This is a genomic window from Cryobacterium arcticum (assembly GCF_003185895.1).
GTDB lineage: Bacteria > Actinomycetota > Actinomycetes > Actinomycetales > Microbacteriaceae > Cryobacterium > Cryobacterium arcticum.
This window is the reverse complement of the sequence record NZ_QHLY01000012.1, coordinates 170,971-226,356: the sequence shown is the minus strand read 5'-3', so window position 1 is coordinate 226,356 and position 55,386 is coordinate 170,971. Positions and strand designations below refer to the sequence as shown.

Below are 55,386 nucleotides of genomic sequence, written 5' to 3'. Positions count from 1 at the left end.
TCAATAGCTATACTGGTTTTGTGCCCACTCCAGAGAGAACCTCCCTCGACGCAATCGTGCTCGCCGCCTGCGACCTGCTGGAGAAGGACGGTCTCGCCGCCCTCACCATGCACGCCGTCGCTCACCGGGTGGGGGTACGCACGCCGTCGCTGTACAAACGGGTGGAGAGTCGCAACCAGCTGATCCAGCTGGTCGCCGAGGCGACGCTGACCGAGGTGGCCGACCGCCTCAACGCCCAGAACGACCCGGTGCAGCTGGCCAATACCCTGCGCACGTTCGGCCACGAGCGGCCTGCCGCATTCCAGCTGGTCATGACGCCGGGGGCCGGCACGCCCGTCGCCGACGCCGAATTCGGTGCCGCGGCCAGCACATCCGTTCTGCGGGTGGCCGGCGAGCTGGCCGGCGAGGAGAATGCGCTCGAAGCGGCCCGGCTGCTCACCGCCTGGGCCACCGGCTTCATCAGCATGGAGCTGAATGGCGGCTTCAATCTGGGCGGCGACGTCGAGCGCGCGTGGGAGTTCGGTGTGACCAGGATCGTGGCCGCGATCACCATGACACGCGCGGGGTAACTGCCCCGATCGAGGGCTCAGGCGACCGACGTCGCCCCGATGATGGCGTCCAGCTCGATCTCCACCAGCAGGTCGGGTGCAGCGAGGGCACCCACCTCCACCGCGACCAGGGCCGGGCGGATGTCGCCGAAGATCTCACCGTGCACGGCGCCGACGCTGTCGAAGTCGGCGATGTTCTTCAGGTACACCCGGGTGCGCACGACCTCCCCGAAGCTCGCGCCGGCCTGCTCGAGCGCCGCGCCGATGCGCACGAAGATCTCGCGAGCCTGTGCCGCGGCATCCGCACCACCGACGGCACCGTCGGGCGAGCTCGCGGTGGTGCCGGCGACGAACACGAAGGCACCGGCGCGCACGGCGCGGGAGTAGCCGACGACGGGCTCCCAGACCGAGCCGGAGGAAATGTTCTGACGCTTGTACTCGCTCATGCGGATCCTTACTGCTGCTGGGTGGTTGCCGCCGGGCTCACCGCGGCGGAACCACCGACATTACCGGGCCCGGTGCGCGGCCGTCTCAACGGGCTTCATGCGGGGTAGCTTACGAGTCGTGGCCGGACGGATCGCCGCCATCGTCACCGCCGTTCGGGTAGCTGACATAGGCGAAGCGCTCACCATCGGGCGCCCAGCTGTTCACGTTGAGAGTGCCCTGACCGCCGAAGAGGCGCTGCACGGTTCGTGCGGATGCCCAATCCTCGTTCTCGACCACCTTGACCTCCACCCAGACGTCGGCGGGGTGCCCCTCGGTGCCGGGCGGGAACGCGAGGTAGACCGCGCTCGTGCCGTTCGGGGAGAGGTGCGGGAACCAATTGACCCGGTTGTCGAAGGTGAGCTGTTCCAGGCCGGAGCCGTCCACGCGCATCCGGGCGATCTGGGCGTGGCCGGGTTCGGGTTCGAAGGCCTCGGTGTTGAAGTAGATCCACTCTCCGTCGGGTGAATACTCTGAGCCGTCATCGGCCTGCCCGCCCGTGGTGAGTTGGGTGTCGTCGCCGCCGGTGCTCGGAATCGTGAACACGTTCCCGCTGCCCCAGACGTCGCCGTCGTCGGGGTCCAGCCCGATGTAAGCGAGCGTGTGCCCGTCGGGGCTCACGCCGTGCAGGAAATGCAGGCGCTGTGGCACGCCGGCGTTGGTGATGCGCTCTGCGGGGCCACCGGCCAGGCTTGCCCGGTAGATGTGCCAGTCGTTCGCCGAGACGAAGATGTGCTCGCCGTCAGGGGCCAGCACGTGGTCGTTGTTGAGGGCGGGCACGTTGGTGAGCGGGATCGGCACAAGGGACTCGCCGCCAGTGCTGGCCAGCGAGAAGAGCCGGCCGTTGCCGTTCACGATCAGGTGCGCACCGTCGAGGGTCCAGTTGGGTGCTTCGATCAGGATGCTGTCGGTTTCGAAGATCACCTCGGCCGCGCGGCCGTCGCGATAGCCGATGTGCACCCGGCTGGTCTGGCCGGGTCTGAGGCGCCGGTAGTCCACGTCAGTAGGCTCCGGCCAGTGTGACCCGGATGCCGGTCATGCGCCTGCGGCCCGTGCGGCCTCGAGCGCCCAGACGACCAGGTCGTGGTCGAGGTTCTCGACCAGGCCGGACACGCCGACGGCGCCGATGATCGACCCGTTCACCCGCAGTGGGAAGGCACCGCCGGCAGCGACGTACTCGGAGATCGGCAGGCCGGTGGCTTGGTTGAAGTCCAGTCCCCTGGCCCTGTACTTGGTGCTGATCAGGAACGAGGGCGCGTTGTACCGCGCGACCACCCGGAACTTCTTGGCCAGCCACTCGTCATTGTCGGCTGTGGTGCCGGGGCGGGCGGCATGGAAGACCCGCTGCTGGCCGAACGACATAGCGACCGTGATCTTCAGGTCGTCGGCGGCGGCTCGTGCCATGATCGCACTGCCGAGCCGGTAGGCGTCGTCGTAGTCGAACCGGGTGAAGCTGATGCTGGTGTTCTGTTCCTCCAGCAGCGGGAGTAAGGCTTGGGCGGCGGGGTCAGGTGTGATCGACATTGATGGATCCAGTTCGTTGGGGTGGTGGCAGACGTGCCGCCCTACCGTGCACGCTATCGGTGCTGGCTGGGCGGTGCAACCGAAGTATTTCACGTTGGTAAGTTTCATTGGGGCCGGCGCGGGCGGCGCACTAAACTGGCCGCATGGCTCGCACCGGTCGTTTCCCCAAGGGCGCCGCCCGTCGCGAGGCCATCCTGCAGACGGCCACCGACGTGCTCTCCCGGGACGGGTTCCAGGGCACCTCGCTGCGGGCGATCGGTCGGGAGCTCGAGGTGGAGCCGGCGCACATCCTGTACTACTTCGACAGCCGCGAAGACCTCATCCAGAATGTCATCGCCCGCTGGGACGACAGCGCGTTGGAATCCATCGGCGGCGGCTTCACGCCCGGCGACACCCTCGACAATTTCGCCGCCATCATCCGTCGCAACCTCGAGATTCCCGGGCTCGTGCACCTGTACCTGGTGTTTGCGGCCGAGGCCGTGGATGCCGCCCACCCTGCCCATGCCTTCTTTCGCAACCGCTACGACCGGGTGCGCGACCTGCTCAGCGCCGCCGTGCGGTTCGAGCAGGCGACCGGCCGCATCCCGGCTGACGTGGACGCCGATCGGGCCGCGCGGATGCTCCTCGCCGTGGCCGACGGGGTGCAACAGCAGGCGTTGATGAACCCGGCGATCGACGCGCCGGCCGACCTCGAGGCCCTGATCGACCAGCTGCGCAGCCCTCGCCGTGGCGGCGACGGCGTTGCTCAGGCCGCCAGCTGACGGAGCGCCTCGTCGATCGTCGCCAGGATCGACACCGTCTCCGCCAAGTCATGCAGCGGGGACTCGGTGCGGCCTTCGCCGACGAACCTCGCCAGGGCCGTCGCCTCCCAGGAGAGCCCCTCGAGCAGAGCCACTCCGGTCGGGTCGGTCCAGGTGAGGGTAGGAGCGAGGAATTCGTTGTCGCCGAGAACGAGAGTCGTGGGCACATGGAACGGCGAGCCCAACTCGATCCGCGCCTCGGTGCCCATGATGGCCGCCACCGAGGGCGTGCGCGCCAGCAGCGACGTGGACAGCGTCGACTGCGCCGGGGTGTCGTAGCCGAGCACGAGGGTGGAGTAGATGTCCACCCCGGTGTCGCCGATCGCGCCGACAGCGGTGATCGTGCGCGGCGCGCCGAGCACCATCGAGGCCAGCTGCACCGGGTAGATGCCGAGGTCCAGCAGCGCTCCCCCGCCCAGCTCCTTGCGGAACAATCGGTGGCCGGGGTTCGAGGCCTTCGCCTGCCCGAAGTCGGCGTGCACGGCGCGGATCTCGCCCAGCACGCCGTCGGCGATGAGCTTGGTGATCACGGATGACTGCGGCAGGTACCGCGACCACATCGCCTCCATCAGCAGCGTGCCGGCGGATGCGGCCGCATCCACCAGTTGCTGCGCGTCGGCGGCGTTGGTGGCCATCGGCTTCTCGATCAGAACGTGCTTGCCGGCGCCCAGGGCGAGCAGGCCCAGCCGGAGGTGTTCGCTGGCCGGTGCCGCCACGTAGACCACGTCGACCGCCGGGTCGGCGACCAGCGCCTCATAGGAGCCGTAGGCGGTGTCGGCGCCGTGCTCCCGGGCGAAGGCCTGGGCGCGCTCCAGGGAGCGCGATGCCACGGCGGTGACTCGCTGCGCGGTGTTGCGGTGCATGGCGCCCACGAAGTTTCCCGCGATCCGACCGGGAGCGAGCACGCCCCAGCGCAGGGCGGGCTCGCCAGTTGCGGGCGAGAACAGGTCGGGAGCGGGAAAAGACGATGGCAACATCGGTTCTACCTTTCAGCCGGCGGGGAATGAAGGCCGCCGTCTAGAAAAGTTACCATCGATAAAGTTCTTGTGGTGCGGCTCTAGTCGTCTTCGGAGTGGGAGATCTTGGCCAGGATCAGCCGCTTCTCGCCCAACCAGTCCATGAAGGCGAAGCCCACACCGGAGAGGAGGAAGGTGAGGTGCAGCATGATGCGCCAGAACTGGTCTTCGGCGGTGAAGTTGCCGATCTCGGTGAAGTCCTGCAGCAGGCCGATGGCCGAGATCGCCACGATCGAGCCGATCAGCTTCATCTTCAGTCCGGAGAAGTCGATGTGGCCCATCCAGGTGGGTCGGTCCTCCGCGTCCCTGGCCACCACGATCTTGGAGACGAAGTTCTCGTAGCCGGCGAAGATCACGATGATCACGAGGTTGGCCAGCAGGGCGAGGTCGAGCAGGGCGAGCACGCCGAGCACCAGGTCGTCGGCGGAGGAACTGACGACGTGGCTGATCAGGTGCCAGAGCTCCTGGAAGAACTTGATGCCGATGGCGATGAGCGCCACGACCATGCCGATGTAGAGCGGGGCGAGCAGCCAGCGGCTGGCGAACAGGAAGCGTTCCGCGCCGTGTTCGATGGCCGAGACCGTGGGGTTGCGCGGCGGGTGAGGCGTGGTGGGCACGGAGCGTCCAATTCTGTGGGGCAAATGATCTCTGCGCGGCAGGGATTTGTGGGGCAGTGGTTTTGGGTCGGGCAATGATTCTGTGAGGCCTCGAAGTTTTGAGTATAGGAGAGCGCGGCTGCGAATGCCCCCCAGGTACCCGGCGACCTCATCCTCTTCAGGTGACGCCGGCCACAACGACACGGCGATACCTTCACCCGTACGCGTGGTGCGACTCCCACCCCGTTCGCCACCGCCGCACACCTCTGGAGGAAACCCGTCATGCTGCCCGACCGCCATTCCCGCTCGATGCTGCCGATCCCCGACCGCCCTGCGCCCGGACTCACCACCTACGACGCGAAGGACCCCGACACGCACTACCCGCCGATTGAGCCGCTCCGACCTCCGGATGGCGCACCGAATGTGCTGATCGTCTTGATCGATGACGCCGGGTTCGGCTCTTCGAGCGCCTTCGGGGGGCCCTGCCAGACCCCGAATGCCGAACGATTGGCCGCCAACGGCCTGAGCTTCAACAGGTTCCACACGACGGCGCTGTGCGCTCCCACCCGGCAGGCCCTTCTCACCGGACGCAACCACCACTCGGTGGGCATGGGCAGCATCACCGAGACCGCCACTTCGGCACCGGGCAACAGCTCGCTGCGGCCGAACACCAAGGCGCCGCTGGCGATGACACTGAAACTCAACGGCTATTCCACCGCCCAATTCGGCAAGTGCCACGAGGTTCCGGTGTGGCAGTCCTCGCCGATGGGCCCGTTCGACGCCTGGCCGTCGGGCGGCGGCGGATTCGAGACCTTCTACGGTTTCATCGGAGGCGAGAACAACCAGTGGGACCCAGCCCTCTACGACGGCACCACCCCGGTGGAACCGCCGGCGACCCCCGAGGAGGGCTACCACCTCACCGAGGACCTCGCCGATCACGCCTGCACCTGGATCCGCACCCAGAAGGCATTGATGCCCGACAAGCCGTTCTTCGTGTACTTCGCTCCCGGCGCCACGCACGCGCCGCATCACGTTCCCCCGGAATGGGCCGACAAGTACGCGGGCGCCTTCGCCGACGGGTGGGATGTGCAGCGTGAGCGCACCTTCGCCAAGCAAAAGGAACTCGGCATCATTCCCGCCGATGCCGAGCTCACCCCGCGTCACGCCGAAATTCCGGCATGGGATGACATGCCGGCCGCTCTCAAGCCGGTGCTGGAGCGGGAAATGGAGGTCTATGCCGGGTTCCTCGAGCACACCGACCACCATGTGGGCCGGGTGATCGATACGATCACCGACCTCGGGATCCTCGACAACACGATCATCTACTACATCGTCGGCGACAACGGCGCTTCGGCGGAGGGCACCGTCAACGGCGCCTTCAACGAGATGGCCAACTTCAACGGCATGGCCGCGCTGGAGACGCCGGAATTCATGGCGGCCAAGAAGGCCGAACTCGGCAGCCCCAGCTCGTACAACCACTATGCGGTGGGCTGGGCCTGGGCCATGGACACTCCTTTCCAGTGGACCAAGCAGGTCGCGTCGCACTGGGGCGGCACCCGCAACGGCACCATCGTGCACTGGCCGAACGGCATCACCGAACGGGGCGGACTGCGCTCCCAATTCACCCACTGCATCGACATCGCCCCCACGATTCTGGAGGCCGCGGGCCTGCCGGAACCCACCATGGTCAACGGCGTGCAGCAGACTCCCATGGAGGGCACGAGCATGTTGTACACCTTCGCGGATGCGACCGCTCCCGAACGCCACGATCTGCAGTATTTCGAGATGTTCGGCAACCGCGGCCTGTATTACAAGGGCTGGAGCGCCGTCACGAAACACCGCACCCCCTGGGTGATGCTCGGGGGCACCCTGCCGGCGTTCGATGACGACGTGTGGGAACTCTACGACGGCCGGATCGATTACAGCCAGGCGCACGATTTGGCCGCCGACGACCCCGACATGTTGGCCACGTTGCAACGGCTGTGGCTGATCGAAGCCACCAAGTACAACGTGCTTCCGATCGACGACCGGGGGGTCGAACGGGCGACACCGGAGATCGCGGGCCGGCCCACGCTCATCCAGGGCACCAGGCAACTCCTCTTCCCCGGCATGGGTCGGCTGTCGGAGAATAGTGTGGTCAGCATCAAGAACAAGTCGTTCTCGGTGACCGCGGAGATCGTCGTTCGCGAGACGGGTGCCCAGGGCGTGATCATCGCCCAGGGCGGTCGGTTCGGCGGCTGGAGCCTGTATGCCAAGAACGGCCGGGCGAAGTTCGTCTACAACGTCCTCGGCATCCAGGAGTTCGCCGTCGAGGCCGACAGGTCGATCCCGGCCGGACTCAGCCAGGTGCGGATGGAATTCGCCTACGACGGCGGCGGGCTGGGTAAGGGCGGCGAGGTCACCATCTACTACGGTGGCGTCGCTGCCGGTTCGGGCCGGGTGGGCGCCACTCAGGCCATGATTTTCTCCGCCGACGAGACGACCGATGTGGGCTACGAATCCGGCACTGCCGTCACGCCCGACTACACGCCGGCCGGCAGCCGGTTCACCGGCCGGATCAACTGGGTGCAAATCGACCTCGGCGACGACGACCACGACCACCTCATCGACCCCGAAGAACGCCTCCGTATCATCATGGCCAGGCAGTAGCCCGTCGAGCGACGCTCGCAGACCCGTCTCACTCGGTGTCGGGTGAGGCCTCTGCGGGTGTCGCGCGCTCCCGGACAGAGTCGGCCGGGTCGTGCTGGCGGCGGCTGGCCAGCATGATCGGGATCCCGACCAGCTCGACCAGTCCGCCGAGCACGAGCGAGGTGCCGTAGCCCCAGGCATCCGCTGAGCGGCCGAGAGCCGGCTGGATGAACACGCCGCCCAGGCTGCCGAACAGGGAGTCGAAGGAGAGCACGGTAGCCCGCTGCTTGGAGGGGATCATGTCGTTCAGGTAGGCCTGCCGCACCGGTTCCGCAACGGCGAAGACGAAGCCCCAGACCATCAGCAAGACGATCGCCAGCCAGAACAGGCTGTTCAGACCGAGCGCCACCAGGGTGATCACGCTGAGCAGCGATGCGCCGATCACCGTGCTGGTGCGCTTGGCGAAGAGTGTTCGGATGCGCGGAGCCAGTACCCCGCCGGCGATCTGCGCCAGCGAGAGGATGGCTGCGGCGAGGCCGGCGATGGAATACGCCGACGGGTCGCCGTACAACTCGAGCAAGTAGGGCTGCAGCGCGTAGAAGGCGTAGATGCCCACGCCGGAGGCGAACGGCGCGGAGAGGATCATGTAGCGCACCGAGCGGCGCTTGAGGCCGTGGTCGATCGACTCGGTGAGCACGGTTCGCGTCGCCTTGAGCGGGCCCTGGGAGTGATCCGGCACAAAGCCGAGGTCCTTCATCACGACGAACGCGTAGACGAACATGACCACGAGCACCCCGGCGCGCACCAGGAACGGTACCCCCAGGTTGGTCGCCTGGGCGAGCACGCCACCGAGCACGGAGCCGGCGAACATGGCGATACCCGTCACCACGAGGCCGCGGCCGAACACGGCCTCGAGGCTACCGGTGTAGCCGGTCGAGGTGAGCGCATCCACCAGCCAGGCTTCGACGGCACCGGAGAAGAAGGTGAAGCCGAGGCCGAGCAACAGCGACACGATCGCCCACCAGACGAAGGGTGACTGCCAGAGCCAGAGCAACCAGTACAGGGCCGTGGTGACCGAGAGGGTGATGGTGCCCAGCAGGTACGACGCCTTGCGGCCCACGGTGTCGGCAACCACCCCGGTGGGGATCTCGAAGATCACCATGCCGGCGGTGAAGAATGCGTTCGCGGCGAAGGCCTCGAAGTTGCTCAGGCCGGCGTCGAGCAGGAACAGCGTGTTGATACCCCAGATGAACGACGCGGCCAGGGTGTTGCCGAGCAGCAGGATGAGGTAGATGCGCTGCACACGCCGGGATGCCGGGTTCACGACCCGGGTCCTGCCTGCACACCCCATTTCGTCACACCAGCATCATCGACCTCGGCGGGGCGGTTGGCTAGGTTCGCGCCGGTTCGCCGACGTGGTTGGTGCAGACTGTCGGAATGACCGCACCGACAGAACGCACCCTGCTCGTGCTCCGACACTCCAAATCCGATTGGACCGGCGGCCAGGCCGACATCGACCGCACGCTCAACCCACGCGGGCAGGGCCAGGCTCAGGATGTCGGGAGCTGGCTGGCCGAGCAGTTCCCCGTGATCGATATGACGGTTGTCTCCCCCGCCACCCGTACTCGTGCCACCTGGGCGCTGGTCTCGGCGGAGCTGGCGAACAGCCCGGAGGCCCGGGTGGACGAACGAGCGTACGCCGCATCCGTCACTGACCTGCTCGAGATCGTGAAGGAACTCCCGGGCGACCTGCGCACCGTGCTCCTCGTGGCGCACAATCCCGGAGTCGAGGACCTGGTCTACCTGCTGAGCGGCGAGAGCATCGGCATGTCCACCTCGACCCTGGCCGTGCTCACCCTTCCCGGCACCTGGGCCGACGCCGGCCCCGCCACCGCCACCCTGCAAGCCGCCGGTCGACCGCCGCTGCTGGCCTGAGTCCTGACTCCGGACTCGCCTGGATTTACCGTCGAGGCGGTCAGGCGGCGTCTTCGGCGGCGATCGCGCGCTGGATGGCGTCGAGGCAGGTTTCGATGTCGGCGGCATCGGTCGACCAGTTGCTGACCGAGATGCGGAGGACGTCGCGGTCGGCCCAGCGCGATCCTGACATCCAGGTGGTGCGGTCGGCGAGCAGGCGCGCGGTGATGTTGCGGGTGCGTTCGTCGGAGCCGAAACTCACGCAGACCTGGGTGAAGACGACGTCGTTGACCACGTCGACACCCGGCATGCCGGCTAGGCGTGACGCAAAGGTCTGCGCGGTCTCGACGAGACCGTCGATCAGTGCGATCACCCCGGAGCGACCCAGCGAACGCAGAGCGGCCCAGACCGGCACACCGCGAGCGCGGCGGGAGAACTCCGGTACCTTGTCGAACGGGTCGCCCGGGCCGTGCTCGGTGGTCTGTAGGTAGCTGGTGTGCACGCCGAACACCGCGCGAACGGCCTCTGGCCTGGCCACGATCGCCACGCCACAGTCGTAGGGCACATTGAGCGTCTTGTGCGCATCCGTCGCCCAGGAATCACACGTCTCGACGCCGGCGATCAGGTGGCGATGGCGGGGGCTGGTGGCGGCCCAGAGCCCGAAGGCGCCGTCCACGTGCACCCATGCGCCCCGGTCGTGGGCGATCCGGGCCGCCTCGGCGAGCGGGTCGGTGGAGCCCGAGTGCAGGTTGCCGGCTTGGAGGCACACGATGGCAGCACCAGGATGGGCGTCCATAGCCCGGGCCAGGTCGTCGGCCAGCAACCGCCCCTGACCATCGGCTGCGACCGCGACAGGCGTGCCCAGCCCGAGGTAGCGCAGTGCCAGATCGACGGAGGCGTGACTCTCCGCACCCACGAACACGGTGAGTCGGGGTGCCCCGATGAGCCCGTTCGCGGCCACGTCCCAGCCCGCCCGGGCGAGCACCTCCTGTCGTGCTGCCGCCAGGCCCACGAAGTTGGAGGCGGTCGCCCCGGTGGTGAACCCCACGTCGCAGCCGGCGGGCAGGCCGAGCAGGTCGAGCAACCAGCCGCCCGCGGCTTCCTCGGCTGCCGCTGTCGCCGGGGTGGCGTAGCGCATCGCCGCGTTCTGGTCCCAGGCGCTGACCAGCCAGTCCGCTCCCAGCGACGCCGGCAGGGTGCCGCCGATCACCCAGCCGAAGAAGCGGCCGGACGGCATGGCCATCAGCCCGGGCTCGGCCAGCCGGGCCAACTCGTCGACAACCGCGTCGGCGGGTAGCGGTTCGTCCTGCAACGGAAACGCGAAGTCGGCCAGCAGCTCGTCCGCCGTGCGACTCGGCCCAACCCGCCTGGTGGGCAGGGAACTCAGCCATTTCGTCGCGAGAGTGTGTGCGCGGTCAAGCGCCGGGTCGAAGTCGTCGGGCTGCGCTGCCATGGTGACATGCTAGGCACTACCGGGCAGGGACAACAAGGGCGACCCTCGAGAGCTCCCAACCGGCCGGCTTATTCCTCGGGGCCGGGCGCCGCCCGAACTGGCAGCTTCCGCACGCTCTCGAACCATCGCGCCCCACCGTCGATCGGGTCGGTGAAGGCCAGGTCGCTGGCCAGCAGCTGGAGCGGCCGGGTGAAATCGTGCACGGAGACGTTCTGCACAAGGGGGTAGAGCGGATCATCCTGAATCGGGATGCCCAGTCCCAGCATGTGCAGCCGCAGCTGGTGAGTGCGCCCGGTGCGGGGTGAGAGCCGGTAGAGCCCGGCATCGCCGACCTCGCCGGTGAGTTCGATCAGCGACTCGGCGTTCGCCGGCAGGCCGGGCACGACCTCGCCCTGCCAGGATCCGGGCACGGCCCGGAGGTGATTGCGCACTGTGACCGGGAGTTCGAGCTCGGGTCTGAGCGGCGCCAGCGCCCGGTAGACCTTGGTCACCTCGCTGCGTTGGAAGAGCGTCTGGTACGCCCCGCGCCAGCGACGTTCGGTCGCCAGCACCAGCAGCCCGCTGGTCACCCGGTCCAGCCGGTGCAACGGGGAGAGTTCGGGCAGCTCCAACTGGGCGCGCAGGCGCACCACCACGCTCTGCACCACGTGCCGGCCGCGCGGAATGCTGGAGAGGAAGGGCGGTTTGTCGATGACCACGATCCGGTCGTCGCGATAGATCAGGTGGATCGGCCCCGGCACCACCGGTTCGTCGGCCAGGTCGCGGTGGAACCAGACGAACGTGGTCGGCCGATAGGGGTCACTGCCTGAGACGGGCACACCGCTCTCGTAGACGAACCGTCCGGCGGCCAGGAACCCGGCCACCGGCACGCGCTCCCCCAGCCGCTCGTCGAGCCAGGCGCCCATGCTCGGCCAGGTCCGCGCCGGCCGACCGGGTCGTGTGCGCTCGGGCGTGCACACCCAGGCGGCGTCGAGCCCGTGTCGGAGTGGCAGGGGCGAGCGCGGGGGCATCCCCCGATCGTACGTGCCCTCACGGGGTGCGCGCCGCGGCCAGGTACCCGGCCCGTACCGGCGGGTCGAGCTTTTCGATCGCGTAGCGCAGCATCACCCGCGGCATACCGGCGGCGTTCTCGTCTAGGAAGACGAGCAGGGCATCCCGGTCGACGTCGCCGGCGTAGCGCAGCATCCAGCCCGCACCCTTCTGCACAAAGTCGTTCTCGTCGTGTACCAGGGTTCGGGCCAGCCGCAGGGTGTCGACGATGTCCCGACGTTTGATGAACGCGGCCGTGGCCACGATGGCGCTGCGCCGTTCAGGCCAGAACGACGACACCGCGAGCCGGTCGAGTGGGTCGCGCGGTTTGTCCACCAGCCAGCTGCCCACCACCTGGTGGGCGCCGAGGTCCACGAGGTCCCAGCTGTCGATGCGGTCGTGCCGGCGGAGGTACAGATCGTACAGCTCCCGGTGCCGGTCGGCGGAGACGGAACGATGGCTGGCCGCCTTGCCCATGATCGAGCAGGCGCCCGCGCGAACCTCGTGGGTTGGGCTTTCCAGCAGCAACTCGATCTGGTCGACGGGCATGACCAGGGCCCGACCGGCCACGGCGAAGACATCACCCATCCGCACCCCGACGAACGAGTCATCACCGGGAAAGTACCGCCGGTATTTCTGGCGCTGCTCCGGGCTGGCCAGCCCGGCCAGCTCCTCCTGGAACGCCGCGGCCGTGGGCGCGGCCGGCACGGGCTCTGCGGTCATGGGTTCAGGATGCCACCGTGGTCGCCCCGGCTCAACGGCCGCCCCGGCTCAACGCTTAGCGTTCGCGCTTGGCCCGCCGCCGTTGCCGCCATGTCATCGCGGCCAAGGCGGCCTCCTCGCGTTCCCGGGCCTCGGCCCGCTCCCGCCGCGCGGTCTCCCGGCGTTCGCGCCACCGGGCCAGTTCGGCGTCCACATCGCGCAGGGCCGTGACGACGGGCGGTCCGCCGCGCAGCTGCCGGCGGGCGTCGATCACCCGGCGGTTGAAATCATCGAGCAGTTCGCGCACCTGCGCCTCGGAGAACACCGCGTCGAGGCGGGCGTCGAGGCCGGCGTCCTCGGTGCGCAGGGTGAGCGCGGGCGGACCGAGCCCGGTGATCTGCTCCCGCTCGATCTTCTGCTTGATCCACCAGTCCGGGTCGTAGTTGTCGAGGCCGGTGAGGGGCTTGCCCGAACCGGGCAGGTTGTCGAAGTCGCCACGGCGCATCGCCTGCTGGATCGAGATCTCCACGAATTGGGCTCGCGCCTCCATCATCGACTGGCCGGCCTCGTTGGTGTCGGGCTCCGGGGTCTCGGGCCGCTCGTCCGCCGGGATCTCCCGCTCGATCTTGTACCGTGCCACGTTGAGCGGCGTGTCGCTGGGTTCGCGTGAGCCTGCCATGAAACCAGCCTAGATCGATTGGGCCGGAGCCGGGGTATCCCTGCCGCCCGCAACTGATGTGCCTTAGCTGAAGGCCTTGCCGGGGTTGAACAGGTGCTCGGGGTCGAGGGAGTCCTTCACCGCGTGATGCATGCGACCCACCCGGTCGCCGAGTTCCACCGCGGCCCCGGGCAATTTGAGCAGGCCAACGCCGTGTTCGCCGGTGACAGTGCCGCCGAGTTGCAGGCACCGGGCGATGATCTCGTCGAAGGCCAGCTTGGCGCGCGCCTTCACCGCGAGGTCACCCTCCGGCGCGATGATCAGCGGGTGCAGGTTGCCGTCGCCGGCGTGCGCGATGTTGGCGATCACCACGACGTGCCTGGCGGCGGACTCCTGGATGCTGGCGAGCATCATCGGCACCGCGGCCCGCGGCACACAGATGTCTTCGGTGAGCACCGGTCCGAGTCGCTCCAACGCCGGGTAGGCCAGCCGGCGGGCCTGGAAGAGCCGGTCGGTCTCGTCGCTGTCGCTGGATTGCTGCACGTCGGCGCCGCCGGCGGCCCGGAAGATGTCGGCCAGCTGCAGACTCAACTCGTCGCCGCGGGCGCCCGGCTCGTCGATCTTGGCAAGCAGCAACGTGTCCGCGTTCTGCGGCAAGTCGACGCCCTGCCACTCGCTGACGGCGTATAGGCAGGTGCGGTCGACCAGCTCGAGTGCGGCCGGGATGATGCCGGCGCGCGCGACGGCGGCCACGGCCTCCCCCGCTGAGTCGAGCGATGGGAAGTATCCGACGATGGCGCGTTCGTCGCGTCCGCCGAGGGGAAGGAGCTTCACGGTGAGCTGGGTGATGACCCCCAGGGTGCCCTCCGACCCCACCATCAGTCCGGTCAGGTCGTAGCCGGTGGCGCCTTTGGCCGTGCGGCGACCCAGCTGCACGATGTCACCATCCGCCAGCACCACCTGCATGCCGAGCACGTAGTCGCGGGTGACGCCGTATTTCACACAGCAGATGCCGCCGGCGTTGGTGGCGGCGTTGCCGCCGATCGTGGAGATGGCCGAGCTGGCCGGGTCCGGCGGGTACCAAAGGCCCACCGTGGCGGCAGCAGCCCGGAGGTCGTCGTTGATCAGGCCGGCCTGCACCACGGCGTAGCGCTCCGCGGTGTTGAGCTCGATCACGTCGGTCATGAGCTCGAGCGAGAGCACGATGCTGTTCGCCATCGCATTGGCCCCACCGGAGAGCCCGGTTCCGGCGCCGCGGGGCACGATCCGGATGCCGAGGGCCGCGGCAAACCGCACCACGGCGGAGACCTCGTCGGCGGTGACGACGAGCACGACGGCGAGCGGTGCGGTGAAGTCGGCCCAGTCTGCCCGGTCGTGGCTGTACCGGGCCAGAGCCTCCGGATCGGTCAGGACCCGGTCGAAGGGGATCAGCCCGGCCAACTCGGTTCCGATGCGCTCGGGTGTCGTGATGCCTGCCATGTCGTGGTCTCCTTTGCCGGGTGGCCGTCGAGCGGCCCTCCCCTGCGCGACGTTACCCGAGCGGCCACAGCGCGGGCAAACCCGAACGGTTCAGGAGACCGATGGCTCTCTCAGTGCACGATCACTTTGAGCAGGATCATCGCCACCCCGAGCGCTGCGGTGCCCAGGCTGCCGAGGATGCGGATCGGCCAGGGGCTTCCGCGCAGCGCAAAGGCACTGTAGCCGAGCACGCCGAGGATGAACACTCCCAGCCAGAGCGCGGTCCACACCGCCACGGTGTCGGGCACCGCCCGCAACGCCCCGAGCAGCAACACGATCGAGGGTGGTACCGCCGAGGTGAGGAAGCCCAACGAATGCCGGAGGGAGCGGCGCACGGCGGTGGCCATAGTGACGTCTTCGGCCGTGTTTACGCCGTACTCGACCACCGCGCCGGCGTACACGTGCGCGGCCCAGAACACGATCACCGTGCCGATCACACCCAGGAATGTCTGCCAGGAGGTGGCCCCGTAGCCGCCGGCCACCACGATCATGCCGCTCACCAGGATCGTGCCGTAGACCGACGCCTCGGTGACGAAATTGCCCGGCAACCGTCGGTTAGCCAAGGCTGCCATCGGCCCGGATTCCGGTCTCGGCGGGCGACATCGCCCCGGTCTGGCGGAGGAACACGATCAGCCAGCTGAAAATCAGCAGGAACGCCACCAGTTCGACCGCGGTGAGGGTGTAGTAGCCGGTCACGAACCACACCGCCAGCAGGGCGATGATGCCCAGGTAGACGTAGCCGAGCAGAAGGAACACCCGCGGTATGGCGGGTATCCACCAGCGCAGACCGATGACCACGGTGACGAAGACCACCAGCATCCCCGTGGCCGAGACGTTGTGCGCGGTCATGTTCTGGTCCAGAGGAAAGAGGCCCACACAGGCCAGGAGGACACCGAGCAGCACCAGGGCGCCGCGGATGAGGGCACGGCCGCGCGACTCGTCCGGCGTGATGACGGGGATGGCCGCGGTCGCGTAGTGCGCCAGCGTTGTGACGATGACCCCCGCGATCAGCACGGTGAGGTTGAAGGCGAACGCCGAGAGGTCGTCGGAGATGCCCAGCGTGCTCAGGTTCTTCTGCCACCACAGTGGGTCGCCGGCGCTCAACATGCTCGCGAAGGTGCCCGCCACCACAAACACCGCGAGAACGACCGACATCAGGATCGGAGTCAGCCCCACCGCTGAGAGGAAGACGCTGTAGGCAGTGACCGCGATGGCGACGGCGGCCAGCAGCGTTGCGGGCACCGGGAAGACCACGGCACCGACGAAGCTGCGACTGAGCAGTCCGGCAACCGCGAGCCAGACCAGCAGAGCGATCACACCGTGCGCCAGCGCTATCGCGCCGATGTCGTACCAGCGCAGCAGCTCACCGCGGCCGGCGGGCCCCGGGTCCAGCAGCGTTCCCTCCGCCCGGCTCGCATGCGAAACCAGCCGGGTCGCAATGAAGACCAGGATCGCGGCTCCCGCGCTCACCAGGGCAACGAACTGCCCCACCGAACCGGGTCCGCTGATTGGCACGTCGTGGCCCCAGAAGATGATCGCGGCGGGAATCGCGGCCACCACGAAGACGGCCGCGCCCACGAGCAGAGCGGCGGATTCCCGCGACTCCGCGTTGGCGACCGGATGCCGTAGCAACCAGCTGATCGGTGCGGGCCGGCTCATTCGAGGCCTCCTGTCCCTGCCCCACCGACGGTGATCGAGCGGTGGCAGCGACAGTATCTCGACTGCGGCGTTCGCGAAACGGCTTGCACCTGTCTGGCGGCGCGCTTCGCGGGGCGAGGCCGGCCCGGCGCGGACTAGTCGGCCAGGGCCGGCGGGGCGTACGATGCCGGTTGGTCGCCGGCTCGAGGTGGTTCGGTCAACCAGAGCGAGACGCACAGTCCCACCAGCGCGATGCCGATCAGCACCCAGCCCACCAGGTGGAAGGCGTCGATGGTGGCGGCAAGGGTGGCGCCGCCGGCCACCAGGGAGCCGAGGATGCTCACCCCGATCGAGCCGCCGAGGCGCTGGGTGATGTTGAACAGGGTGTTGCCGTCGGCGAGCTTCTCCTCCGGCAACGGGGCCAGCATCGCGACCAACAGCGGTGTGGTGACGAAGCCGATGGCGATGGCCCGGCCGGAGAGCATCAGCGCGGTGCCCCAGAGCGGGGTGTCCTGCTCCAGGGAGAGCAGGAACACACTCGAGACGGCGAGCACGAGGAAGCCGAACGCCACCAGCATCCGCAACGGCACGATGCGGGAGAGTCGCTGGCCGACGACCGTGCCGACGCCCATGATGATGCCCTGCGGCAGCAGCGCGAGCCCGGTCGCCATGGCGGAGTGCCCCTGCACCGACTGGGTGAAGATCGGCATCAGGAAGACAGTGCCGAACGCGATCACCGAGCAGAGCACCTGCAACAGCAGGGCCAGGGCAGAGTTCTTGTTCCGGATCATCTGCACGTCCACGGCCGGATGCGCGTGCCGTAGTGCCCAGAGCGTGTACAACACCAGCAGCACCAGCCCGATGCCGAGGGGAAGGTAGGAGGCGGGGCTGTCCCATCCCTCCGCGGTGCCCTCGGTCGCACCGAACAGAGCAGCGGTCAGCCCCACCGCGAGCAGGGTGAACCCGACCGGGTCGAACCGGGTCGCCCGGTTGGGCTGAGCCCCGATGCCCGAAGGGATCCGCACCAGCAGGAGCAGGCCGATGATGCCGACGGGAACGTTCACCAGGAAGATCCAGCGCCAGCCGCCGGCACCGATGAGCAGGCCGCCCAGGGTGGGGCCGAGCGCGGGGGCCAGGAAAAGGATGAGCGCGGCGGAGATGGGCACCTTGCCGCCGCCGATGCCGTCTTTGCCGAGCAGGATGCTGAGCGCGAGCGGCACCAGCGGTGCCCCGACGAAGCCCTGCAGTGCGCGGGCGGCGATGAGGAACTCGATGGTGGGCGCGATCGCGCAGGCGGCCGAGACGAGCACGAACAGGATCATGCTGATCGTGTAGATGCGCATAGTGCCGAATCGTTTGGCCAGGTAGGCGGTGACCGAGAGTGACACGCCGAGCGCGAGCAGGTAACCGCTCACCACCCATTGCACTGCCGTGAGGTCGGCGCCGAGTTCGGTGGCGATGTCGGGCACCGCCACGTTGACGATGCTCGAGTCGATCATGCTGAGCAGCGGGCCGATCAACAGCCCGTAGCGCGCGATGGCGCCAAGCGGGGTCGACGCGCCTGTGGCCGGTGCGGTACCGGTGGTGGTGCTAGCGGCTGTCATCGGGGCCTTCGGAATCGGTGGGCGGCGTGCCGGACTCGATCGACGTGTCGAGGCTGGTCACCCAGCGCCGTTCGGCTTCGAGGGTGGTGGCGAGGTGGGTCATGGCCAGGGCCCGCCAGGCGGCGGCCGGTGAGTTCGCCGTCTCGGCGAGCAGGGTGCGCACCTGTTCGATGCGGGCATACAGCGCGAGGTTACGAGCCTCGATGATGCCGCGGCGGGCGGCGGGTTCGATCTCGGCGAAGAAGTTCACCCGCGCCAGGAACTCTTCCTCGTTGGCGGCCAGGCCGGCGGGCAGGGTGGAGATCAGCTCGGTGAGAAGCGCGCGGCCCTGCTCGGTGATCGCGTAGACGGTGCGCGCCGGCCGGCCCTCCTGCGCCTCACGGATGCTGGTGACGGCGCCGCCCTCTTCGAACCGCCGCAGGATCGGATAGAGCGAGTTGTTGCTCAGCTTGGTCATGGTGGGGCGTTGCACCCGCTGTTTGAGCTCGTAGCCGTGCACGGGACCTGCGCGCAGGTTGCTGAGGATGAGAATGTCAAGGAGAGCCACATCGTCCACTATGACATAGGTCAGAGTGGACTAGGAAAGCTCCGGAGGCGGTTAGCGCGCGCTCTCGCTGCGCACGTCGTCCTGCACCGACGCTTCCAGCGCCCGGATCAGCGACTGCGCGTCGAACGGGCCGGTGTGCCGGCGCCCGTTGATGAAGAAGGTGGGAACCGCGGTGATGTCCATCGCCTCGGCGTCGAGCATGTCGTCCCGCACCCGGGCGGCCACCTCGGCGGTTTCCAGGTCGGTGGTGAACCGCTCCAGGTCGAGGCCGAGTTCCTCGGCGCGGCGCACGATGTCCGACGGCAGTTGCCGTTCCTGGTCGGCGAAGAGGCTGCGCTCGAACTCGAAGAATTTGCCTTGCCGGGCGGCGGCCTCAGAGGCCTCAGCGGCGGCGAGCGCGTTGGGGTGGAACCGGGTGAGCGGCGCGTGCCGCCACACGTATCGCAAGCTGTCGCCGAACTCGCGGTGCACCTCCTCCACCGACCCGGTGGCCTTGAGGCAGAACCCGCACTGGAAGTCGCCGTATTCAACGATGGTGAACGGCGCGTCGAGCGGGCCGTAGATGTGGTCGCGGGCGGGATCGACGGGGCGCAGCAGGGTGCGGCCGGCCGTTGTCGGCGGATGCGCGGCATCCGAGATACGAAAGATCACGGTGGCCAGCACAAAGGCGAGCACCGACGCGGCGAGCACCCCGACCCGAGCCTGGTTCTGCACGGCGGGGTCGTCGATGGCCAGGTCGACGATGAACAGCGAGATGGTGAAGCCGATGCCGCACAGCGCGGCCCCGCCGATGATGCGGTCGAGGGTGAGCCCGGGGCCGAATTCGCCGAGCCCGGTCAGCCGCATCAGCGCCGTCGAACCGAACACGCCGAGCAACTTGCCCACCACCAGACCCACGATGATGCCCCAGGTGATGGGCGACTGGGCGGCGGCGGCCAGGATCTGCGGCGAGAGCTCAACGCCGGCGTTGGCGAGGGCGAAGACCGGCAGGATCACGTAGGCCACATAGGGGGCGTAGGCCGTCTGCAGCCGCTCGTTGATCGAGATCGATTCGCGCAGGCTGTTCGCGGCGGCGCGGGCGTACTCGGTGTTCGGGGACTGCCGGAAGGTGCGCGCCAGGTCGAGGGCGTGCTCCACGTCGCGCCGGTTCGGCCGATACACCGGCACGAGGAGCGCGATTGCCACGCCGGCCAGCGTGGGGTGCACGCCGGAGGCGAGGAAAGCCATCCAGACGATGATGGCCAGGGTGGCGTAGACCGGCCCGCGGCCGCCGCGGAGATACCGCGTGAAGTACACGCCGGCGAGGCCGATCGCGGCGACCACGAGCGGCAGCGGGGTGAAGTTCGCGGTGTAGACCAGGGCGATGATCGCCAACGCGCCGATGTCGTCGACCACGGCGAGCGCGAGCAGGAACACCCGCAGCCGGCCGGGCATCCGGGGCCCGATCAGCGCGAGCGCCCCGACGAGGAAGGCGGTGTCGGTGGAGATCACGACGCCCCAGGCGTGTTGCTGGCCGGATCCTGAGCTGATGAGAACGAAGAGCAGGGCGGGCAGGATGAGGCCGGCCACCGCGGCGATCATGGGCACCATGGCGCGCGACCAGCTGGTGAGTTCCCCGATCGCGAACTCCCGCCGCACCTCCAGGCCCACGGTGAAGAAGAAGATGGCCATCAGGGCGTCATTCACCAGCGCATGCAGCGTGAAATTCAGTTGCAGGTCGGCCACGCCCACGGTGAGGTGGGTGTCCCAGAACTCGGCGTACGACTCCGAGGGCAGGTTCGCCCAGACGATCGCGGCCAGTGTCGCCGCCAGCAACAGCAGGGCGCCGATGCGGGTCTGCCCGAGCGCCCGGATCTGCTCGGCGATGGACCGGCGGCCGCGCTCCTGGGCGTGCGAGTGGTCGGGGTCCGGCGACTGCCTGATGATGGTCAACTCCGACATGGTCGCCCTCCTTCGCAGCTACGTTAAAACGCCAATTCTCGTTCGTCGGCAGTGCCGTGACAAGGGCAGCGCGGCAGGATCCGCCCGCATCCGCACAAACGGCACTACGCTGCCTGAGCCAGCGACGTTCTCTACCCGTACTCCCCACGAAGGGCCGACCCATGAGAGATGTTGAAACCGCTCCCCCGCAGCTCGCCGCCGCCGCGTCCATCGACGGCCGGTACTTCCAGTTCATCGGCACCACCGAGTCCGTATTCGAACCGGGCAGCCTGGTCGTGCTGGCCTCCCCCGGCGAGGTGCAGCAACTGGGCCAGGTGGAGGAGGTCAGCTTCGCGATCGGCGGTGCGCCGCACGGCGCCGGCCGCATCCTGGGCCTGCTCGACGCCGGGCAGAGTCACCTCGACGTGCGCCAGTCGGTGGCGTTCGCGTCGGCCACACTGCATCCGGCGGATGCCCGCACCACCGAGCTGCTCTACGGCGATACCACCGCAGCTCTCCCCATCGGCTCCTTCCAGGCCTCGCACGACATTCCGGCCCGGCTGCTCGCGCAGCGGTTCAACCGGCACACCTTCTGGTGCGGCCAGAGCGGCTCCGGCAAGACCTACGCCCTCGGGGTGGCACTGGAGCAGCTCCTGATCCACACCTCGCTACCGATGGTGGTGTTCGACCCGAACGCCGACTTCGTGCACCTGCGGGAGACCCCGGCGGTCGGTGGGCCGCAGGACGAGGTCTCGGATGCGCAGCGCGCGCTGGCGGGCCGCGACATCCGCATTCTGCGTCCGGCCTCGGCCGCGCCGGATGCGCTCCGGGTGCGCTTTCTCGACCTCAACCTGCGCGCGAAAGCCGCTGTCTTCCGGCTCGATCCGTTGGACGATCGTGCCGAGCACAATGAGCTGATGCACATCGAAGAGACCGTGGGTCTGGCCGACCCGACCAATGTGGTGCAGCGGCTACTGGACCGCGGGACCGACGCGGCCCGCGAGTTAGCCGCTCGCACCGAGAATCTGCGGGTGACGGACTGGGAAGTCTGGGCGCAGGGAATGGAACCGGTCACCGAGATCCTGGACACGCGCCCCGATGCGACGGTTCTGGACCTCGGTGGATTCGCCTACCCCGAAGAAGCCCTGGTGGTGGCGCTGGCGGTGCTCGACGACCTGTGGGAGAAGCGCGAGCAGCGTCGGCCGCTGCTGATCGTGATCGACGAGGCCCACAACTTCTGCTCACCGGAGAACAACAGCCCGCTGCAGGCGGCGGTGCGGGAGCGAATCGTGCAGATCGCGGCCGAGGGACGCAAGTTCGGGCTGTGGTTGCTGCTCTCTACCCAGCGGCCGTCCCGCGTGCACCCGAGCATCATCTCGCAGTGCGACAACCTGGCGCTGATGAAGATGACCTCCCCGGTCGACCTCAACGAGCTCGGCACGATTTTCGGGTTCGTGCCGACGGCCATGCTCGCCCGGGCCGCACGATTCCGGCAGGGCGAGGCATTGTTCGCCGGCGGTTTTGTGCCCGCACCGACGATGGTGTCGATGGGGCCGCGGCTCACCCGGGAGGGCGGCGCCGACGTGGGGGTGCCCCTGCGGCACGGCTGACGCCGGCCGGGGTGGCACCGCTGGGTTCACACCAGAGGAGGACGGGATGAGATCGCCAGAGAACATCCGGATTCAGGTGGGCGACGGCACGGTGTCCGCCACGCTCGAGCGGCCTGCCGAAGCGGCCGGCATGGTCGTCGTGGCGCCAGGAGCAGGGTCGAGCTTCGATCATCCGTTCCTCCTCGGGTTCACCCAGGCTCTGCACGAGGCCGACCTGGCCACCCTGCGGTTCAACTTTCCGTACCGGGAGGCCGGGCGCCGCCTTCCCGACCGGGCCCCCACCGCGATCCTGGCGTGGCGGGCAGCCATGGACGTGGCTGCTACCCACTCCCCCGGTCAACCGGTCTGGGCGGCCGGTAAGTCCTATGGCGGCCGGCTGGCGTCAATGGCGGTGGCCGAGGGGATGCCGGCTGCCGGCTTGGTCTTTCTCGGCTACCCGCTGCATCCGCCCGGCAAGCCGGAAGCGCTGCGCGACGCACACCTCTACGGCCTGGAGGTGCCGATGTTGTTTCTGCAGGGCACTCGTGACCCGTTTGCCGCGCCGAGCGAGATCGCTTCGGTGGTCGAGAAGATCGGGGCCCGGGCCACGCTCTGGATGCTCGAGGAGGCGAATCACTCGTTCGAGATTCGGGGTGCCCGGCGGTCGGCGGCTGAAGTGGGCGAGTCGCTTGCTCCCGTCGTCACGGAGTTCGTGCGCGGCACGAGTCGTTGACCTCGGGGCGCGCTGATGCATTTCCGGCCTTCGCAGGGTGCGACCGCCCGCTTACCGTGCGAAGTTCGAAAAACGAGCGGCGCTGGCAGTGTGCGCTCTCACCGTCCCGGGTCAGTCGGCAGTCGGACGGCGCCGCTGGGCCTTGGTCGCTGAACGCTGCTGCTTGGCGGCGAGGTGCCGGCGCCCGGAGCCGCGGGTGGGCTTCGTAGCCCGGCGTTGGGGTCCATCGGGCGTCAGGGCACCGGAGACCAGGTCGGCAAGCTTGGCCAGCGCGATCTCGCGGTTGCGCAACTGGGAGCGCTGTTCGGACGCGGCCATGGTGATCGCCCCGGCGACCAGGCGCCGTTCGAGTCTTGCCAGCAGGATCTCGCGCTGCTCCTCGGTGAGCGCGGTCGACTCGGCGATGTTCCAGGAGACCTGCACCCGGCTGTCCGACGTGTTCACGTGCTGGCCGCCGGGCCCGGAGGAGCGCGAGAATCGCCAGCCGAGTTCCGTCGCCGGAATCGTCAGCGTGGGCGACACCTCCAGATCCATGGGTCAAGCGTCCCACGAACCGGGCGGATGCGGTGCGCCGTCACCGGCCAACACCGCATCCATTCCCTCACGCGAGTTACCAGTTTCGGCCCCTTAGGGCCACCTGTCGGGGCGGAAAGTGGCAACTCACTAGGCCGCTCTCACCTGAGTTGCCAGTTTCGGCCCGTTACGGCCACCTGAAGTGGCCGAAAGTGGCAACTCACGAAGCCCATATCCCTCGCGTGCGGCTAGAACAGCGGCCAGGGCACGGCGGGCATGTCGCCGCTCGGCGGCGGGAACGTGCCGTCGGCGCGCAACCGGTCGCAGCGTTCGGCCAGGGCCTCGATTTCCTCGGCCGTGAGCAGCTCGGCGAGGGCTGTGCCGAGCTCGCCGTCGAGCAGCAGGCGCACCCGATCGACGCCGTCGAGTTCGTCGGCGCTGAGCTCGTCGCCGAGCCAGCCCCAGAGCACGGTGCGCAGCTTGTGCTCGGCGTGGAAGGTGAGCCCGTGGTCTACTCCGTGCCTGTGCCCGCCCGGCATGGCGAGGATGTGGTCGCCCTTGCGGTCGGCGTTGTTCACGACCACGTCGAACACGGCCATGCGGCGGAGCGCCGCAGAGTCCTCGTGGATGAGCGACACCAGGTTGTCGTGCCCGTCCTGGCCGTCGAGCACGTGCCGCCAGCCGTGCTCGGGCATCTCCTCGGCCGCAATGAGATCCACCGGGTCCTGTTCGGGGTCCCGCTCCTGCCAGAGCTGCACCATGCCGAGGCCCATCGGGCCCTCGCGCAGCCAGGTGCGGGGCACGACGTTCCAGCCGAAGGCTTCTGAAACCAGGTAAGCCGCGGCTTCCCGGCTGGCGAGGTTGCCGTCGGGGAAGTCCCAGAGCGGGTTCTCGCCGGCGATGGGCTTGTAGACGACGGTGACGCCGTCGATCGTACCGACGAAGGTGGCGTTCGAGGCCGTCCGAATGCGGCCGGTGAGCTCGAGCTCACCGGTGAGGAGGTCGGCAGCCGGCGCCATCAGTCTTCGGGGAGGGTGCAGGTGTGCCCGTCGGGGTCGATCGGGTTGCCGCAGAGCGGGCACATCGGCCGGCCGGCCCCCACAACCTCGCGGGTGCGCTTGGCGAAGGCCCTGGCGGTGCCGACGGGCATCCGCACCGTGAGCATCTCGGCCGGTTCGAGCGAGACGACCTCGAATTCGCTGGTCTCGTCGCCGTCCACGATCGGGTATGCCTCGAGCACGATCTGCACGGTCGACGGGTCCCAGCCCAGCCCCATCGCGCCGGTACGGAACTCCTCTGCGACGGGCTGGTCGAGCGGGTCGTTGTCGACGAGTTCGATCGGCGTCGTGGTGGGCACGCTGAACGGGTTGCCCTGGGTGTCCATCAGCTGATCGAGCATCTCATCGATCTTCTCCGAGAGCAGGGCTGATTGTTGCTTCTCCATCGCGATGGAGACGATCCGGGCGCCGGTGCGCACCTGCAGGTAGAACGTGCGGGAGCCGGGCTCGCCGACGGTGCCGACGACGACCCGATCCGGCCAGGCGAACTCATGGACGATTGTGGGCATGGAGTTATTTTAGGCGCGGGACGCGTCGGGTGCGGTAGTCGCGGGCGCCGGATGTCCCGCCCCGCCACCCACGGCGGCGTCGGCGGCCGGGGCGTTGGCGCGGAGCCAGGAGAGGTCGCCGGCGTCGGTGTTGGTGGCGTAGACGGTGGGCCGGCTGCCGCCGTAGTGCACGATCGACACGGATGCCGGGCCCACATTGAGGCGCTGGAACAGGTCGAGGTGCATGCCGAGGGCGTCGGCGAGGATGGACTTGATGATGTCGCCGTGGCTCACCGCCACCCAGACCGCGTTTGGCCCGTGCTCGGCCTCGAAGGCGGCGTCCAGGCGCCGGATCGCGGCGACGGACCGGGCCTGCATCGTGGCCATGGCCTCACCATTCGGGAAGGTCACGGCGGAGGGCTGCGTCTGCACCACCGACCAGAGCTTTTCCTTCGCGAGTTCCTTGAGGGTGCGGCCCTGCCAGTCGCCGTAGTCGCACTCGGACAGGTCGTCCTCGACCGGGGTTGCCACGGTGCCGGGCTGGCGGTCGATGATGCGCTGGGCCGTTTCGCGGCAGCGCTCCAGCGGGCTGGAGACCACCCCGACCAGCGGCACCGTGGCCAGCCGTTCCCCCGTCGCAGCGGCCTGATCGCGTCCGGTCTCGTCGAGCAGAACGCCGGCGGTGCGGCCGGCGAGCACGCCGGTCGCGTTGGCGGTGGTGCGGCCGTGCCGCACGAGGATGACTGTGGCCATGGTTACAGCCTAAACAGCCGGCGGGGTGGGCACGGTGCCCGGCCAATCGCCGAGGTAGTCCACCGGCGCATCCAGGTAGGCGCTGAACGGGTTGACCGATTCGAGGTTTGCGCCCCCGGTGAGTTCCTGTGCCGTGGACTGCAGGTCAAGGGTGGTTCCGTCGTTCCACACGGTCAGGCTGAGGATGGTCGGCTCGTTGGGCAACTCGGTCGCCCAACCGACCCGCAAGACGTAGTCGAGCACCCCGGGGGCCAGAATGGACGCAGCATCGTCAACCGAGACCTCCATGATGACCTGATAGCTCAGACCGGAAATCACCACTCCGACGTCACCGTTTCGGAGCCCGGGAACGGCGTTGAGTAGCTCCGCGGCAGCCTCTCGGCTGATGCCGGGCTCCGCGGCAGGCTCGGATGCCTTGGGCCTGGCCGTGGGGAGAGAACACGAGGACAACGTCGTTGCCATGCCGATAGCCAGGCCGAACGCGACCAGCGCCCGCCTGACTGATGTGCGTGTTTCTCGCGATCGTCGCGGCCCCGTTAGTGCGTTCGTATAGATGAGATTCTCCCCCGAATGTCGACTCACAGCTTAGCCAGCGCGGATCTATCCCCGCAGCGCCCCGTGCGCACCTGCCGTGCAGCGTGCGCCCACACCTCGTCGAGGACGGGAGCACATCACAAGTGGAAGTGGAATGGATGTCGTTCCCTGCCTTGACCCTCCACCCCGGAAAGCACGGTCGTCGACGGGGCGTATCAGCGATTGGCTCACGGTGCCATGATCGGTCAACGGTGGTGGTGGCTCGTGGGCGCGCCGTGTGAGCAACGGAGCAGACATGGTCCTGAACGCGAGAGAAGAACCACCCACAGATGCATCGCCGCCCCAGACCCAGCGTGCTCGTCTCACACGCTGGCTACACAACCACGTGGGCGGCGTCTGGCACGAGGTCTGGAAGGCCGCGCTCACCATTGCATTCGGCGCACTTGCGGCACTGTGGCTGGCCCCGTGGATTCAAGACGTCCTCACCCAGCCGAGCTGCGATGACCCGGGCGACCTGCATCTGGTGTCCCGGTCGGAGCTGACGGCGGCGGCCACCAGCGAGAACCCGCCGGAGCAGGGCGCCACCTACGAGGCTGCTCTCGCCATCGACGGTGACTCCAGTACTGCCTGGGTGGAGGGCGCTGCCGATTCTGAGCCGAACAAATACGGCGAGGGCGAAACCCTCACCATCTCGCTGCAACGGGCAAGGAAGGTGGGGCTCGTGTGCGTCATCAATGGGTACACGAACACCCAGGCCAGCTACCTGCACAATGCCCGGGTGCGGCAGCTGCTGGTCACAACCGACTCAGGCAGCACGGATTCCGTGTTGCCCGAGAAGGCCCTCGAGTTCTTCGCCGGCTACCAGTCGATCAATGTCACCGAGGGCCGCACCACGAGCGTCGTGTTGACTATCGGTACCGCTCGGGCCGGCCAGGATTCCACCCAGGAGGCCGACACCGCCATCAGCGAGGTCGAGGTCTGGGCCGCCGACGGCTAGTTCCGCATCTCCGCAGGGGCACGATGCAGCCCCTGGGCCAGGGCATGGAGGATCTCGGCCTCCACCCGCGGCCACTCGAACAACACCTGCCGGTAGTCGTAACGCAACACCGTGTAGCCGAGGAGCGCGAGCCGGCGATCGTGGGCGATGTCCTCCCGCCGCTGCTCGGCCGTGGAGTGGAAGCTGAAACCATCGGTCTGCAGCACCAGGCGGTCGCCGATCAACCCATCCACATGGTGTCCTTCGATCATGATCTGCTGGCTGACCCGGATGCCGCTGGCAGCAAGCCGAGAAACTGGCAGGGTCTCAAGGCCCGAATCGGCGAGCCCGGTCGCGACCGCTCGCACGGCGCGGGCCGCGGCGCTGTGCAGGGGAAGCCGGGCGAGCGACGCCACGGTCACGAGCTTCTTGTTGAGGGCCGAGTCCCACACGACGAGGGCGTTCTCGAACGGTTGGCACTCGGCAATGTGCACGAGCGCGTTCTCGATCGGTTCCACCAGGCCGAACCGGGCCACCGGAATCGGTCCGGCGCCCCAGTGCACCCGCAATGCGGGGGCCGGAGGTACCACCGCGTTCCTCGGCACGGTGACGTGGTACAGCCCGTCGGCGAGGTTCCACAGCTCGTGTCGCCGGGCCACGCTGAGGCACGCCACCCGACCGCCGAGCGCCGCCGCAGCGCGCAGATCCGCCGGGGCAGTGGGCAGAGCCAGCCAGTTCTGCCGCACCCGTGCGCACTCACCGCCCGCGAGGCTCTGCCGAATCGCGTACCGGGTGAAGCCGGCACGGATGGCCTGCTGGGAGTGCACCACACCGCCGTGCTGGGCGAGCCAGCTGCCGAGTTCCATGCGCCCAGTGTGGTGGCCGGCATCCCCCAGCCCGCCCGAAACCCTCCCGCCTGTAGAGAACTTGCCCGCGCAGCCCCTGTGCACAACAAGTGGCGCCACGGGCCGCGCCCAGATCTGGCCTCGACCGCTAAAAAGGTAAAAGTGAGCTAAAAAGGACCAAATCGCGAGAATTGTCCTTTTTAGCTCACTATTTCCTTATGAGCGTGCGACCCGTCAGCCCGTAACCCGGAACTCCGCGCTCAGCAGCACCTCCTTACGCGACGACGGGCCCACCAGCAGCGAGAACTCCCCCGCTTCGACCACGCGGTCGCCGCGCGCATCCACCAGGGTGCAGTCGGCAACGGGCACGTCGATCCGCACCGTGAGAGTCTCCCCCGGAGCAATCTCCACCTGGGTGAAGGCCTTCAGCTCCTTCTCGGCCCAGCTCACCGAGGTGACCCGGTCGCTCAGGTAGGCCTGCACGGTCTCCACCACCGGCCGCGCGCCGCTGTTGCGCAGGGTGATCTCGGCCCGAACGGTGTCGGCGCGGGAGACAACATCCTGCTGCAGCCGCAGGTCGGAGTACTCCACCTGAGTGTAGGAGAGCCCCTCTCCGAAGGCGTAGGCCGGGTCCTGGGTGAGGTCGGCGTACCGGTTGCCATGCTGGCCGCGAATCTGGTTGTAATAGGTGGGCTGCTGGCCCACGTGCCGCGCGAACGAGATCGGCAGCCGGCCCGACGGCTCCACCAGGCCCAGCGCCACCTCGGCGATGGCCCGGCCGCCCTGCATGCCGGGGCTGGCGACCCAGATCACCGCGGCCGCATTCAAGGCGGATGCCGGCAGCACCAGCGGCTTCGACGCCATCAGCACCACGATCAGAGGGGTGCCGGTCTCGGCCAGCGCGTCGAGCAGGGCGATCTGCCCGCCGACCAGGTCGAGGGTGGCGGTGGAACGGCCCTCGCCCACGAGTTCCACCCGGTCGCCGACGACGGCCACCACGTAGTCGGCGGCGCGGGCGGCGGCCACGGCCTCCGCGATCAGCGCGGCGTCGGGCTCGCACGGGAGTACGACCTGCGGCCGGGGCTGGCCGTCGGGGAAGAAGTCCCCCGCTGGGTCGGGCGCGAGGCGCAGGATGTCGGCTCCCCGCGCCGCGGACAGCTCCCAGTCGGCGGGCAGCAGGTCGCGCAGCCCGTCGAGCACCGTCGTGATCATCTCGCGCGGGTGGCCGTCGGGCAGCCAGCCGGCCTGCCCGGAGGAGCCGGCCCAGTCGCCGAGCTGCGTCTGGGCGTCGTCGATCAGCGGACCGACCACCGCGACCTTCCGGGCCATCCCGCCCGCAATCGGCAACGGCAGCACCCCGTCATTCCGCAGCAGCACCACCGACCGCCGGGCGATCTGCAGGTTGAGGTCGGTGTGCGCGGCACTGCCGATGACGGCCTGCTGCGCCGCCGGGTCGGGCAGGCGCGGGTTCTCGAACAGGCCGAGCTCGAACTTGAGGGTGAGGATGCGGGCGACGGCGGCGTCGAGGTCGGACTCGGCCAGCAGGCCCAGCTCGATGGCCTCGAGCGCGCCGGCGAAGAACCCGGGCGTGGTCATCACCATGTCGTTGCCGGCTTTCACCGCGGCGGCGGCAGCGTGCGCGTAGTCGGGTTGCACCTGCTGCTCCCAGACCATGCGGCCCACGTTGTCCCAGTCGGTGATGAGGGTGCCGGTGTAGCCCCACTCGCCGCGGAGCACATCGTTCAGCAGCCAGTCGTTCACCGTGATCGGCACCCCGTCGATGGACTGGTAGCCGAGCATGAAGGTGCGGCAGCCTTCCCGGGCCACGCGTTCGAACGGCGGCAGGAACCACGACCGCAGCTTTCGCTGCGAGATGTCGGCCTCGCTGGCGTCGCGGCCGCCCTGGGTCTCGGAGTAGCCGGCGAAGTGCTTGGCGGTGGCCAGGATCGCGGTCGGGTCGCTCAGGCCCTCACCCTGGTAGCCGCGCACCATCGCCGACGCGAGTTCGCCGATCAGGAACGGGTCCTCGCCGAAGGTCTCGCCGACCCGGCCCCAACGCAGGTCGCGGGCGATGCACAGCACGGGTGAGAAGGTCCAGTGGATGCCGGTGGCGGCGACCTCCACCGCGGTGGCCCGGGCAACCTGCTCGATCAAACCGGGGTTCCACGACGCGGCCAGGCCGAGCTGGGTGGGAAAGATGGTCGCGCCGATCCAGAACGAGTGTCCGTGGATGCAGTCCTCCCCCACGATCAGCGGAATCCGCAGCCGGGTCTGGGCGGTGAGGCCCTGCGCCTGGTTCATACGCTCGGGCGAGGCGTGCAGGATCGAGCCCACGTGCTTGGCCAGCACGTGGTCGTCGATGTCGTCGCGGGCATCCAGCTGCATCATCTGCCCCACCTTCTCCGGCAGGGTCATGCGGCCGAGCAGGTCGGCAACCCGGTCGGCGATGGCTGCGGCGGGGTCGAGATACGGCACGGGCTGGGTGATAACTGCGCTCACGATGGAACTCCTAGTGCTTGGTGCTGGCGTCAGTGGCGCCTGGGTCTGATGGATTTTTCGCGGCGGCGCGGGGGCGCACGGCGGTGACACTGTCGGAGAGCACGAAGCCCTTCTTGCGCATCGCCCGTGCCCGCTCGCCGGCGGAGCGAAGCCGCGGGTTGACGTATTCGTCGATGCCGAAGTTGATCAGCGACAGGGCCATGCCGAGCAGGGCGATGCAGAGGCCGGCGGGCACGTACCACCACCAGAAGTCGGGGAAGGCGCCGTTCTGCTGGGCCCAGAACAGGATCGTGCCCCAGTTCAGGTTGGTGATCGGGATCACGCCGATGAACGCCAGGGTGGTGAGCCCGAGAACCGCGGCGATCACGGTGCCCACGAAGCTCGACGCGATGATCGCGGTGAGGTTGGGCAACATCTCCACCGCGATGATGCGATACAGCGGTTCGCCGTTGGCGCGGGCGGCCTGGATGAAGTCGCGGTTGCGCAGCGACATCGTCTGGGCACGCAACACCCGTCCGCCCCAGGCCCAGCCGGTGATGGCGAGCACCGAGGAGATCAACAGCAGGCTGGGGTTCTCGTACTGGGAGGCGATGATGATGATCAGCGGCAGCCCCGGGATGACCAGGAACACGTTGGTCAGCGCCGAGAGCGATTCGCTGCGCCAGCCGGTGACGTAGCCGGCGGTCACACCGATCGCGACCGCGATGATGGTGGCGATCACGCCGGCGGTGAAGCCGACCACCAACACCCCGCGGGTGCCGTAGATGAGCTGGCTGAGCACGTCTTCACCCATGTGGGTGGTGCCGAGCCAGTGCACCCAGGACGGGGCTTGGCGCAGCGCCTGGAAGTCCTTGTCGAGCGGACCATAGGGAGCGATCCAGTCGCCGAAGATCGCGATCAGCACGAAGAAGCCCAGGATGGCCAGGCCCGCGAGAGACTTGCCGTTGCGGAACATCGCAAAGGTCTGGCCGAGCCGGCTGAGGGTCGTGCGCTTGCGGGTGTGCACCGGGGGTGCGGCCGGGGCCGCGACGGCTACCGGGTTCGGGAACGTCATGCTCAGGCCTCCATCTGGCGGGTACGTGGGTCGAGGATCGCGTAGGCGACGTCGGCGAGGATGTTGGCCACGAGCACGGTCAGCGTGATCACGAGGAACAGGCCCTGCATCAGCGGGTAATCCTTGGCCGTCGTCGCATCCAGCAGCAGTTTGCCGGCGCCCGGATAGGAGAAGACCAGTTCCATCACCAGGGTGCCGCCCACGATGAAGCCCAGCGACATCGCGAAGCTCGACAGCTGCGGCAGGGAGGCGTTGCGAGCGGCGTAGTTCACGAGCACCCGGGAGGGCTTGAGGCCCTTGGCTTGCGCCACGGTCACGTAGTCCTCGTCGAGCACGGTGATCATCATGTTGCGCATGCCCAGAATCCAGCCGCCGAGCGAGCCGATCACCAGGGTGAGGGCGGGCAGGAACCCGTGTTGGATCACCTGGCCGGCGAACTCGAGCGTGAAGCTGGGCTGGGTGCCCTTGTCGTAGGCGTGCGAGGCGGGGAACCAGCCGAGGGTGGTGGAGAAGATCGCGATGGCGATCAGGCCCATCCAGAAGTACGGCACGGTGGAGAAGAAGGTCGCGACCGGCACGATGCCGTCGGCCTTGCTGCCGCGGCGCCAGCCGATGTACGCACCGATCGAGGTGCCCACCACGAACGAGATCACGGTGGCGATGCCCACCAGGCCCACGGTCCACGGGATGGCCGAGGCGATCACATCCGTCACCGGCGCCAGGCCCTTCGAGAACGAGCGGCCCAGGTCACCGGAGAACAAGAGCTGCCAGTAATCGATGTACTGCTCGAAGAGGCTCTTGGTGGAGTCCAGCCCGAACAGGGTGCGGAGCGAATCGATGGCCTCCGGGCTGATGCGGCCCTGGTTTTTCTGCAGGTAGGCCGAGACCGGGTCGCCCTTCATCATGCGGGGCAGGAAGAAGTTGATGGTGATCGCGGCCCAGGCGGTGAAGGCGTAGAACGCGGTGCGGCGCAAGAAGAATCTCACGAGGTGGCTCCCGGAGTAGTCGGTGCGGCGAAGTGCTTCTCCGGGTCGGGAGAGGCGTTGCGCAGCGCGAGGGTGTAGTCGTGCTTGGGCGTGAGGATGACCTCGTCGGCCTTGCCGTGCTCCACGACCTTGCCGTGGTGCAGCACCATGATTTCGTCGCTGAAGTGGCGGGCGGTGGCGAGGTCGTGGGTGATGTAGAGCACGCCCAGGTTCGCCTCTGACTGCAGCTCGGCGAGCAGGTTGAGCACCTCGAGCCGAATCGAGACGTCGAGCATGGAGACGGGCTCGTCGGCGATGAGCAGCTTGGGCCGGGACGCGAGCGCCCGGGCGATCGCCACCCGCTGGCGCTGGCCGCCGGAGAGCTCGTGCGGGCGGCGGTCGATGGTCTGCTCCGGCGAGAGCCGCACCCGGGTGAGCAGCCGGAAGACCTCTTCCTCCACTTGGTCGGGTGGCACAACCTTGTCCAGCCGGAGCGGCCGCTCGATGTGGTGACGGATGGTGTGGGCCGGGTTCAGCGACGCGAACGGGTCTTGGAACACCATCCGCACCGTCTGCCGGTAGCGCCGCAGGGGTCGCCCCCAGGTAGGGATCGGGGTGCCGTCGAGCAGCACGTCGCCGGAGCTGACCCGCTCGAGCTGGGTGAGGATCTTGGCGATGGTGGACTTGCCGCTGCCGCTCTGCCCGACCAGGGCGATGGTCTGGCCGGAGGTGAGGGTGAAGCTCACCTTGTCGAGGGCGAGCATCTCTCCCGCTCCCCGCACCCGGTACTTCTTGGTGACGTTCTTGAATTCGAGGGTGGTCATCAGAACATGCCTCCTGCGTCGGTGGCGAGGGTGCTGGGGCCGGGCCGGCGCACGAAGCCGCCGCGCTCGCCGGTGAGACTCGGGAAGGAGGCCAGCAGTCGCCGGGTGTAGTCGTTCTGTGGGTTCTGGTAGAGGTTGCGGGCGGTGTCGATCTCCACGATCCGGCCTTCGCGCATCACGGCGATGCGGTCGGAGATCTCCAGCAGCAGGGGCAGGTCGTGGGTGATGAAGATCACCGAGAAGCCGAACTCCGCGCGCAGGTCGGAGATCTGCTCGATAATCTCCCGCTGCACCAGCACGTCGAGCGCGGTGGTGGGCTCGTCCATGATCATCAGCTGTGGCTTGAGGGCCAGCGCCATGGCGATCATCACCCGCTGCCGCATGCCGCCGGAGAGTTCGTGCGGGTAGGAGCGGAGCCGTGCGCTGCCCACCCCGACCAGGTCGAGCAGACGGCCGGACTCCAGCTTGCGGTCCCTCCGGGTCATGGCCGGGCGGTGGGTGGAGAAGACGTCCTGCAGCTGGGCGCCGATGGTGATGATCGGGTTGAGGGCGTTCATCGCACCCTGGAAGACCATCGAGGCCTTCTCCCAGCGGAACGCGCGCATCTGAGCGTCGTCCATGGTGTTGATGTCGATGTCGTCGCCGGATTCGTCGTGGAAGACGGCCGAACCGGAGGTGATCACGGCGGGTGGTTTGAGCAGTCGTTGGATGCCGTAGGCGAGCGTGGTCTTGCCGCAGCCGGACTCGCCGGCCAGGCCGAGGATCTCGCCGCGACGCACGGTGATGGAGACGTCGCGCACGGCTTCCACGGGTGGAGTCACGTCGTACGAAACGCTGAACTGGGAGACCGTCAGGAGGTCGTCGGTAGTCATGTGGATGGTGACTCTTTCATGGTGAGGGAAACACCCGATCGGGCCGCCAGGCGGGGAAGGCGTGCCTCCCCCGCCTGGCGGGACTGGTTACTCGGCGGCTTCGAGCTCGGTCAGGATGAGCACCGAGGTCGGCTGCGTCGGGTCGGCCGGCGCGTAGGGGTTGTCCTCGCCGGGCCAGCCCACGTAGCTGCGGGTGTTGAAGGCCCCGATGAACGGCCGGGTTCCCACGGGCATCGCCGGCACTTCGTCGACGAAGATCTTCTGCACGGTCTCCAGGGCGGCAGCGCGGGAGGCGTCGTCGGCGGCGTTGGTGTACTCGCTCAGCGCGGCGGTGGCCTCGGGGCTGTCGAAACGGCCGAAGTTGAAGTCGGCGCTTTCGCCCAGGGGCTTGAGCCAACGGCCGTCCATGATGTCGCTGTACAGGTCGTACGGCGTGGCTCCGGTGTCGGTCCAGTGCAGGATCGCCTGGAAGTCGCCGGTGCCCTTGGCTTCCCACCAGCTGTCGGAGTCGGGGGTGTCGACCGCGGCGACAACGCCGAGGGTCTTGGCGGCGTCGGCGATCAGGCTGATGCCGGTCACGTAGTCGTTCCAGCCCTGCGGAACAGACAGGGTGAAGGTGACCGGTGCACCGGACGGGTCGGTGAGAACATCGCTGCTCCAGGTGTAACCGGCGTCGGTCAGCACCTTCTTGGCCCCGGCCAGGTCGACCTTGTAGTCCTCGTCCTTGTATTCGGAGGAGATGAAGGCGTCACCGACGGGAGTGGGCAGGCCGGTGACCGAGCTGACCACGGGAACGCTGCCCTCGCGGGCGATTTCGGCGTACTGGTCGCGGTCGATCACGAGGTTCATCGCCTGGCGGAAGGCCACGTCGTTGAACGGCTTGGTCTCGGTGTTGACGAACATAGTGTCAACGGCGAGCCCGGCCGCGGCCCAGTAGACGTTGTGCTCCGGGTCCTTGTCGACGTAGGCCGACTGCACGTTGGGGATGAAGGCCTGCGCCCAGTCCGCGTCGCCGTTGGCAAGAGCGGTGGTGAGGGCCGTGTTGTCGTTGTACGACACGTAGTACAGGGTGGGGACCGCCAGGTCGCCGCCCCAGTAGTCGTCGCGGGCGGTCAGTTCCACACTCTGGGTGTCGAACTGGCTGAGCACGTACGGTCCGGTGCCGACCGGCGTGGGGTTCTCGTAGGTGGCGGGGTCGTCAACGCCCTCCCAGATGTGCTCGGGCACGATCAGCTTATGCAGCACCTTGTCCTGCTTGGAGTACATCGAACCGGCAAAGCTGATGGTCACGCTGGAGCCGTCGAGAGCCACGTCGGTGATGCCCAGGGCAGCGGTGTCGAGCTCGGGGTTGTCCTTGAACAGGTTGAAGGTGAAGGCGATGTCGTCGGCGGTGAAGTCCTCACCGTCGTTCCAGGTCACGCCGTCGCGGGCGACGAGGGTCACGGCCTTGTAGTCGGCAGACCAGGTGATCTCCGAGGCGAGCCACGGCTTGACCGGGTCGCTCGGGCTGATCAGGTTGACGATGCCGAGCGGCTCCAGGATGGCGTTGATGTAGCCGAGCTTCACGCCAGAGGCTTCACCGATCCAGGGGTTGTTGGATTCGGTGGCGATCGCGCCGTCCGGCTTGGCGATAGTCAGCGATGCTCCGCTTTCCGGAGCGCTGTTGCTGGTTGCTGAGCAACCGGTCACCGCGAATGCGGCCACCAGCCCCATGGCGACCAAAGTGGATTTCACCCTCATGAATCTCTCCTTCGAGATCAGGTGCCGCAGCAAGGGGTGCCGCGACACGAATAGCGCTATGTGAATTGCAAGAACTCTCGGGCGCCGATGTCGCCGGCAGGCAACTTTTCTCGCCGTTGAGTGGGTAGCAAGAGAAAACTTACCGTCTTGTCAGTAAGTATTCAAGCTCTAGTCTGGGAGAAGCGCTGAGCGCGTAGAATCCGGTAGGAAACTGACGAAGATGGCATAGGTGATGACCCCGATGGTTACGGCACGACGACAGTCACACCCGCGTCCGCAGACGCTCGCGCGTCGCCGCGACATTCTGGAGGCCGCGGCCGAGATCTTTGGCAGCAAGGGTTACACCAATGGCACGCTCTCCGACATCGCCGAACAGGTCAACATGACCCATCCGGGCATCCTGCACCACTTCGGTTCGAAGGATCAGCTACTGATGGAGGTGCTGCGCTTTCGGGATGAGACCGACGTGCAAAACCTGGTGGACCAGCACATCCCCGACGGCATCGAGTTCTTCCGCCACCTGGTGAAGACGGCGTTCACCAACGCCCAGCGGGCCGGCATCGTGCAGGCGTTCGTCGTCTTGTCGGCCGAATCGGTCACCGACGACCACCCCGCCCGGGACTTCTTCATGGACCGCTATCGCACCCTGCGGGGCGAGGCCCGGCACGCGTTCGAGGTGATGTGCGCGGACCGCGGCCTGGTGCCGCCCGACACGATCGCGCCCGCATCGGCCGCGATCCTGGCCGTGATGGATGGCCTGCAGGTGCAGTGGCTGCTCGACCCCACCAACGTCGACCTCGCTCAGGCGAGCGAATTCGCGATCGAAGCCATCGTCGCCTCGGTGCTCGAACCCCGGGCGGCGATCCTCACCGCCGAGGCGCCCCGGGAGCCCGAGTCGGTCTAACCGCACACCCGCAGGGCCATCGTCAAGAAATGACCGTGTACAGCACGATGATGAGTGCAAGAATGCCCGCGACGGTGATCAGGCTCAGCACCCTGGGGTAGGCCTGGCCCCAGCCGATCGCCCGTGGATAGGCCCGGCGAAGTTGCTGGTAGGTCACGGCCTCGGCGAAGGTGGTGCGGTCCACCCGGGTGCTGGCGCCCACCTCGTCCATGGCCTCGCGCGGCCACAGGGTTCCTTCCAGCCTGAGTACCCGCTTACCGGCGCTGTCGAGCAGGTAGAGCATCGGCAACGGGTCGGTGCGGGTCTTGATCAGGGCGTAAATGTTCGCTTCCACCCGGGCGTAGTGCACGGTGCGGGTGCGCCCCGACCAATCCGTCACCACGAGGGCAGCTGCGCCGAGCTCGATGCGCGTGTTCTTCAGCACCAGCGGGTAGTAGACGACGCCCCAAAGTACGCCGGCGAGCAGAATGCCCAGGTAGGGTGCGATCACCGCCCAGGCCGACCGCCCGCTCAGATCGCTCTCCCGGGACAGCTGCACGGCAATCTGCCAGGCGACGACCCCCAACAGGATCGGCACTCCAATGCCAAGCTCCCGACGGATCGCGCCGCGATACAACGTGCCGGACGGCCGGAGGGTGTGAACTGGATTCTCGACGCTGGAGACCATGCCGCCCACCCTACCGGGCAGAACAGCTGGTCAGCGGGGTCGAAGACCGCCGCCCAAATTGACCCCGCGGATGAAAGCGGTGAACATGGCTGTACCGACGGTGTTGGCCGGGGGTCTGCGGACACACGCCGGCACTCCACCGGCGCGCGGGGTGACGAGGCATTAACAAGGGGGCAGATGTCAACGCTGGCGATCGCGGTGCTGCGTCTGCGCGCCGCGCTGCCCGCCCTTCTCGCCCTGGCGCTGATCGTGGTCGTCGCGGTTCTCGCCCTGGGGAGCACCGCGGGCTTGATCCAGCACGGCGTCGCCGACGGTGCCAGGGTCACCCTCGCCAATGCCGCCGCCCAGTCCGCGGCGATGCGCGTCACCACTCATCTGGCCGAGGACAGCGCCGGCCAGGATGCCGCAGCCACGGGCCTCTTCGACCGGCTGCTGCCGGCGGGCAGCGTCACCGTCTCCCGGTCGCAGGTCAGCCTGGCCGTACCGGTGCTGGCCGGCGGCGGCGCCACGGCGGGCACCACGGCGGTGTTCGCGCGGGTGCCCGACCTTGTCGACCGGGTCGAGGTCACCGACGGTACCTGGCCGCCGAGCGACCAGACCGGCACCTCCCCCGAGTCCAGGCCCGTCGCCGTGCAGGCGGATGCGGCGGCAGATCTCGGCCTCACGGTGGGCGATGAGCTCACCGTCGGCACCGCCGCCACCGCGCTGCCGTTCCGGGTCACGGCACTCTGGCGGGCCACCGACCCCACCGCACCCGCCTGGTTCGCGGATTCCGCGGCGACGGCCGGACGCTCCGGCGGCGCATCCGGATGGTTCGTGGTGCAGGACGGCCTCGACCTGCTGCCCACCCAGCACTTCGCGGTGTGGACCCTCTCGGCCACGCCGGCGGCGGCCGACGACGAGAACCGGGCGGCCGTGATCGCTGCACTACACCGGTTGAACGACACCCTGGACGCGACACCGAACATCACCGAGTCCTCCTCCTCGATCGAGGGCCGGCTTGCCGGCACCCTGCAGCGCATCGAGAATGCCGGTCGAGGCGCCACGGCCATCGGTATCTCGGCCGTCTTCATCGTGGGCATGCTCGGTATCGTGGCGCTGCTGCAGGTGAGCACGGTTCTGGTGGGCTCCCGGCGGGAGCACTCCGCCCTGTTGCGTGCCCGCGGGCTGGCCTGGGGCCAGACCGCGCTGCTCGCGATCGGTGAAGGGCTACTGGTGACCATCCCCGCGAGCCTGGTCGGCCTGGCCGCCACCGGTCTGGTGGTGGGTCTCGTCACCGGCACCGAGCCGCTCGAAGCCGCCGTCGCCGCAGCGCCGTTCGCGCTCGGGGTGTGCCTGATCGGGGTGGCGCTGCTCGCCGTCACCGTGCTGAGCGAACCGGCCGGCACCGCGGTGACCGGGCGTCGTTCCCTGGCGACCTTCGCGGTGAGCTTCGGCATCGTCGGCGTCGCCGCGACCCTGGCCACCTGGCAACTGCACACCCTGGGCTCCCCGGTGCCTCCCGGCGCCGGTGGCGCCGATCTGGTCGCGGCCACTAGTCCTGCCCTGCTGCTCATCACCCTCGCGGCCCTGGGCACCCTGCTCTTTGTGGTGCTCACTCCGCGCCTTGCCGCCCGCGCGGCCCGCCGCGGCAGTGTCGTCACTCTGCTCGCCGACGCGCAGCTGGGCGCCCGCGCCACTCGCTACCTCGTGCCGATCCTCGCGATCGCCATCACGCTCGCCGCCGCGGCCTTCGCCACCGGCATCGCCAGCACCTGGCAGAGCGCCCAGGTGCAGGCCCAGCTCGTGGGAACCGGCCCCACGATCGGCATCGCTCTGCGCAGCGACGGCACCGCCCCGGCCGACACCGAACCGGTGACGGCCGCCCGCTTCAGCGACTTAAGAGGCGTGACCGGCGCCTCCGCCGCACTCGTCACCACGGTGCGGGTGGGCGCCGACTCCGTACCGTTCGTGTCGCTCCGCCCGGATGCCGCAACGGCCCTGCTCGGCGGCGCCGGCGATGACCTCGCCACGGCGCTGCGCAGCACGACCCCGGCCGAGACCGGCCTCGACCTGCCCAGCGGGGCCACCGGGGTGCAGGCCGCGGTCTCCTTCGGCGATACCCAGCCCACGGCCACGTTTGCCCTGTCGATCTGGGCCGCGGATGCCGATGGCTCACTGGCGAGGATCCCGCTCACGGCCGGGCCGGGCGTCGACCCTGCCGACCCGGATGCCGCATCCGGGCTGTACAGCGGCGTGCTGCCCGTCGGCACGGCCCCGTGGCGGCTGCTCGCGGTGCAAGCCGAACGCAGCGGTACCCCGGACCGGGCCGTGCCCACCCTCACCGCCGGCGAGTTCGCCGCAATCGTCGACGGCACCGCCACCGCACTGGCCGACAGCGCGCCCGTCTCCCTCGACATCGCCGCCGCCCTGCCCCGGTCCCGCGCCCCGATCGCCGCCACCGCACAAGCGGGCCCGCTGCCTGTCGTGCTCACCGCCGCCCTGGCCGACCGGGTCAACCTCGCCGTGGGCGACCCGCTCGACATCGGCTTCGGCGCCAGCGGCTCCACGCTCGACGCCCAGGTGGCCGCGATCGTGACGGCGCTGCCCGGCGCCGCCTCCCGGCTCGGCATCGGCACCGACCTGGCCGCACTGAACGACGCCACCCTGCGTCAGGACCGCACCCCGGTGCTCGCCGGCAACGTCTGGATCGACACCGACGATCCCGACGCCGTCTCGACCGCCGCCAGCACCGTCGCCGCGTCCACCGCCGTGATCTCCTCACAGCGCACCACCACCTCGGCGCCGATGCTGCAACCGGCCATGAACGCGTTCTGGATCGCTGCCGCCGCAGCCGGACTGCTCGCCCTGATCACCCTGGCCGCGTTCATCGCCGATGATGCCCGCAGCCGCCGGACGAGCCTCCCGGTGCTCCGGGCGTTGGGGGTGTCCGCGCGGCAGCAGACCCGGGCGCGCGCCCGGGAGCTGCTGCTCATGCTCGGCTTCGCCGCCGGTGTGGGCATTGTGGCAGGGCTCGGCAGCACCCTGGTGGCCGTGACCCCGTTCGTGGCGGCCGCCATCCCCGGCGCCGGCGGCTACGTCTCGGTGTTGCCCGCCCTCGCTCCATTGCCCTGGCTCGGATTCTCGGTCGGCCTGTTGGCCGGGGCGCTGCTGGTGATCGGCGGCTCCCTCCGACGGTTGCGGCAAACGCCGACGGCGGTGCGCTCATGAGCCGCCGCCGGCCGAGCCCCCGACTGAGCGCGGCCGCTCGGAGCCTGTCCAGCATTCGTCTGCTCGTGCGCGCCCTCGCGGCGTTCCCGGCCGTGCTCACCATGATCATGGCCGTGACCGTGGCGCTCGCCCTGCTGGCCACCACACTCCCCCGCGCGATCGACGGCGTGATCAGCGACATCGTGCAGCACGACGTCGCGGATGCGACGCCGCTCAATCGAGACGTCACCGCCGACGGCCACGGCCTGTACGACCTCGGCTCGTCCACCGCCGGAGTGCCCGAGAACATGACCGCGGCCGGCGCAGCCGTGTGGGGCCGCCTCGACGACCAGCTCGGCGCCTTCCGGAACACGCTGCCCGACGCGCTCCGCGGCGCGATCGGCGACGCCGACTTCACCGCCGCCACCGTGCCGACGCTGAGCAGTGCGCCGGGCATCCTGCCCGCCGAGCTGGGCCTGCGCTACGACCCGCGCTACCTCTCCCGCATCACCCTCACGGCGGGGCGTGCACCCGACACCGCGCCGCCGAGCCTGGCGAGCACTGACCCCCTCGAGGTGATCGCCGCCGACAGCACGGCCGAGAAAATCGACTGGGCGATCGGCCAGCAACGGCCCGTGCAGCTCACCGGAGGTGTGCAACAGCTGGTGCTCGTGGGCACCTTCACCGCGGTAGACGCCAATGCGGGCTACTGGGCCCAGGCGACCGCCACCAAACAGCCGGCGGTGCTGCCCGGCACGCCCCCGACGGTGCAGGCCATGGTCTTCGCGAACCCGGCCGGGTATCCAGCCGTCGTCGACGCCGAACTCCCGGTCAAGAGCTCGGTCTGGTACCCGGCCGTCGCGGAGGCGATCACCGCCGAGGGGGTGCCCGACATCGCCGCCCAGACGCGGCAGCTAACCACCACAGAGCGACCCCTGGGTGACTCCGAGAAGCCGTGGCTGGTCTTCACCACCCGGTTGCCCGAAGTGCTCGAGGAGTCACTGGCGCGCAGCATCTCGACCCAGGCCGTGCTCACCCTGATCATCGTCAGCCCGATCGGTCTGGCGCTGATCCTCGAGGTGCTCGTGGCCCGGCTCGCCGCCGAGCGGCTGCGACCCAGCCTGGCCCTGCTGGCTGCGCGCGGTGCGTCGCGCCGGCAGCGTGCCGCCGTCGTCGGCCTGCCCGTGCTGCTGCTCGGGTTGGGTGCCGCCGCGGTGGGATGCCTCAGCGGCCTGTTGTTGCCCGGCGGCGCGTTCGGACTCACCGGGGTCGTGGCCGTGGCGGTCACCGCCGTCGCACCAGCCGTGCTGCTCGCGGGCTTCACCGCGCAGATCGGGTCCACCGCCGACGGTGCCAGGGGCCGGGTGACCCGGTTGCTCCGGCTGGCCGGTGAGCTGCTGGTGCTGCTGGCGACGATCGCAGCGCTCATCGCGACCGGGCAGCGCGGCAGTACCGGCGGCGCGCCCGCCGCTGCGTCGGTCGACCTGCTCGCCGCCGCGATTCCGCTGCTGCTCTCCCTGCTCGGCTGCCTCGTCGCGCTCCGGGTCTACCCGGTGCTGGTACGACGGTGGCTCGATGGCGCCAAGCGCGGGCGCAGCATCGGCGCGTTCGTCGGGCTCGCCCGCGCCATCCGTGGCGGAACCGCCGGCCTTCTGCCCGTGCTCGCGGTGATCCTCGGCGTCTCGGTGGCCGTCTTCTCCGGCCTGCTCTCGGCCACCCTGAGCTCCGGACTGACCACCGCGGCGCACGCCGCCGTCGGCGCTGATATCTCGATCGAGAACGTGCGCCTCGACCAGGCCGCCCTGCAGGATCTGCGGGCCATCGACGGCGTCGCCGGGGTGACCGGCGTGGCCATCGACCGCTCCCAGAAGTTCGAGTTCGCCGGGCACTCCCCGTTGAACGCGTCGGTGCTGCTCGTCGACTCGGCCGAGCTCGCCGCGGTGCAGGCCGGCGTGCCGGGGCGGGTGCCGCTCGACGACGCTCTGTTGGCCCCGGCCGACACCGCGGACGACACCGGCGCCCCGGTGATGGTGTCGACGCAGCTGAGCGCGGCTCTCGACGGCGACGGCAGCGCCGAACTCAACGGCCAGCCCGTGCACGTGGTGGCGGCACCGCTCGCGGGCCGGCAGCTGAAACTCGACGGCAATTGGGTTCTGGTTGACCGTGCCCAGTCCGACGCCATCGATTTCGTCTCCCCCGACGTCTCCATCCGGGTGCTGGTGCGAGTGGCCGACGGAGCGAGCATTCCCGTCGTCGCCGCCCGGCTGAGCAGCGCGCTGCCCGCGTCGGCCACGGCGCCCTCGTCTACGGCACCGAGCTTCAGCACGGTGGCGCAGACGGTGACCCAGTTGAGCACTAATCCCGCGGTGCGCGACGTGCATGCGGCCGCGGGCATCGCCATCCTCGGTGCGGCCCTGATCACGTCGCTTGCACTGATTCTCACGCTGTTGCTCGACGGCCCGGCCCGCCGGGGCGCGGTGGCACTGCTCGCCTCGGTGGGGCTGAGCCGGCGCCAGGGTGCCGCCATCGTGCGCTGGGAGATCACCCCGCTGGGCGTCGCGGGCCTGGCCGGCGGTGCACTGCTCGGCGCGGCGCTGTCTCTGGTGGTGCTGGGGATCGTCGACCTGCGCCCCTTCACCGGCGGGTTCGACCAGCCGGCGATCGCCGCCGATCCGTGGCTCAGCGGCGGCACGATCGCGCTGTTCGCCGCGGTGTTCCTCGGCACGGGCGCCGCCGCGGCCCGGCACGCTACCCGCGCCGCCCGCGCCACGCCCACCGCCCGCACGCCCGCCGCCGGCAGCGCCGGATCCCCCACCGGCATTCCACCGACAGACCCAGGACGGATCTCATGACGTCAACACTTCCCCAGCGCCGCCCCGCACCGAGCCGGTCGGATGCGCCGGACATCGACTGCGTCGACCTGGTGCGCATCTTCCGCACCAAAGACGTGGAGGTGCAGGCCCTGCAGGGGCTGACCCTGCGGGTGGAGCGCGGCGACATGGTCGCGGTGATCGGTTCCTCCGGCTCGGGCAAGTCGACCCTGCTGAACGTGTTGTCGGGCCTCGATCAGGTCTCGGCCGGCCGGGCCACCGTGGCCGGGCATGACATGGTCACCATGGGCCGGGCGGAACGAGTGCGCTTCCAGCGCACCAGCGTGGGCTTCGTCTGGCAGCAGACCGCCCGCAACCTGCTGCCCTACCTCACCGCCGCGCAGAACATCGCCGCGGTCATCGCCATCGCTGGCGGTCCGCGCGGCGCGGCGCGCGCCCGCCGGGTCGGCGAACTGCTCGACCTGCTCGGGGTGGCCGACATGCGCGACCGCACCGCCGCCGAGATGTCGGGCGGTCAGCAACAGCGGGTGGCGATCGCGGTGGCCATCGCGAACGACCCGGCGGTGTTGCTCGCCGATGAGCCCACCGGTGAACTCGACGAGGCCACCAGCGAAGAGGTGCTCGGCGCGATGCGGCGGGTGAACGAGGAGCGCGGCCTGACCACCCTCATCGTGACGCACGACCCCACCGTCTCCGACCAGGTGCGCCGCACCGTGCAGATCCGCGACGGCCGCACCTCCACCGAGGTGGTGCGCAGCACCCGGGTCGACGAGAGCGGCGACGAATACGCCGTGGCCGAGGAGTACGCCGTGCTCGACCGGGTGGGCCGGATGCAGCTGCCGGCCACCTTCACCGAGAGCCTGGACCTGCGGGACCGGGTGCGGCTCACCCTCGAGGCCGACCATGTGGGCGTGCGGCGGGCCGCCTCTGCCGACGAGGAGCGCCCCGCTGCCGACCCGGCCGATGACCCCACCGCCGACGAGACCGTGGGGGCCGACCGATGACCCCGGGGGCGCACACCATGGCGATCGACCGCATCCGCGAGTCGGTGCTGCGGGCCGAGGACCTCGGCCGGGTCTTCCCCACCCGCGCGGGCAATGTGACCGGATGCGCCGGCATCAACCTGGAGATCTTCGCCGGTGAACTCGTGGTGGTGCGCGGAGCCTCCGGAGCCGGCAAGTCGACCCTGCTGCGGCTGCTCGGCGGTCTCGACTCCCCCACCAGCGGTGCCGTCTGGGTGAACGGTGTGCCGTTCGCGGGCCTCAGCGAGGAGCAGATCGTCAAGCTGCGCCGGGACGACCTCGGCTTCATCTTTCAGGACTTCGGCCTGATCCCGGTGCTCACCGCGGCCCAGAACGTGAGCCTGCCGTTGCGCATGACCGAGACGGATGCCGCGGCGCGCGACGCGCGCGTGGCCGAGGTGCTCGAGCTGGTCGGCCTCACCGACCATGCCGCCCAGTTGCCCGATGAACTCTCCGGCGGCCAGCAGCAGCGGGTGGGCATCGCCCGAGCCCTTGCCGTGCCGCCGAGCATCCTGATCGCCGACGAACCCACCGCCCAGCTCGACGCGGCCAACGCCACGATCGTGATGGACCTGCTGCTGCGCCTGGTGCGCACCGAGGGCATCGCCGTGGTGGTGGCGACCCACGACCCCGACCTGGCCGACCGCGCCGACCGCGTGATCGAGCTGCACGACGGCCGCATCGTCGCCCGGCCGGGGCGGCGTTCGGCCTAGCCCCGGGAACCGTCTCTAGCCGGTCGGCGCGAACCCGCGTACGTTCGGGTCATGTCGAACCTCATCGAAAAACTCACCCAATCGGTGCCCTCCTGGGGCGCGAAGCTGGCTTACGGCGAGAAGACCACGGTAGACGGGCACGACCTCGTGCCGGTTGCGCTCGTCGGCTTCGGCTTCGGTGGCGGCGAAGGGTCCGGCGACGTGCCCGACACCATGGACGGCCCGATGGGCCGGGGCGAGGGCAGCGGCGGCGGGGGCGGCGGTTACGCAGTGCCGATCGGCGCCTATGTCGGCAGCCCCGACGGCCTGGTCTTCCGGCCGAACGTGATCGCGCTGCTGGTCGTCGCGGTGCCGGTCGTCTCGGCCGCGGGCCTCGCGCTCGCGCAGATCATCGGCGCGTTCCGCGGCCGCTCCACGACCTGAGTGCGTCTGCGACGGGCACTGTCGGCACCGAAGCACAGCGTGTACGGTCAACGCTGACGACAGGCTCGGTCGAGTCGTGAGGTAAGAGCGGAAACACTGGGTTTCAGGCGGCCTTCTCGAAAGGTTGCGCCAAGCAGACCGCGACTGGTCCCAGCCGCCGCCGTCCTGTCACGAACCCAAGGAGAGCACTATGAGCACACCGAACGATTCGAACTCCGCCGAATTTCCCGATGCGGCCGGTTACCCCGACGGTGCCGGTTACCTCGACGAGGGCACCGCGGATCCCGCGGAAGACGACGCCCCGGCCGAGGCCACCGGGATCATCGGCGAGGACCCTGACTTCGCCGTTCCGCCGCCCGCCGAGACCGACGATGACGGGTCTGCGCCGGACTAGGCGGGCGTGGTCCGGCCGCGCCGACCGACCGGACTGCGGCGTGGCTACGCGGCCGGGTTGAGCGCGGCGACGGCGGCCTGGTAGCGGCCCTCGACCTCGGCGAACCGCAGGAACTTCACGGTTTCGACGAGGATCTCCTGGGCGTCGGGCTGGGCCTCCAGCAGCGCCATCACCTCGTCGGCGAAGGCGTCGAGGGGCATGAAGTGCTCGTCGACCGAGTTGCCGGGCATGAGTTCGGTCTGCACGGCCGGCGGCACCAGCTCGATGACCTGCACGGAAGTGTCGGCCAGCTGCATCCGGATCGACTCGCTGTACTGGTGGATGAAGGCTTTGGTGCCGTTGTAGGTCGGGGTGAAGGCCAGCGGTGTGAAGGCCAGGCCCGAGGAGACGGTCATCAGGGTGGCGGCCGGGCGGGTCTGCAGGTGGGGGATGAAGGCGGCGATCAGGCGCAGCGGTCCGTTGATGTTCGTCTCGACGATGCGCTCGGCTTCCACCAGGAAGTCGCCGGCGCGCACGTCTTCGGCGTTCATCACCCCGGCCATGGCGACAACCACATTCAGGTCGCCGTGCTCGGCCAGCACCCGGTCACGGGCGGCGAGCACCGAGGCCGGGTCGGTGGTGTCGACGGTCACGGTGGCCAGGCCGTGGTCGGTCGCCAGACGCTCCAGCACGTCGGTGCGGCGTCCGCCGATCACGACGGTGTTGCCGGCGGCCTGCAGCCGCAGGGCCAGGGCGAGTCCGATGCCCGACGTGGCGCCGGGGATGAAAATGGTGTTTCCGGTGATGTTCATGTCTCGAGTCTGAAGTGCGTTCGCCGGCGGCGGGAGAGGAGCCCTTGTCGTAGGACTGCCGGTCCCTGGAGAAGGAACCCTTCGTGGCGGATGATAGAGGCATGGATCAACCCGCCCTCGCAGCATTCCTCCGCACCCGCCGTTCCGGGCTCCGCCCGGAAGACGTCGGGTTGCCCGCGGGGCCGCGCCGCCTCGTGCCCGGGCTTCGCCGTGAGGAGGTCGCCGCGCTGGCGGGTATGTCCACGGACTATTACGTGCGAATGGAACAGGGCCGCAGCCCGCAACCGTCCGAGCAGATGCTGGCCGCGCTGGCGCGCGCCATCCGGCTCAGCAACGATGAGCGCGACTACCTCTACCGTGTCGCCGGCCATAACGTGCCCGCACGCACCCCGCAGGACACCCACGTGGCTCCCCCGTTGCTGCGGGTTTTCGACCGGCTCGAGCAGACCCCGGCCCTCATCCTCTCCAGCCTCGGTGAAACCCTGGCGCAGAACCGGCTGGGTGCGGCGCTGCTCGGTGACCATTCCCGGCACACCGGGCTGGCCCGGAGCAGCGTCTACCGCTGGTTCACCGACCCCGCCGAACGGCTGATCTACCCGGAGGCCGACCGCGCACGGCAGAGCAAGGCCCAGGCCTCCAGCCTGCGGGTGGCCTTGGGCGCCGCCGGGCCGCGCTCCCGCGCCGGCACGCTGGTGCGGGAACTGCACAAGGTGAGCCCCGAGTTCACCGAGATCTGGGAGTTGCACGAAGTCGCGACCCGTTTCGAGGACCACAAGACCCTGATCCACCCCGAGCTGGGTGCAATCGAACTCGACTGCCAGGTGCTCTTCACCGAGGACCAGGGCCAGGCCCTGTTGATCCTCACCGCGGCACCGCGCAGCGAAGCTGCCCAGAAGCTGGAACTGTTGGCCGTGCTGGGCCAGCAGCAATTCACCTCGGCGACCGCCGACTAGTCTCACCGGCGCCGACCCGTCACACCGTCGGAGCGCCCACCTCGTCCGCTGAGTCGAGGGAGACGATCACGATGCGGGCCTTGTCGCCGGTGACGGTGTGGGATGCCGCCGCATCGAGGATCACGGCTGACTCCGGTGGCACCGCGATGCCGTCCAGGTCGAGGAGGCCCTCCATCAACACCAGCGCCTGAGTGCCCGGCGGCACGACGGATTCCCCATCGAGAGTGTCGAAGACGAGGCTGGGAGCCAGACCCTCGTCGGCGAAGCTGAGCACGAGCACCCGGCTGGCCCCCGGCATCCGCATGCGCGCTCGGCTGAACAGCGCCGTCGGTGAGCGCACGAACATGGCCTGGTCCCGGCGCAGCGGCAGTTGTCGCTTCGTGGGCCCGGCATGCACCTGCGGCCCCGACATGCCGATCACGAGTTGGTGGGTGTGAGCCGGTGCTCGCAGCGTGGCGGCAGGGCCGCGCAGCTCAAGGAGTTTGAGCTGCCAAACCAGGTCGAGTCCCGGTGTCGAGACCGTCCAGATCTCCTTGGTTCCGCCCCCTCCGTCTTGCAACGGATGCCGGGGCAGACGGCCGACATCCACGACGTGGGGCGGATGCGGCTGCGCTCGTGCGTTGGTCGTTGTCATTTCTCGTCGATGGCGCGTTCACCGTGAGGCGGCGCCGGTAGAAACGGCTGTGCAGGGCGGGAGCTCCTGCCCCGCCCTGCACATTTCACTGGGATTCGATCAGGCCTTGCGGTCGGCGAGGACGTAGCCCTCTTCACCGTGCACGACGGTGTCGATGCCGGCGATCTCGTCTTCGTTCTTCACGCGGAAGCCAACGGTCTTCTCGATCGCGAAGCCGATGATGTAGGCCAGCACGAAGGAGTAAGCCAGAACGGCGAAGGCGGCGATGGCCTGCACCAGCAGCTGGGTGGCGTCGCCACCGACGAAGAGGCCGGTGCCGTTGGCGAAGAAGCCCAGGTACAGCGTTCCGAGCAGACCACCGACGAGGTGGATGCCCACCACGTCGAGGGAGTCGTCGAAGCCGAGCTTGAACTTCAGTTCGATCGCCAGGGCGCAGACGGCACCGGCGAGCAGGCCGAGCAGGATCGCCCAGATCGGCTGCAGCGAGGCGCAGGCCGGGGTGATGGCGACAAGACCGGCGACGGCACCCGAAGCGGCACCGACGGAGGTGGGCTTGCCGTCCTTGATCTTCTCAACCACAAGCCAGGCCAGCAGAGCGGCGGCGGGAGCGGCGATCGTGTTGACGAAGGCCAGGGCCGCGGTGCCGTCGGCAGCGAGCTCGGAGCCGGCGTTGAAGCCGAACCAGCCGAACCAGAGCAGGCCGGCGCCGAGGAGTACGAACGGCGGGTTGTGGGGAACGTGCACGCCCTTCTGGAAGCCGACACGCTTGCCGAGCACCAGGGCCAGGGCCAGGGCAGCCGCACCGGCGTTGATGTGCACGGCGGTTCCACCGGCGAAGTCGATCGCGCCGACACCGAACCACTCCTGCATGCCGTAGGTGATCCAGCCACCGTAGGAGAAGCTGCCATCCTCGGCCAGGCCGAAGTTGAACACCCAGCTGGCCACAGGGAAGTAGACGACGGTCGCCCAGATCGTGGCGAAGATCATCCAGGAGCCGAACTTGGCCCGGTCGGCGATCGCACCGGAGACCAGGGCCACCGTGATGATGGCGAAGGTGGCCTGGAAGGCTACGAAGGCGAGCGGCGGGTAGGCAGCGCCCTCAGGCACCTCGACCAGGCTTGACAGGCCCAGCGCCGACGAATCGATCGACCACGGGAAGATGAGTCCTTCAGAACCGGGGAAGGCGATCGCGTATCCGTACAGCACCCAGAGCACTCCGATGAGGCCCATCGCGCCGAAGCTCAGCATCATCATGCTGATGACGCTCTTGGCCTTGACCAATCCGCCATAGAAGAACGCGAGGCCGGGCGTCATCAACAAGACGAGCGCGGCACATATCAGGAGGAAAGCGGTATTACCTTGATCCATTTCGGAGGGACCTCTCTGCAGGAGACGCAGGGCGTAGCGTCGGGTATGCCACAGCTTGGTATCCGTTCGTTTCGTCTGATTGGTCGAAAGGTTTCCGGCATGTTTCGACTTAGGCCCCCCACGTAAACAACTCGTGACATACCCCGCCGTTCTTCGCCGTAGGCTGGATTTCACAGGTGATAGACAGGAGAGTGCGATGGCCCCGACTACTCTGACCGAGACCACGCTGCCCGAGGTGATGGCCGAGTTGGCCGCCCTCGAGGATCCGAGGATTCGCGCCGTGAATGTGAGCCACGGCGATGACCACGGGGTGAACCTCACCCAGCTGCGCGCGGTGGCCAAGCGGCTGAAGACCCAGCAGGAACTCGCCCGGGAGCTCTGGCACACCGGCGACAGCGCCGCACGGCTGCTCGCCCTGCTGATCTGCCGCCCGAAGGCGTTCGACCGCGACGAGCTGGACGGCATGCTGCGCGAGGCGGGCACGTCGAAGGTGCAGGACTGGCTCGTGAACTATGTGGTGAAGAAAACCGCACACGTGGAAGAGCTGCGCGTGCTCTGGTTCGCCGATGCCGCCCCCGTGGTGGCAAGCGCGGGCTGGGCGCTCACCACCGACCGGGTGGCGAAGAGCCCGGATGGCCTCGACCTGGCCGGGCTGCTCGACCTGATCGAGGCGCAGATGAAGGATGCCCCGGAGCGGCTGCAGTGGGCGATGAACCACTGCCTGGCCCAGATCGGCATCGAGCACGCCGAGTACCGGGCTCGCGCCCTCGCCATCGGGGAACGCCTGGAGGTACTCAAGAACTACCCGACTCCCCCGGGCTGCACGTCACCGTTCGCGCCGGCCTGGATCAACGAGATGGTGAGCCGGCAGGGCGGTCGGTAGGCACGCATCCGGCGCACCGGCTCAGCGGCCGCGGCGCCCCGCGAACACCGCGTGCAGCAGCGGCAGCACCGAACCAATCATGAGCACTGTGCCGAGCACCGCATCGTCGGGTCGGAGCACCGCACCGGCGATGAGCAGCGCGCCGAACAACAGCGCTGACACGGCGCGTGCGAGAGTGCGCTCGAGCCGGGCCACTCTGCGTTCCAGGGCCGGGCTGGCCACCGCCACAGTGCCGTCTTCGAAGCGGGTGACGAGACCATCGAGTCGTTTGGGCAGCCGCCAGGCGATGCCACCGATCTCGAGTGCCTGTTTGCCGAAGTCCTGCACCACGTTGCCGCCCTCGTCGCGAATCAACTGCGACGCGTACGGCTCCACCGAGTCCCAGAGGTTGAACGCGGGATTGAGGGAGCTGCAGACCCCGGACGTGAGCGACATGGCGCGGATGATGAGCAAGAAGTTCTCCGGCAGCTGGAACGGCAGCGCCCGCACGACGTCGCCGAACTGAATCGCGAAGTCGCGGAACTCCCGCGGATCCACCTCGCGCAGTTCCGCGAAGCCCATGCCGCCGAACCGGGCGAAGAGCTGCTTCATGGCCTTCTCGAGCTCGGTCGTCTCCGCCGAGGGCAGCAACACGCCCAGGTCGCGGGCGGCGTTGACCATGCCGCTGCCGTCGCGCGACGCGGCGGCGATGAGCATCTTCCGGAGACCCGCCCGAGTGGTCGGCGGCACCTCCCCCATCATGCCGAAGTCGATGAAGGTGAGCTTCCAGCCCAGGCCGCTCGGGTCATCCGGCACCGGGGTGACGAAGATGTTGCCCGGGTGCGGGTCGGCGTGGAAGAAGCCGCTGCTGAACAGCTGGTCGAACATCACCGCAGCGAAGACCGGGGCCACCTCCGCCGGGTCGATTCCCGCGGCCGCGAGTGCCTCGGTGTCGGTGATCTTGATTGCCGTCACGTCTTCGAGGGTGAGCACGCGGGTGGTGGTGCGCTCCCAGACGATGGCGGGCACAGCGACCCTGACGTCGCCCTCGAATTCCTCGGCGAAACGCACCGAGCTGGCCGCCTCGTGCAGGTAGTCAATCTCCTCCAGGCTGGTCTGGGCGAATTCCTCCACCAGCGCCGGCGCATCCACCCGATCGGAGACCAGCCGCACGTGACTGAGCCAGCCGCCCACCTTGCGCAGCGCCGCCAGGTCAACGTCGACGATCGTGTCGATGCCGGGCCGCTGCACCTTGATCACCACGTCGTGCAGGCCGGTGTCGGCGGCGTCGAGCGGGGCGAGCCGGGCGCGATGGGCCTGACCGAGGGATGCGGCGGCCACCGGCGTCTCGTCCACCCAGGAGAACGCCCGCTCCAGCGGCATGCCAAGCTCGGACTCGGCGAGAACCTGGATCGCGGCGAACGGCACCGGCGGCACCTCGTCCTGCAGTCCCTCGAGCTCGGAGGTAATCTCCGGCGGCAGCACGTCCAGGCGCGACGACAGAAACTGGCCCACCTTGATCATCAGCCCGCCCAGGTCCACGGCGAGCACGTGGAAGCGTTGGGCGAAGCGGGTCATCCGTTTGGCCCGGGTGCGCTCGGCGACCTTCGCCAGGCCGATGCGCGGCAGCAGCAGCTCGTAGAACCAGGTGACGGCGAGATTCCAGCCGGCGAAACGCAGGATGCGGCGGTAGCGAGCGCGAGTGTCCCCCGTGCCGGGGTTCACGCTCGGTGAATCCCGGCGAACCGATGGCACCCGTCAGTCCTGGGCGAGAATTGAGTAGATCCGACGCCGTGCGTCGTCGATCGCTGCTACGGCCTGCTGGATCTGCTCCGGCGAGCCGGTTCGGCCCACCTGCGCGGCAGCCTGCGCGAGCGCGATGCCGGCTTTGGGCAGGGCGCTGAACTTGGCATCCTCGGCGGCGCTCTCCGGCGCCCACGGCGCGGATCCGGCGGCACCGGCGACCTCCTCGCGGCCCGCGTCGGTCAACGAGTAGGTCTTACGACCGTTCGACTCTTCGGCACTGATGAGCCCTTCGTCGGCCAGGAGCTGCAAGGTCGGGTAGACGGAGCCGGCGCTGGGCTTCCAGGTGCCACCGCTGCGCTCCTCGATCTCGTGGATGATCTGGTAGCCGTGCATCGGTTGTTCGGCGAGCAGACTGAGTACCGCTTCACGGACGTCGCCTCGGCCCATGCGGCTGCCGACGCGCTTCTCGAACTTGGAGCGGAGCTGGTCCATCGCCTGCCACATGCCTTCGACCGGATTGCTTCCGCCGAACCCGCCGGTGGGGAATGAGTTGCCCATGATGACCTCCTGAGTCAATCGCTAACGATACTCAACGATATAGTCCGATGCCGGCGAAGAGGGCGAATTCTTCGGGAATTCACGGCATCCAACATCACCCGAAACGCATGATGCCGGTCGCAACGCCGGAGCCTAGCGTGCCGGAGTACGAGCAGCAGGTCATCCGCGACGGCGAGGAGAACAAATCATGGCTGACGATGAAACTGAATATGCGGCACCGGTCGACTTCGTGATCATTGAGTTTCCCGCCGGCGAACAGAACTTCTCGGGCGAGGTCATCGAGCAACTTGTGGCGCTGGTCGACTCGGGAACCATTCGACTCATCGATGGCATGGTGTTGGTGAAGGACGCAGACGGCGATGTCGAGGCGTCGGAGCTGTCGGACCTGGATGAACTGGGTCCGCTCGCACGGATCGCCGCCGACCTGGCGGATTTCCTCGCGGCTGACGATGTCGCTCACCTTGCGGCGGCCATGGACCCGGGCAGCGTGGCCGGTGTTCTCGTGTACGAGAACGTCTGGGCCGCGCCGTTCAGCGCTGCGGCCAGGCGCGCCGGCGGTCGGCTGATCGCCGATGGCCGCATTCACAGTCAGGACATCGCCGACGCACTCGAGGCGGACGCGGCACTGCAGGAACAGGGAGCGTGAGATGTTGAGAGCAGGACGCGTCGGGCGAGTCGGAGTAGTTCGTCGCCCCGTCGCCAAAGCCGCCGTGGTCACGAGGGCCGTGACCCCCGGACCGGCCCCGGTGGCGAAAGCCGCCGTGGTCGGCGCTGCGGTGACCCCGCGCCGTCGTCGCTTCTAGACCGGCATCACGTGTGGGTCCGGTCGCAGGGCCCGGGCCGCCCGTTTCCTAGGCTCCCGGTTCGGCGAGCCGCATGGTCGATCCCACCCGGGCGGCGAACGCCGTGGCCGTGTCCGTGATCGTGCGCTGCATCACCGCGACCGCTGCGGTTGTCGCGACATCCGCGGGCCGGGCGAGGGTGATCGACCGGGTGAGCGCGGGGCCCTCGAGCCGCACCGAGCGCAGCCCGGGGCGGTCGATGAGCACCATCGCGGGAACTATCGCGACGCCGAGGCCGCGCTCCACGAACCGCAGCACGGCGTCCATCTCGGCGCCCTCGAGCACCACCGTCGGCGTGAGGCCCTGGGCGCGGAAGGCGGCATCCGTTGTGCTGCGGAGTTCGTAGCTGGCGCTGAACACGATCTGCGGCAGGTCGGCGATCGACGCGAGGGCAATGGTGCGCCGCGTCGTCACCGGCGGGTGGCCGGCCGACGAGATCAACACGAGTTCCTCAACCAGCAGCGGTGTCACCGAGAACCGGTCGACCTCGGTCGCCTCCGAGGTGTTGATGAGCGCGAGATCGAGTTCGCCCCGGGCGAGTTCGTCCAGCAGCCGGCGCGACCCCTGCTCCGAGAGGTGCAGGTCGATCGCGGGGTGAGCCGCGTGGAATACGTTGAGCACCTCTGCGACGAGGCTGATGCACAGTGACGGCGTGGCGCCCAGGCGCACTCTCCCCCGCTGCAGGCCGGCAAGCTCGGCCAGTTCGCGGCGCACCGACTCCGCGTCGGCGAGCATGCGTCGGGCCAGGGGCAGCAACGATTCGCCCGCGGCCGTGAGCGTGGTTCCGCCGCGGGCGCGCTGGAGCAGTTCGGCGCCGAGGTCCTGCTCGAGCGCGGCGATCTGGCGACTCAACGAGGGCTGCGAAAGATGCAGGTTTTCGGCGGCGCGGGTGAAGTTGCCCAGCCGCGCGACCGTGCTGAAGCTTTGAAGCTGGTCAAGATTCATACACATAGCGTAGGCGCATGGTTTCGACAATTTATATGCATTGGAGTAATCCAATAGGGATGCCTAGCCTGGAACGCATGAGCACTTCAGAGCGACAGATCTCCACCACCGTCCTGGTGATCGGCACCGGCGGATCGGGGCTTCGTGCCGCGATCGAACTGGCCGAGGCCGGGGTTGACGTGTTGGCCCTGGGCAAGCGCGCCAAGTCCGATGCGCACACCTCCCTCGCGGCCGGCGGCATCAACGCGGCCCTGGCCACAATGGATGCCGAAGACAGCTGGCAACAACACGCGGCCGACACCCTCAAGGAGTCCTACCTCCTGGCCAATCCGCACACGGTGCAGATCGTCACCGAAGGGGCGGCCCGCGGCATTGACGACCTCGAACGGTACGGCATGCCCTTCGCCCGGGAGACGGACGGCCGCATCTCCCAGCGGTTCTTCGGCGCCCACACCTACCGCCGCACGGCATTCGCCGGGGATTACACCGGGCTCGAGATTCAGCGCACCCTGATCAACCGGGC

General features: G+C 68.8%; 53 protein-coding genes (1 of these 53 only partly in view). 18 read left to right on the top strand and 35 right to left on the bottom strand.

The features are described 5' to 3' along the window. The first annotated feature begins 20 nt into the window (after positions 1-20). A complete protein-coding gene (locus CTB96_RS10720) occupies positions 21-569 on the top strand; it encodes a TetR/AcrR family transcriptional regulator (protein ID WP_110126908.1) in 549 nt (182 codons plus the stop codon). 17 nt (positions 570-586) lie between these two features. Here CTB96_RS10720 and CTB96_RS10715 read toward each other — a convergent pair whose 3' ends face one another. The 3 genes from CTB96_RS10715 to CTB96_RS10705 form a co-directional block, all read right to left on the bottom strand. After that, positions 587-994: a Rid family hydrolase gene (locus CTB96_RS10715; RefSeq protein WP_110126907.1), complete on the bottom strand. Its 408-nt coding sequence runs from the start codon at positions 992-994 to the stop codon at positions 587-589. A 109-nt stretch (positions 995-1,103) separates the two neighbouring features. Continuing rightward, on the bottom strand, positions 1,104-2,030 hold the full coding sequence (locus tag CTB96_RS10710) for a TolB family protein (RefSeq protein ID WP_110126906.1): 927 nt from the start codon (positions 2,028-2,030) through the stop codon (positions 1,104-1,106). 36 nt (positions 2,031-2,066) lie between these two features. Next, entirely contained in the window at positions 2,067-2,555 is a 489-nt protein-coding gene (locus CTB96_RS10705) for a heme-degrading domain-containing protein (RefSeq protein WP_110126905.1), read from the bottom strand. Positions 2,556-2,698: 143 nt separating this feature from the next. On the opposite strand from CTB96_RS10705, the gene CTB96_RS10700 reads away from it, so the two are divergent. Beyond that, a complete protein-coding gene (locus CTB96_RS10700) occupies positions 2,699-3,316 on the top strand; it encodes a TetR/AcrR family transcriptional regulator (RefSeq protein WP_110126904.1) in 618 nt (205 codons plus the stop codon). Here CTB96_RS10700 and CTB96_RS10695 read toward each other — a convergent pair. Both CTB96_RS10695 and CTB96_RS10690 read right to left on the bottom strand, forming a co-directional pair. Further along, complete coding sequence (locus CTB96_RS10695) at positions 3,301-4,332, bottom strand: Gfo/Idh/MocA family protein (protein ID WP_110126903.1); 1,032 nt, start codon at positions 4,330-4,332, stop codon at positions 3,301-3,303. The genes CTB96_RS10700 and CTB96_RS10695 overlap by 16 nt on opposite strands. Before the next feature lie 80 nt (positions 4,333-4,412). Next, positions 4,413-4,988, bottom strand: a complete 576-nt coding sequence (locus tag CTB96_RS10690; RefSeq protein ID WP_219993257.1) for a TIGR00645 family protein — start codon at positions 4,986-4,988, stop codon at positions 4,413-4,415. A 261-nt stretch (positions 4,989-5,249) separates the two neighbouring features. Between CTB96_RS10690 and CTB96_RS10685 the strand changes: the two genes are divergently transcribed. Further along, positions 5,250-7,616 (top strand): arylsulfatase, encoded by a 2,367-nt coding sequence (locus tag CTB96_RS10685; RefSeq protein ID WP_110126901.1) that lies wholly within the window; start codon positions 5,250-5,252, stop codon positions 7,614-7,616. A 28-nt stretch (positions 7,617-7,644) separates the two neighbouring features. Here CTB96_RS10685 and CTB96_RS10680 read toward each other — a convergent pair whose 3' ends face one another. Next, entirely contained in the window at positions 7,645-8,919 is a 1,275-nt protein-coding gene (locus tag CTB96_RS10680) for an MFS transporter (protein WP_110126900.1), read from the bottom strand. 113 nt (positions 8,920-9,032) lie between these two features. Here CTB96_RS10680 and CTB96_RS10675 point away from each other — a divergent pair, with 113 nt between their 5' ends. Next, positions 9,033-9,530 carry a SixA phosphatase family protein gene (locus CTB96_RS10675; protein WP_110126899.1) on the top strand — a complete coding sequence of 166 codons (498 nt, stop codon included), beginning with the start codon at positions 9,033-9,035 and terminating at the stop codon, positions 9,528-9,530. A 40-nt stretch (positions 9,531-9,570) separates the two neighbouring features. On the opposite strand, the gene CTB96_RS10670 is transcribed toward CTB96_RS10675, so the two are convergent. The 10 genes from CTB96_RS10670 to nhaA form a co-directional block, all read right to left on the bottom strand. Beyond that, entirely contained in the window at positions 9,571-10,962 is a 1,392-nt protein-coding gene (locus CTB96_RS10670; protein WP_110126898.1) for a pyridoxal phosphate-dependent decarboxylase family protein, read from the bottom strand. Between the two features lie 68 nt (positions 10,963-11,030). Beyond that, a complete protein-coding gene (locus tag CTB96_RS10665) occupies positions 11,031-11,972 on the bottom strand; it encodes a pseudouridine synthase (RefSeq protein ID WP_110126897.1) in 942 nt (313 codons plus the stop codon). 19 nt (positions 11,973-11,991) lie between these two features. Further along, a complete protein-coding gene (locus CTB96_RS10660) occupies positions 11,992-12,714 on the bottom strand; it encodes a DNA alkylation repair protein (protein ID WP_110126896.1) in 723 nt (240 codons plus the stop codon). Between the two features lie 55 nt (positions 12,715-12,769). Beyond that, positions 12,770-13,372 (bottom strand): DnaJ family domain-containing protein, encoded by a 603-nt coding sequence (locus CTB96_RS10655; protein WP_110126895.1) that lies wholly within the window; start codon positions 13,370-13,372, stop codon positions 12,770-12,772. A gap of 63 nt (positions 13,373-13,435) precedes the next feature. After that, the gene (locus CTB96_RS10650; RefSeq protein WP_110126894.1) at positions 13,436-14,830 is read right to left on the bottom strand and encodes an FAD-binding oxidoreductase; all 1,395 of its coding nucleotides are present in this window, start codon (positions 14,828-14,830) and stop codon (positions 13,436-13,438) included. Between the two features lie 110 nt (positions 14,831-14,940). Next, the gene (locus CTB96_RS10645; RefSeq protein ID WP_146215796.1) at positions 14,941-15,441 is read right to left on the bottom strand and encodes a hypothetical protein; all 501 of its coding nucleotides are present in this window, start codon (positions 15,439-15,441) and stop codon (positions 14,941-14,943) included. Continuing rightward, the gene (locus CTB96_RS10640) at positions 15,425-16,528 is read right to left on the bottom strand and encodes a hypothetical protein (RefSeq protein WP_110126892.1); all 1,104 of its coding nucleotides are present in this window, start codon (positions 16,526-16,528) and stop codon (positions 15,425-15,427) included. Before CTB96_RS10640 ends, CTB96_RS10645 begins: the two co-directional genes overlap by 17 nt. Before the next feature lie 134 nt (positions 16,529-16,662). Beyond that, on the bottom strand, positions 16,663-18,111 hold the full coding sequence (locus CTB96_RS10635) for a DHA2 family efflux MFS transporter permease subunit (protein ID WP_110126891.1): 1,449 nt from the start codon (positions 18,109-18,111) through the stop codon (positions 16,663-16,665). Beyond that, a complete protein-coding gene (locus CTB96_RS10630; protein WP_181397231.1) occupies positions 18,098-18,658 on the bottom strand; it encodes a PadR family transcriptional regulator in 561 nt (186 codons plus the stop codon). Before CTB96_RS10630 ends, CTB96_RS10635 begins: the two co-directional genes overlap by 14 nt. Before the next feature lie 51 nt (positions 18,659-18,709). Beyond that, positions 18,710-20,599: a Na+/H+ antiporter NhaA gene (gene nhaA / locus CTB96_RS10625; protein WP_110126889.1), complete on the bottom strand. Its 1,890-nt coding sequence runs from the start codon at positions 20,597-20,599 to the stop codon at positions 18,710-18,712. Between the two features lie 161 nt (positions 20,600-20,760). Between nhaA and CTB96_RS10620 the strand changes: the two genes are divergently transcribed. After that, positions 20,761-22,188: an ATP-binding protein gene (locus tag CTB96_RS10620; protein WP_110126888.1), complete on the top strand. Its 1,428-nt coding sequence runs from the start codon at positions 20,761-20,763 to the stop codon at positions 22,186-22,188. A 46-nt stretch (positions 22,189-22,234) separates the two neighbouring features. Further along, positions 22,235-22,900 (top strand): alpha/beta hydrolase family protein, encoded by a 666-nt coding sequence (locus CTB96_RS10615; RefSeq protein ID WP_110126887.1) that lies wholly within the window; start codon positions 22,235-22,237, stop codon positions 22,898-22,900. Between the two features lie 111 nt (positions 22,901-23,011). Here the strand turns inward: CTB96_RS10615 and arfB are convergent, their stop codons facing one another. The 5 genes from arfB to CTB96_RS10590 all read right to left on the bottom strand — a co-directional run bounded on the left by arfB (position 23,012) and on the right by CTB96_RS10590 (position 26,174). Next, positions 23,012-23,434, bottom strand: a complete 423-nt coding sequence (arfB, locus tag CTB96_RS10610) for an alternative ribosome rescue aminoacyl-tRNA hydrolase ArfB (RefSeq protein WP_110126886.1) — start codon at positions 23,432-23,434, stop codon at positions 23,012-23,014. 227 nt (positions 23,435-23,661) lie between these two features. Then, complete coding sequence (locus tag CTB96_RS10605; RefSeq protein ID WP_110126885.1) at positions 23,662-24,432, bottom strand: SCO1664 family protein; 771 nt, start codon at positions 24,430-24,432, stop codon at positions 23,662-23,664. After that, positions 24,432-24,980 (bottom strand): DUF3090 domain-containing protein, encoded by a 549-nt coding sequence (locus tag CTB96_RS10600; RefSeq protein ID WP_110126884.1) that lies wholly within the window; start codon positions 24,978-24,980, stop codon positions 24,432-24,434. The genes CTB96_RS10605 and CTB96_RS10600 overlap by 1 nt, the downstream gene beginning before the upstream one ends. 9 nt (positions 24,981-24,989) lie before the next feature. Continuing rightward, a complete protein-coding gene (locus tag CTB96_RS10595) occupies positions 24,990-25,712 on the bottom strand; it encodes a histidine phosphatase family protein (protein ID WP_110126883.1) in 723 nt (240 codons plus the stop codon). Between the two features lie 9 nt (positions 25,713-25,721). Further along, a complete protein-coding gene (locus CTB96_RS10590; protein ID WP_146215795.1) occupies positions 25,722-26,174 on the bottom strand; it encodes a hypothetical protein in 453 nt (150 codons plus the stop codon). Between the two features lie 457 nt (positions 26,175-26,631). On the opposite strand from CTB96_RS10590, the gene CTB96_RS10585 reads away from it, so the two are divergent. Continuing rightward, the gene (locus tag CTB96_RS10585; RefSeq protein ID WP_110126881.1) at positions 26,632-27,243 is read left to right on the top strand and encodes an NADase-type glycan-binding domain-containing protein; all 612 of its coding nucleotides are present in this window, start codon (positions 26,632-26,634) and stop codon (positions 27,241-27,243) included. Here the strand turns inward: CTB96_RS10585 and CTB96_RS10580 are convergent. From CTB96_RS10580 to CTB96_RS10550, 7 genes are all read right to left on the bottom strand, one after another. Beyond that, the gene (locus CTB96_RS10580; RefSeq protein WP_110126880.1) at positions 27,240-28,088 is read right to left on the bottom strand and encodes an endonuclease domain-containing protein; all 849 of its coding nucleotides are present in this window, start codon (positions 28,086-28,088) and stop codon (positions 27,240-27,242) included. The genes CTB96_RS10585 and CTB96_RS10580 overlap by 4 nt on opposite strands. A gap of 213 nt (positions 28,089-28,301) precedes the next feature. Then, positions 28,302-30,566 (bottom strand): exo-beta-d-1,3/1,6-glucosidase, encoded by a 2,265-nt coding sequence (locus CTB96_RS10575; RefSeq protein WP_427846482.1) that lies wholly within the window; start codon positions 30,564-30,566, stop codon positions 28,302-28,304. Positions 30,567-30,576: 10 nt separating this feature from the next. After that, positions 30,577-31,620: an ABC transporter permease gene (locus CTB96_RS10570; RefSeq protein ID WP_110126879.1), complete on the bottom strand. Its 1,044-nt coding sequence runs from the start codon at positions 31,618-31,620 to the stop codon at positions 30,577-30,579. A 2-nt stretch (positions 31,621-31,622) separates the two neighbouring features. Further along, positions 31,623-32,606 carry an ABC transporter permease gene (locus CTB96_RS10565; protein WP_110126878.1) on the bottom strand — a complete coding sequence of 328 codons (984 nt, stop codon included), beginning with the start codon at positions 32,604-32,606 and terminating at the stop codon, positions 31,623-31,625. Next, a complete protein-coding gene (locus tag CTB96_RS10560; protein ID WP_110126877.1) occupies positions 32,603-33,409 on the bottom strand; it encodes an ABC transporter ATP-binding protein in 807 nt (268 codons plus the stop codon). Before CTB96_RS10560 ends, CTB96_RS10565 begins: the two co-directional genes overlap by 4 nt. After that, on the bottom strand, positions 33,409-34,281 hold the full coding sequence (locus CTB96_RS10555) for an ABC transporter ATP-binding protein (protein ID WP_110126876.1): 873 nt from the start codon (positions 34,279-34,281) through the stop codon (positions 33,409-33,411). The genes CTB96_RS10560 and CTB96_RS10555 overlap by 1 nt, the downstream gene beginning before the upstream one ends. Before the next feature lie 87 nt (positions 34,282-34,368). Further along, on the bottom strand, positions 34,369-36,021 hold the full coding sequence (locus tag CTB96_RS10550) for an ABC transporter substrate-binding protein (RefSeq protein ID WP_110126875.1): 1,653 nt from the start codon (positions 36,019-36,021) through the stop codon (positions 34,369-34,371). Between the two features lie 241 nt (positions 36,022-36,262). On the opposite strand from CTB96_RS10550, the gene CTB96_RS10545 reads away from it, so the two are divergent. Next, positions 36,263-36,925 carry a TetR/AcrR family transcriptional regulator gene (locus CTB96_RS10545; protein ID WP_110128424.1) on the top strand — a complete coding sequence of 221 codons (663 nt, stop codon included), beginning with the start codon at positions 36,263-36,265 and terminating at the stop codon, positions 36,923-36,925. A 22-nt stretch (positions 36,926-36,947) separates the two neighbouring features. On the opposite strand, the gene CTB96_RS10540 is transcribed toward CTB96_RS10545, so the two are convergent. Beyond that, positions 36,948-37,592 (bottom strand): hypothetical protein, encoded by a 645-nt coding sequence (locus CTB96_RS10540; protein ID WP_146215794.1) that lies wholly within the window; start codon positions 37,590-37,592, stop codon positions 36,948-36,950. 177 nt (positions 37,593-37,769) lie between these two features. Between CTB96_RS10540 and CTB96_RS10535 the strand changes: the two genes are divergently transcribed. From CTB96_RS10535 to CTB96_RS10510, 6 genes are all read left to right on the top strand, one after another. Continuing rightward, positions 37,770-40,802, top strand: a complete 3,033-nt coding sequence (locus tag CTB96_RS10535) for an ABC transporter permease family protein (RefSeq protein WP_110126873.1) — start codon at positions 37,770-37,772, stop codon at positions 40,800-40,802. After that, a complete protein-coding gene (locus CTB96_RS10530) occupies positions 40,799-43,633 on the top strand; it encodes an FtsX-like permease family protein (protein ID WP_146215793.1) in 2,835 nt (944 codons plus the stop codon). The genes CTB96_RS10535 and CTB96_RS10530 overlap by 4 nt, the downstream gene beginning before the upstream one ends. Continuing rightward, a complete protein-coding gene (locus CTB96_RS10525; protein ID WP_110126871.1) occupies positions 43,630-44,616 on the top strand; it encodes an ABC transporter ATP-binding protein in 987 nt (328 codons plus the stop codon). Before CTB96_RS10530 ends, CTB96_RS10525 begins: the two co-directional genes overlap by 4 nt. Next, positions 44,613-45,347 carry an ABC transporter ATP-binding protein gene (locus CTB96_RS10520; RefSeq protein WP_110126870.1) on the top strand — a complete coding sequence of 245 codons (735 nt, stop codon included), beginning with the start codon at positions 44,613-44,615 and terminating at the stop codon, positions 45,345-45,347. Before CTB96_RS10525 ends, CTB96_RS10520 begins: the two co-directional genes overlap by 4 nt. A gap of 51 nt (positions 45,348-45,398) precedes the next feature. Further along, positions 45,399-45,770 (top strand): hypothetical protein, encoded by a 372-nt coding sequence (locus CTB96_RS10515; RefSeq protein ID WP_110126869.1) that lies wholly within the window; start codon positions 45,399-45,401, stop codon positions 45,768-45,770. A 190-nt stretch (positions 45,771-45,960) separates the two neighbouring features. Continuing rightward, a complete protein-coding gene (locus CTB96_RS10510) occupies positions 45,961-46,164 on the top strand; it encodes a hypothetical protein (protein ID WP_110126868.1) in 204 nt (67 codons plus the stop codon). A 44-nt stretch (positions 46,165-46,208) separates the two neighbouring features. On the opposite strand, the gene CTB96_RS10505 is transcribed toward CTB96_RS10510, so the two are convergent. After that, positions 46,209-46,955, bottom strand: a complete 747-nt coding sequence (locus CTB96_RS10505; protein ID WP_110126867.1) for an SDR family oxidoreductase — start codon at positions 46,953-46,955, stop codon at positions 46,209-46,211. A gap of 101 nt (positions 46,956-47,056) precedes the next feature. Here CTB96_RS10505 and CTB96_RS10500 point away from each other — a divergent pair, with 101 nt between their 5' ends. Beyond that, the gene (locus CTB96_RS10500; protein ID WP_110126866.1) at positions 47,057-47,908 is read left to right on the top strand and encodes a helix-turn-helix transcriptional regulator; all 852 of its coding nucleotides are present in this window, start codon (positions 47,057-47,059) and stop codon (positions 47,906-47,908) included. A gap of 19 nt (positions 47,909-47,927) precedes the next feature. On the opposite strand, the gene CTB96_RS10495 is transcribed toward CTB96_RS10500, so the two are convergent. After that, complete coding sequence (locus CTB96_RS10495; protein ID WP_146215792.1) at positions 47,928-48,542, bottom strand: hypothetical protein; 615 nt, start codon at positions 48,540-48,542, stop codon at positions 47,928-47,930. Between the two features lie 99 nt (positions 48,543-48,641). After that, positions 48,642-49,910 (bottom strand): ammonium transporter, encoded by a 1,269-nt coding sequence (locus CTB96_RS10490; protein ID WP_110126864.1) that lies wholly within the window; start codon positions 49,908-49,910, stop codon positions 48,642-48,644. 196 nt (positions 49,911-50,106) lie between these two features. Here CTB96_RS10490 and CTB96_RS10485 point away from each other — a divergent pair, with 196 nt between their 5' ends. Then, positions 50,107-50,793, top strand: coding sequence for a DNA alkylation repair protein (locus tag CTB96_RS10485; protein WP_110126863.1), 687 nt, complete (start codon positions 50,107-50,109; stop codon positions 50,791-50,793). 21 nt (positions 50,794-50,814) lie between these two features. Here CTB96_RS10485 and CTB96_RS10480 read toward each other — a convergent pair whose 3' ends face one another. Beyond that, positions 50,815-52,527 (bottom strand): ABC1 kinase family protein, encoded by a 1,713-nt coding sequence (locus CTB96_RS10480; RefSeq protein ID WP_110126862.1) that lies wholly within the window; start codon positions 52,525-52,527, stop codon positions 50,815-50,817. A 3-nt stretch (positions 52,528-52,530) separates the two neighbouring features. Further along, complete coding sequence (locus CTB96_RS10475) at positions 52,531-53,076, bottom strand: PadR family transcriptional regulator (protein ID WP_110126861.1); 546 nt, start codon at positions 53,074-53,076, stop codon at positions 52,531-52,533. Positions 53,077-53,263: 187 nt separating this feature from the next. On the opposite strand from CTB96_RS10475, the gene CTB96_RS10470 reads away from it, so the two are divergent. After that, positions 53,264-53,722: a DUF6325 family protein gene (locus CTB96_RS10470; RefSeq protein ID WP_110126860.1), complete on the top strand. Its 459-nt coding sequence runs from the start codon at positions 53,264-53,266 to the stop codon at positions 53,720-53,722. Positions 53,723-53,927: 205 nt separating this feature from the next. Here the strand turns inward: CTB96_RS10470 and CTB96_RS10465 are convergent, their stop codons facing one another. Next, complete coding sequence (locus tag CTB96_RS10465; RefSeq protein ID WP_110126859.1) at positions 53,928-54,869, bottom strand: LysR family transcriptional regulator; 942 nt, start codon at positions 54,867-54,869, stop codon at positions 53,928-53,930. A gap of 71 nt (positions 54,870-54,940) precedes the next feature. Here CTB96_RS10465 and CTB96_RS10460 point away from each other — a divergent pair, with 71 nt between their 5' ends. After that, on the top strand, positions 54,941-55,386 hold the 5' end (the start) of the coding sequence (locus CTB96_RS10460) for an L-aspartate oxidase (protein ID WP_110126858.1). Its footprint extends 1,288 nt past the window's final position; only the first 446 of its 1,734 coding nucleotides appear in the window; it begins with the start codon at positions 54,941-54,943; its stop codon lies off the right edge, out of view.

What these genes read in the sequence shown, in the direction of transcription:
- CTB96_RS10595 (WP_110126883.1), bottom strand. Translation starts at nt 25,712, where the DNA reads ATGGCCACAGTCATCCTCGTGCGGCACGGCCGCACCACCGCCAACGCG.
- CTB96_RS10600 (WP_110126884.1), bottom strand. Translation starts at nt 24,980, where the DNA reads ATGCCCACAATCGTCCATGAGTTCGCCTGGCCGGATCGGGTCGTCGTC.
- CTB96_RS10590 (WP_146215795.1), bottom strand. Translation starts at nt 26,174, where the DNA reads ATGGCAACGACGTTGTCCTCGTGTTCTCTCCCCACGGCCAGGCCCAAG.
- CTB96_RS10470 (WP_110126860.1), top strand. Translation starts at nt 53,264, where the DNA reads ATGGCTGACGATGAAACTGAATATGCGGCACCGGTCGACTTCGTGATC.
- CTB96_RS10620 (WP_110126888.1), top strand. Translation starts at nt 20,761, where the DNA reads ATGAGAGATGTTGAAACCGCTCCCCCGCAGCTCGCCGCCGCCGCGTCC.
- CTB96_RS10540 (WP_146215794.1), bottom strand. Translation starts at nt 37,592, where the DNA reads ATGGTCTCCAGCGTCGAGAATCCAGTTCACACCCTCCGGCCGTCCGGC.
- CTB96_RS10570 (WP_110126879.1), bottom strand. Translation starts at nt 31,620, where the DNA reads ATGACGTTCCCGAACCCGGTAGCCGTCGCGGCCCCGGCCGCACCCCCG.
- CTB96_RS10475 (WP_110126861.1), bottom strand. Translation starts at nt 53,076, where the DNA reads ATGGGCAACTCATTCCCCACCGGCGGGTTCGGCGGAAGCAATCCGGTC.
- CTB96_RS10695 (WP_110126903.1), bottom strand. Translation starts at nt 4,332, where the DNA reads ATGTTGCCATCGTCTTTTCCCGCTCCCGACCTGTTCTCGCCCGCAACT.
- CTB96_RS10530 (WP_146215793.1), top strand. Translation starts at nt 40,799, where the DNA reads ATGAGCCGCCGCCGGCCGAGCCCCCGACTGAGCGCGGCCGCTCGGAGC.
- CTB96_RS10660 (WP_110126896.1), bottom strand. Translation starts at nt 12,714, where the DNA reads ATGACCGCAGAGCCCGTGCCGGCCGCGCCCACGGCCGCGGCGTTCCAG.
- CTB96_RS10515 (WP_110126869.1), top strand. Translation starts at nt 45,399, where the DNA reads ATGTCGAACCTCATCGAAAAACTCACCCAATCGGTGCCCTCCTGGGGC.
- CTB96_RS10655 (WP_110126895.1), bottom strand. Translation starts at nt 13,372, where the DNA reads ATGGCAGGCTCACGCGAACCCAGCGACACGCCGCTCAACGTGGCACGG.
- CTB96_RS10635 (WP_110126891.1), bottom strand. Translation starts at nt 18,111, where the DNA reads ATGACAGCCGCTAGCACCACCACCGGTACCGCACCGGCCACAGGCGCG.
- CTB96_RS10670 (WP_110126898.1), bottom strand. Translation starts at nt 10,962, where the DNA reads ATGGCAGCGCAGCCCGACGACTTCGACCCGGCGCTTGACCGCGCACAC.
- CTB96_RS10485 (WP_110126863.1), top strand. Translation starts at nt 50,107, where the DNA reads ATGGCCCCGACTACTCTGACCGAGACCACGCTGCCCGAGGTGATGGCC.
- CTB96_RS10555 (WP_110126876.1), bottom strand. Translation starts at nt 34,281, where the DNA reads ATGACTACCGACGACCTCCTGACGGTCTCCCAGTTCAGCGTTTCGTAC.
- nhaA (WP_110126889.1), bottom strand. Translation starts at nt 20,599, where the DNA reads ATGTCGGAGTTGACCATCATCAGGCAGTCGCCGGACCCCGACCACTCG.
- CTB96_RS10605 (WP_110126885.1), bottom strand. Translation starts at nt 24,432, where the DNA reads ATGGCGCCGGCTGCCGACCTCCTCACCGGTGAGCTCGAGCTCACCGGC.
- CTB96_RS10525 (WP_110126871.1), top strand. Translation starts at nt 43,630, where the DNA reads ATGACGTCAACACTTCCCCAGCGCCGCCCCGCACCGAGCCGGTCGGAT.
- CTB96_RS10665 (WP_110126897.1), bottom strand. Translation starts at nt 11,972, where the DNA reads ATGCCCCCGCGCTCGCCCCTGCCACTCCGACACGGGCTCGACGCCGCC.
- CTB96_RS10580 (WP_110126880.1), bottom strand. Translation starts at nt 28,088, where the DNA reads ATGGAACTCGGCAGCTGGCTCGCCCAGCACGGCGGTGTGGTGCACTCC.
- CTB96_RS10645 (WP_146215796.1), bottom strand. Translation starts at nt 15,441, where the DNA reads ATGGCAGCCTTGGCTAACCGACGGTTGCCGGGCAATTTCGTCACCGAG.
- arfB (WP_110126886.1), bottom strand. Translation starts at nt 23,434, where the DNA reads ATGGATCTGGAGGTGTCGCCCACGCTGACGATTCCGGCGACGGAACTC.
- CTB96_RS10715 (WP_110126907.1), bottom strand. Translation starts at nt 994, where the DNA reads ATGAGCGAGTACAAGCGTCAGAACATTTCCTCCGGCTCGGTCTGGGAG.
- CTB96_RS10700 (WP_110126904.1), top strand. Translation starts at nt 2,699, where the DNA reads ATGGCTCGCACCGGTCGTTTCCCCAAGGGCGCCGCCCGTCGCGAGGCC.
- CTB96_RS10640 (WP_110126892.1), bottom strand. Translation starts at nt 16,528, where the DNA reads ATGAGCCGGCCCGCACCGATCAGCTGGTTGCTACGGCATCCGGTCGCC.
- CTB96_RS10465 (WP_110126859.1), bottom strand. Translation starts at nt 54,869, where the DNA reads ATGTGTATGAATCTTGACCAGCTTCAAAGCTTCAGCACGGTCGCGCGG.
- CTB96_RS10705 (WP_110126905.1), bottom strand. Translation starts at nt 2,555, where the DNA reads ATGTCGATCACACCTGACCCCGCCGCCCAAGCCTTACTCCCGCTGCTG.
- CTB96_RS10505 (WP_110126867.1), bottom strand. Translation starts at nt 46,955, where the DNA reads ATGAACATCACCGGAAACACCATTTTCATCCCCGGCGCCACGTCGGGC.
- CTB96_RS10650 (WP_110126894.1), bottom strand. Translation starts at nt 14,830, where the DNA reads ATGGCAGGCATCACGACACCCGAGCGCATCGGAACCGAGTTGGCCGGG.
- CTB96_RS10560 (WP_110126877.1), bottom strand. Translation starts at nt 33,409, where the DNA reads ATGACCACCCTCGAATTCAAGAACGTCACCAAGAAGTACCGGGTGCGG.
- CTB96_RS10500 (WP_110126866.1), top strand. Translation starts at nt 47,057, where the DNA reads ATGGATCAACCCGCCCTCGCAGCATTCCTCCGCACCCGCCGTTCCGGG.
- CTB96_RS10675 (WP_110126899.1), top strand. Translation starts at nt 9,033, where the DNA reads ATGACCGCACCGACAGAACGCACCCTGCTCGTGCTCCGACACTCCAAA.
- CTB96_RS10550 (WP_110126875.1), bottom strand. Translation starts at nt 36,021, where the DNA reads ATGAGGGTGAAATCCACTTTGGTCGCCATGGGGCTGGTGGCCGCATTC.
- CTB96_RS10490 (WP_110126864.1), bottom strand. Translation starts at nt 49,910, where the DNA reads ATGGATCAAGGTAATACCGCTTTCCTCCTGATATGTGCCGCGCTCGTC.
- CTB96_RS10615 (WP_110126887.1), top strand. Translation starts at nt 22,235, where the DNA reads ATGAGATCGCCAGAGAACATCCGGATTCAGGTGGGCGACGGCACGGTG.
- CTB96_RS10510 (WP_110126868.1), top strand. Translation starts at nt 45,961, where the DNA reads ATGAGCACACCGAACGATTCGAACTCCGCCGAATTTCCCGATGCGGCC.
- CTB96_RS10545 (WP_110128424.1), top strand. Translation starts at nt 36,263, where the DNA reads ATGGTTACGGCACGACGACAGTCACACCCGCGTCCGCAGACGCTCGCG.
- CTB96_RS10520 (WP_110126870.1), top strand. Translation starts at nt 44,613, where the DNA reads ATGACCCCGGGGGCGCACACCATGGCGATCGACCGCATCCGCGAGTCG.
- CTB96_RS10535 (WP_110126873.1), top strand. Translation starts at nt 37,770, where the DNA reads ATGTCAACGCTGGCGATCGCGGTGCTGCGTCTGCGCGCCGCGCTGCCC.
- CTB96_RS10685 (WP_110126901.1), top strand. Translation starts at nt 5,250, where the DNA reads ATGCTGCCCGACCGCCATTCCCGCTCGATGCTGCCGATCCCCGACCGC.
- CTB96_RS10495 (WP_146215792.1), bottom strand. Translation starts at nt 48,542, where the DNA reads ATGACAACGACCAACGCACGAGCGCAGCCGCATCCGCCCCACGTCGTG.